Here is a 57,671-nt window from a genome sequence, read left to right on the forward strand (position 1 = left end):
ATGAGGCTTATATAGTACTATTATCATTGGTAGATCATACATCTACAAGGCTAAGGGATATAAAGAAATGCTGTTACTGTATTTCTGTAACTATAAAAAATCACGAATTTATTAATTATTCAGCCAGTAAGACTTTAAAAAATGCCACTGATTCTACAGAAGAAATATTAAAAACAGTAAAAAATATCTTTGATGTATTATGGAAAGGTGAGCCCATAAGATTACTAGGCGTTTCGTTAAATAATTTGTGCATGGATAATTTTAAACAAATATCAATTTTTGATATGGATAACGGTAATTATGAAAAGCAAAGAGATTTAGACAAAACTATGGATAGTCTAAGAGGAAGGTATGGTAAAAATATAATTATGAAATCAGTATTTCTAAAAAAAAATAACTAGCAATTTTGCTAGTTATTTTATGTAAAAACTTTAAATTTATAGTTTTTCATACACGCAAAAGTCATCTTTTAATGAAGTTATTACATATGCCTTATGATTATCTCCAGCAGTTTTTACATACTCTTCAACAATTAAACTATAATCAATTTCCTTGTTTCTGAAAAATAAACTTTTATCAGTGATTATCTTTTCATTTAATGTTTCATCAGCGCCATCGTAAATATCATTCTTATTTCTAGCGCAATAAGTTGTAAGTGTATTACCATCTGCTTCTACGGACCAATAATAAGTGTCTCTTGTGTTTAGAATAAGAACATTTGATATAATATTCTCAGGCACACCTAGTTTACGTAAGAAAGTTCTTTGTTCCATAATTTTTTTCCCCCTCGAAAATTTTATAGTATATGTTAATATATTAACAGAATATCAATAGGAAAATCAACCTCTATGAGGTTAATTTACAAAAAGTTATAAAAATAACCAAATTTGCTGCTAAGTATTGTTCTATATTATAATAAAGCAATGTAAACTAGGTAAGAAGTACTATTTTTATGGAGGCCTAAGAATCATGGACAATAGAGCGCTGATACCATTATATTTTAATGAGAATATGATAAATAATTTATATACTATTGTGATAGAGGAGTTTGCAGAAATTAAAAGTGAAAGTGTTAGAAAGATGTTGACAGTTACTACCAATACGCCCTTATACGAACTTACTTGTGGTAAAATAAGGCAAGGAGATTTAAATGTTCAAGTTCTAAATGAATTTTCATCTCAAAGAATCGAAGAAAGAGTTTCAATTGTAATAACAATACTATCCAGATTAAAAAATATACTTAATAATCAAAGTATGTTGAAGATTATAAATAATGAGAATGATGTAAAGAATATAAAAGAATTTGATTTTGTACAGTTTACTATTAAATTATATAAAAATCCAGTTATTGAATATATAGAAGATATAATTAGGATTATGGAAATGCAGTTAGCCTTTTCACCTGCAAATGGAGAGAAGGGTAATGGAAGTGAAGAAGATATAGTTAAGAGACAAGTTATGAAAATTCTTAAGGATGATATGGGAAATTGTAAAAAAGAAAAATGTATAAAATACATTAGCAGTAGTATAGGTACTAGAAATACAAAGGTTATAGTACCCTTAGAAATAAAATATATGGCGGATAATTTAGATTACATTGAAGGTGCAAGTATTACTGTGCTTGGTAAAGTGGTAAGAATTTCAAAGGAAAATGAAAATAACAGCAATAGTTTGCTTAGTGGCACATACTTCGATTATCTAAATGAGGAGTATTTTCAAGAATTTAAGAATAGATTTTTGAAAAATACAAATTTAATTAGAGATTATAAAACAAATGAAATAGAAATTAATGAACCTATCATTGAAATTATACCTATAGCAATGTATATTTAAAATTTATATAAAGGGTGATTATAATGAATAAAAATAGCACAATATCTGAAACATCTATGGTTATACCTAAGGATGTAAAAATAATTTTAGATACTTTAAAAAATAGTGGATATGAGTCCTACATAGTAGGAGGGTGTGTACGCGATTTTATAATGGGGATATCTGTGCCTAAAGACTATGATATAGCTACCAGCGCCCTGCCAGAGGAAATTATTAGACTATTCCTAAAGACTATACCTACTGGTATAAAACACGGTACAGTTACTGTTATGATCAGTGGTGAGGGGTATGAGGTTACGACATATAGAATAGATGGCGAGTATATGGATAATAGAAGACCGGAAGCTGTTACCTTTGTATCAAATTTAAAAGAGGATTTAGCTAGACGTGATTTTACTATAAATGCACTAGCTTTAAATGCGGAACATGGTGTTATAGATTATTTTGGTGGGTTAGAAGATTTAGAAGAAAAAATAATTAGAGCTGTAGGAGAACCTAATAAAAGGTTTCAAGAAGATGCACTAAGAATGCTTAGAGCAATTCGTTTTGCAGCAAGGTTAGAGTTTCACATAGAAGAAAAAACACTTGACGCTATAAAAGTAAATTGCAACCTTATATTAAATATAAGTGGTGAAAGAATTAGAGATGAACTATGTAAAATGTTAGTATCTAATAATGCTACAAAAGCTTTAAGATTACTTGAGGAAACTAAGCTATTAGGGCTTATACTACCAGAACTTCAAAAGGCTGTAGGATTTAATCAGCTAAATCCTCACCATGACAAAGATATATTTAAACATACTTTAGCAGTTGTGGAAAACTGTCCATTTGAGCTTAATTTGAGAGTGGCAGCGTTGCTACATGACATAGGTAAACCAGATTGTTTTACTATTGATGAGGGTGGTGTAGGTCATTTTTATGGTCATGATAAAAGAGGGGTTATATTGGCCCAGCAAATTTTAAAAAGATTTAAATTCGATAATGATAGTATAGATAAAATTAGCATTTTAGTAAAGGAACATATGAATGTACTTGAAAAACCAACAACTACTTCTGTAAAACGTCTTATTAATAGAGTGTCTGTGAATTTAATATTTGACCTATTTGTATTGCAAAGAGCAGATGCATTAGGCTCACGTTCTCCTGAAATTCGTTTAGAACAGATTGATATAATGGAAGAAAAAACAAGGTCTATTTTAGAATCTAAAGTTCCACTGTCTATAAGTGAACTTGCAGTAAATGGTAGTGATTTAATGGTAGAATTTTCACTTAAGAAAGGGCAAGAAATAGGAAAGATGCTTAAATTTCTTCTAGAAAAAACATTAGAAAATCCAGAATTAAATAGTAAGGAACAACTTTTAGTTATAATTCATGATGAATATATAAAAAATAAACAATTACACTAAGTTTAGTGTGATTGTTTATTTTTTAATTTACTATTTAAAAATAGTAAGAATAAATGCTTCTCCTATTTCCTCAAGTAGAGGTTCTTTACTTCCTTTATTTTTCATGGTTTTTAGAATCATAGGAATTCCTCTTCCAAGCTGGTCAATATACCTCATATTTTCCATGTATTTAACTAAAAACGGATTTCTAGCATAAGATATACCTATTTTCATTTTTTCAATAGAATTTTAAATTATTTAATATACTTTTTAATAATTCAGAAAACACTTTACGACAATATTTGTGGGTGATGTTACATTTTTATCTAAAAGGAAAAAAAATTCTGAGGTGTTATAAAAATTTAGTATAAAACCTCCACTTAGGTGCAAAATAATAAAGGACGTGAAAAGTGAAAGGAGGTATTTACATGAAAGCAATTGAAACAATTACAGTAGTAAATGAATTTGGCAAGAATGTAGTTTTAGAGTTGATTGATGCTGTTAAAGTGGATGGAAGGGAATATGTGATAGTTGGTCCCAAGGATTCTGATGAGGCATATGCGTATAAGTCAGTTGTAAAGGGCGGCGAAACAGAATACTCGTCTGTAGGAGTGGGACCAGAATTTAAAAAGGTATTAGACGAATATAACAAGCATCAAAAATAATTTGTATATTTATAAGCAATATATAGTTAGGAGGCTTTTTATATGAAGAATCGTGAACAAGCTAGTAAGGAAAATCTACGTAATTATATTAATAAGGACACAAAGACCCAAAACCCACATTCTAAAAATCAATTAATTCAAACTATTGAAGAAAGTGCATATAATGAAAGTGTTTTTGAAACTAAAAAAAGTGAGTATGGCGGAACTAAGTCAGAATAACTAATAAGAATTTAATAAAACAGCAGGTGTTTATTATCAATAATATGATAATAAACATCTGCTGTTTTTGTTATACTATAATAGTGTAAAGTTTATAAATAAGAATAACAAGTGGAAAGGAATTAATTTATGATAAAAATATTTGAAGAATTTGAGAAGCATCTAATGGAAGATGGTAAACCTTCTATATATTTTAAAGAAATAATGATAAGTCGAAGCATTATTTCTGAATATCCAGTTTCATTATTAAAAGCCTTAGTAGAAACACCTCAATCTCCAGAGCATCACCCAGAAGGCAGTGCATGGATTCATACACTGCTAGTGGTAGATAATGCAGCCAAAGTAAAAGAGCTAAGCCAAAATCCTAGAGCCTTTATGTGGGGTGCATTGCTACATGATTTAGGGAAAGCACCTACTACAAAAATTTGTAAGGGCAAAATAACTTCTTATGACCATGACAAGGTAGGTGCAGAGCTTTGTAGAGAATTTCTTCGAGTGTTTACAAAGGACCAAGAATTTATTAAGGAAGTTACAGCTTTAGTTAGGTGGCATATGCAAACATTATTTGTAATAAAAGATTTACCTTTTGGAGATGTGAGGGGCATGGCATCAGAGACAAGCATTAGTGAAATTGCATTGTTATCACAGTGCGATAGATTGGGAAGAGGTCAACTTAGTGCCAGTAAAATCAAAGAAGAGAAGGAGAACATTAAATCTTTTGTTCGAAAATGCAACGAAATTTTATTGTCTTCGAAATAGGATTACTAAATAAAAGTATTCATTATTACAAATGCACTCACGTCGCCAAGTAATTCTAAAAATTATTTTATCGATATCTACTAAAAAACGCAAACTCGCTAACGCTCAAACATGCGTTTTTCTATACGTAGCTATAGATAAAATAATTTAAGAATTACTAAGGCTTGTTCGAATGCATTTTACATAATATATACTTTCATTAATAAATCTATAATTCCAAGAGATACTAATATAGTAATAAAGCTAATAGCTCAAAAGATGGTTATAAGCGTGTATAAAAAATATTCGAATCCTGTGGTATACTGATAGAGTATTTAATATAAAATATCATGTGTAGAAAAAGAAGCCCAGGACCTTGCAGGCATGGGGGAGATTAAGATAAGTGGAGATGATTTAATTGAGATATGAAGGAACGGTATATAGACCACCTAGTGAGGCGTATAGTCTTATAGTACAAGTTACTATTGGATGTTCACATAATGGGTGTAGTTTTTGTGGGATGTACAAGGATAAAAAGTTTAGGGTACGTGATTTAAAAGAAATTATGGAAGATTTGGAAGAGGCTAAGTTAAATAGTGGGATAATTAAAAAGGTATTTTTAGCGGATGGAGATGCACTAGTGCTTGAAACTGAAAAATTGAAAGCTATACTTTTAAAAATAAAAGAATTATTTCCTCAGTGCGAGCGGGTAGGGATTTATGCTACTCCAAAGGACATTTTAAGAAAATCCTTAGATGAACTTAGGGAACTTAAAGATTGCGGTATAGGAATTGTGTATCTAGGTGTGGAATCTGGAAGTAATGATATATTAAAAAATATAAATAAGGGGGTAACTGCCCAGGAAATGATTATGGCAGGGTGCAAGATTAAGGAAAGTGGAATAAAGTTATCTACTACCCTTATTTCAGGAATTGGAGGAAACTTAAAAAGTAGAGAGCATGCAATGGAATCTGCTAGGATCATAAGTGCTATAAATCCTGATTATGTAGGGCTTTTAACACTAATGCTTGAAAGTGGAACTCCCATATATGAAGATGTGAAAAAGTGTGATTTTAATTTATTAAATCCAGAACAAGTAATGGTTGAGACAAGAGAATTTTTGAAAAATGTAGAGGTTACTAATTGTATATTTAGAAGTAATCATGCTTCAAATTATATGGCATTAGCTGGAACATTACCAGGAGATAAAAATAAGTTATTAAGGGATATTGACCGTGCCATTAAAGGTAAGTCTAGTTATAAACAAGAAGAATATAGAAGACTTTAAAACAAAAAAAAGGGCGTGTGGGTCATATGAAGGGGAAAATTCTTAGAATACTAAAAGGCAGTGGAAATGATTTTGTGTCTGGTGAAAAAATCAGTGAAGAACTAGGTGTTAGCCGTGCTGCTGTGTGGAAATACATAAATGCAATTAAAGAGGATGGCTATGAAATTGAAGCAATTTCAAGAAAGGGTTATAGAATAATTTCGTCTCCAGATATTCTTACATCGGAGGAAGTAGAGAGCCTTCTAAGAACAAAGTACATAGGTAAAAATATAATTTATTACGAGTCTGTTGGCTCAACAAATTCTAAGGCTAAAGAATTGGCAGAAGGCGGACAAGAACATGGTACAGTCATAATAAGTGAAGAGCAAACATTGGGTCGTGGACGGTTAGGAAGGAATTGGGTATCTCCTAAATATAAGGGTATATGGATGTCAATAATACTTAGGCCAGATATAATTACAAAAAACATATCTCAAATAACTTTAATTGGGGCAGCTGCTGTTCAAAAGGCTATTATGAAAATGGGAATTAAAACTGGTATTAAGTGGCCAAATGATATAGTACTTAGTAGTAAAAAAGTATGTGGTATATTAACAGAAATGAGTGGAGAAATAGATCATATTAATTATTTGGTTATGGGAATTGGTATAAATGTAAACCTTAAAGAGGAAGATATACCTGTGGATCTAAAAAATGTGGCTACTTCTCTTTTAATAGAGAGTGGTAAACGTATTGATAGGAAAATACTACTTGCAAATGTATTAAACAATTTTGAAGAGTTATATGGTGATTTTGTTCTAAGTGGAAATATCAAGGAAACTATAGAGATTTGCAGAGAAAATTCTATACTTATAGGAAGTGAAATTAAATTAATTAATAGAGGACAAGTAACAATTGCTAAAGCAATAAATATAAGTGATAGTGGAGAATTAGTTATTGAAAATAATAAGGGAAATATAGAGAATATTGTTTCAGGAGAAGTTTCTATTAGAGGAATTTATGGTTATGGTAAATAAGTAAATAAGGCATATAATTTTATATAGACATATTAGCTATATTAAAGGTATAATGTTTTTAATAAGTTTGAAAGGAGAATGATCATGGAAGAGAATAAAATTATAACAATGCTAGATGAAGATGGAGAAAAGGTTGAATTTGAATTAGTTGAAATAATTGAATTAAATGAAAATAAATATGCACTGTTAGCTCCTGTAGGAGATGAAGACGATGCATATGTCTATAAAATTGAAGAGGTAGACGGTAAAAAGGAATATATTGCAGTAGAAGATGAAGAAGAATTTGAAAAAGTATTAGAAGAATATGAATCAACTTTTGATGAATAGATAAAAACCAATAAACCGCACGGTTTGTTGGTTTTTATTATAAATATAATTACAGTGGGGAGTTGAAATTTTGAAGCTACTAAGTATTAATATGAAGGCATTTATAGAAACAATTTCATCAGTGGATGATGATTTAGGAAAAAGTTTTTTAGATACACATACTGGTGAGGCTATTTATATACCATCGGAAGTATGTTTAGCCTTAGAAAATGAAACATTAAAAGAAGATACATTTGATACTTGGTTAAAAGAATTTGTTAGTGTAGCTATACTCATTAGCGAAGATGAGGATAATAGATATATAAAAACTCCCATTATTGATGATGATTTTTATATAGGCAAAATGAAGATATACGCTAATTTAATCAGTGATCTAGATTTAAAAGTAGAAGTACAAAAAGCATTAAATAGTGGTGAACCTATAAAAAGGTTTAAGCATATTTTAATGGATAAGGAAAGTGAAATAGATAAGTGGTATAAATATGAAGATAACTGTGTATACGAATTTGTTATAGCCTGGCTAAAGTCAAATGCCATTGAGTTAAAGTATTTAAATTAAATAGAATATGATAAATTTTACGGGGGAATGTAGATGTTAGCTTATGAAGTAGCTATTAGGCTTGTGCTGGCAGTTGTAGTTGGTGGCTTAATTGGATACGAGAGAGAATCTAAAAATAGACCTGCTGGTTTTAGAACACATATACTGGTATGTTTAGGTGCAGCAATCACCTCGATGATACAATTATATTCAATTCAAGATGCTGTGAATATTATTCTGCTGCATCCAGAACTCCAAAACGCACTAAAGGCAGATATTGGGCGGCTTGGTGCGTCAGTTATAACAGGAGTAGGTTTCTTAGGAGCAGGTACTATTATGCATGAAAAGGGATCCATAAAGGGACTTACTACTGCAGCAAGTATATGGACAGTGGCATCAATTGGGCTTGCAGTGGGGCTTGGTTATTATACTTTAACTGTATTATCAACTATAAGTGTTTTTATAGTATTAGTATTTCTTAAGAATATTGAAGGTAAGATCTTTAAAAATACTAAAATTATAAAAATAGAAATTCAATATGGAAACAAGAAAAACATGGTAGAGAAATTAGAACAATACTTTGATGGTATGGGGATAAAAGTTAAAAATATAGAATTTTTAATTGACGATGAAGATGAGGATGAAAATCTACATTATAGCACAACAATGTATACAGTTTTAGCGAAAAAGCATATTAGGAGCAGTGAGGTTGTGCAAAAATTATGTATTTTAGAAGACATATACAAAGCAACTATATTGGATTAGAAATGTGAATTGTTAAAATTAAACTCAAAAAGAGCCCTAATAATTAGGGCTCTTTTTTGAGCTAATACAATCTATCTTCTAGATTTAGCAACTTCAATATTAACTTTTCTTTTATTTAATTTCTGACCTGAGCTTTTTCTTAATATAGCATCAACTAGGTTTTCAGGAACATCTAGAAAAGAGAATTTATCTAGAATATCAATACGGCCAAGTTCATTTTTATTAATATTAGCAGTTTCAGCTAGGAAAGCTATAATATCTTTAGTCATAACTTCATCCATTCTTCCTATAGAAAGGAACAGTCTAACGTTATCTGCTGTTGATACAGTATCATCTGCATAGTTATAGTTAACTTCTTTATCAAAAATAATTTTGATTAGAGAAGCAGCTACATCTTCAGCACCAAATTCGTCAGTTAGTGTTTTACCTAGAGGAACAAAGTTATCGTATAAATTTTCTGTTAATGTTAATTTTATAGATTTTAAAATTGTATCTGATTTAGCTGCAAAAATATCTGGTATACTAGGTACAGCTTTTTTAGTTATTACGCTTTTAGTGTCACGTTCAATTTGTCTTATAGCAGATGCTTCTCTTCTTGTAATAAGACTATAAGCTATTCCTTCTTTACCAGCTCTTCCTGTTCTTCCAATTCTATGTACGTAGCTTTCTGTATCTTGTGGTAAATCATAGTTTATTACATGAGTAATATCATCAACATCGATACCTCTTGCTGCTACATCTGTTGCAATTAAGAAATTTAGATTACCATCTTTGAATTTCTTGAGAGTGTTCATTCTTTGGCTTTGTTTCATATCTCCATGCATACCATCTACTGTATAACCTCTAGGTTGTAATTTTTCTACTAACTCATCTACACCTTTTTTAGTTTTACAGAATAATATGCAAGTTTTAGGAGCATCAACATCAAGTATTCTACATAATGATTCAAATTTATTTTTTGAATTTACTTCGTAATAATATTGTTTAGTTTTAGAAACAGTCATAGATTTCTTTTCAATTGCAATAATCTTTGTATCAGGTCTCATATATTTTTTCGACAATATTTTAATAGCCCTTGGCATAGTGGCTGAGAAAAGTAAAGTCTGTCTATCTTCGCTTAAGTTACTTATAATACTTTCTATATCTTCTATAAAGCCCATGTTTAACATTTCGTCTGCTTCATCTAAAACAAGAAACTTAGCATTTGCGAGTTTTAAAGTACCTTTTCTAATATGGTCGAGAAGTCTTCCAGGGGTTCCAACAACAATATCTACGCCTCTTTTTAAAGCAGATATTTGTCTGTCAATAGATTGACCGCCATATATTGGTAATATCTTAATTCTTTCATGTTTTGCAATACGTTGAAGTTCTTCAGAAACTTGAACAGCAAGTTCTCTTGTTGGAGACATTATTATTGCTTGGATTTTTCCATTGCCTTTTTCCATTCTGCTTAAAATAGGTGCACCAAAGGCTAATGTTTTACCAGTTCCTGTTTGTGCTTGCCCTATAATATCAAAACCGTCTAATACAACTGGAATAGCTTTTTCTTGTATGTCAGATGGGTGTTCAAATTTCAAATCTTGTATAGCATGTAATACAGACTCGTTTAGTCCTAGTTCTTCAAATTTCTTTTTTACAGTTTCAGTTTTAGTCATTAAAATTCCTCTTTCTTTTCATAAAGTATCAAATACATCTCATATTAATAAGTATATGCAGAATAGCGAATATTAAACTAAAAAGCAAAATTACATTGCTTTTTAATAATTATTTCAAAAAATTCCTCAAAATTGGGTTCTTCTCAATAACATAAATAAGAGGTAATCCAATTCCATAACAGCAGACTAATTGTCCCCATCCAACTTGTAATATACAAAGTAAAAGGGGAATGTCTTTAACGTATAAAAGCTTTAACAGTATGCCTATAATAATGGCATTGACTACTACAGCCGGTAATGGAGCAAGTATTCTTTTGAATTTAAGTTTGCTTTTACCAATATAGTAGGTTGAGATTGCAGCTATAAACGTTGCAAGGGAACCGAAAATCATATCCATAATACCTACTGGACTCATGACATTAGAAACTATACAACCTATTACTAGTCCTGGGATTGAAAAGGATGCAAAGTAAGGTAAGATAGTAAGTCCTTCAGCAATACGATATTGAATAACTCCAAAGCTGAAAAACGATAAGCTTAGAGTTAAAGCCGCATAAATAGCAGCTACCATTCCTGCAAAAACAATTTTTCTTGTTTTTACAGACGTAGTTCCTTCATTTAATTTAATATTCATTTTTGTGCCTCCGTAGTTTTGTTTTCAGACAGGATGGTTACGAACTGTCTATGAGTATTCGACCGAACCTTAATTCTACTATATTTTTTAGTATTAGTCAAATATATTTATATTATTACATTGTCAATTAAATTGTGTTTTAATTTCCTGAAAAATGAGAGGTATACTATAATGTAATTAAACTTATTTTACATTATATAGGTGCTTGTACAAGAGAAGTTATACAAGAGGAATATATATTTACTTTTATTGAATGAAATAGTACAAATAATAAAGATGATATTCAACAATAAAGTAGTCTAAAAAAGTAAAAAGTGTGATATAGTTAATTTGTGTATATTTTTTATTTTTTGATGTTATAATCATTTAGAAAAGTTATAACAACATAGTTTTAGGTTAAAGGAGAATATGATGATTAAAGAGTGTTTTAATACTAGACAAACGGAATTAAGTAATGGAATTAAACTTATTACCATTAAAAAGGATAGTCAAATTTCAGCAGTACATGCTGGAGTTAATATAGGGTCTCTTTCTGAAGAAAAAAAAGAAAAGGGAATAGCCCACTTTATTGAGCATATGCTTTTTAAAGGCACTAACAGTAGGACAAATGAAAAGCTAAACAGCGATCTAGAAAATTTAGGCGGAGAATATAACGCATATACTGATTTTAACTGTACAGTATATAGTGCTACAATTTTAAGCGAAGAATTAGAAAATGCAATAATGCTTTTGGGAGACATGATTTTAAACTCAACCTTTCCAGATGTTGAAATTGAAAAGGAAAGGGGCGTTATATTAGCTGAGATTAGAACAAGTAAAGATGACATTGAAGATTTGAGTTTTAAAAAGGTTAATGAGATTGCATTTAAATATAGTCCACTTAGGGAAGATACTATTGGTAATGAAAGTATCATAAAAAAAATTACAAAGGAGCAACTTGTACGGTTTTATAATAAATACTATTTACCTAATAATTCTTTTATATCTATTGTATCTCCATTTGAACATGATGACATAATTAAGATGGTGAAGGAGTATTTTGGTAGTTGGGCTTTTAAAGAATTTGAAAAGAAAAAAATAATGTACGAACATCATCAATTTATAAAAAAGATTTCATATAAAAAAGAAATAGAGCAAAGCACCATACTTTACTTGTATACTTTTAATGGATTATCTAATGATGAAGAATTAGCTCTCAGAATACTAAACCATAAATTTGGCGAGAGTTCTAATTCTGTATTATTTAGAGAACTTCGGGAAGAACGGGGATTGTCCTATGATGTTTACACTAATTTAGATACTTCAAATAATGTTAAATCATTATATATATATACAGCGGTGTCTGAAGAAAACGTAGATGAAGCAATTCGTGTAATCGACAATGCTATAGAAAATATTGGAAGTGAAAAAATAATTTTCGATGAAAATACAATATCGCTTATGAAAAAGATATTAAAAACAGCCATAGCATCAACTTTAGAGGATTCTACGGATCTTGGTAATTATGTAATTCATCAAGCTATGGACAATGAAGACATATATCAGTTTGTTTTGGATATGAAAAATATGGATAATATTAAAAGTGAAGATTTATATAATATTTCAAGAAAAGTATTACAAAAGCCAACAATCCACGTATTCTTACCAGAAAAGAGAGGTTAGTATTGAGTAATATTATAACAAAAATAGAAATGCAAAAAAAGAATAAAGATAGAGTTAATATTTACATGGATGATGAATTTGCCTTTGCTTGTGATGCAGGCCTTGTATATATTCATAATATTACAAAAGGCAAAACAATTGACAAAGAAAATCTAGAACACATAGTTAAAGAAGATAATTATATAAAGGCTAAAAACTCTGCACTTCATTTTTTAGAAAGTAGCTTTAAGTCAGCTAAACAAGTAATTGATAAATTAACATTAAAAGATTTTGATGCTGTGACCATAGATAGAGTATTGGTCTTTTTAAAGGAGTATGACTTTATAGATGATAAGAGGTTCGTAGAACTTTTTATAAAAGAAAAAGTCAGGTCCAGTGGCAAAAATAAAATTAAATTCACACTAATTAAAAAAGGTCTACCACAAGAGTTAATTGAGGAAGGGCTTAATACAATAACTAGTGAGCAGCAACGTGCAGTAGCACTTAGATTAGGCGAAAAAAAAATTGCAGTATTATTTAAGAGTGAAAAGGATATAAGAAAGCTTTATAAAAAAACTGCAGACTATTTAGTTCGAAATGGATTTGATTTTGAAATAATAAATGATGTTTTAAATAGCGTCATTAAAAATTACAATAGCGAGGAGCCGTGTGGTAAGGTGACCTCAGAGGATACTTATGAAGAAAAATACTACAAATTACATGAATTAGCTAGCAAAAGATATAGCATACTAATTAAGTCAGATTCGCCAAAAATAAAGATATATAAAAAGCTGGGAGATTATCTTTTAAGAAGAGGGTATAAGTGGGATGAAATTAAAAATGTACTAAGAGATTTAATTGTTGATGATTACGAATAGTATTGTAGTAAGTACGTTGAATTTTAATGTTTTAATAATGAAAGCAGGTGATAGAGTTGTTTAAAGAGCCTCTAACTTTAGTTTTATTATTAGTGTTTATGTACCCGATAATTCAGGGGTTTATATTTAAATTTTCATCTCAAGATTTAAAAGGATCAATTCAGGGGATTATTGGTAGTGTTTCTTTTTTAACTTCATTATTTTTAGGTATTTACTTTACCAAAAAAGTTTTTATTCATCATAATGAAGGCATGTACCAAAAAATATATGAATCTATACCAATTCAAGTTGTAGAGTTTATAAATAGTAAACCATTAGTAATCTATGTATTATTTATGCCAATAGTAGTTTCAGTAATTTATAGCATAATAAGTTATGTAGTTAATTTCATTAGTAGAATTACTTTTTATCCACTGTTTGATACTATCGAGAATAAGATGAGAACAAAAAGTGTTTTTTTTAAGAGATTTATGGGTTCAATATTTCAAGTGCCTAGGGCATTAACCTATGTAATTGTCATTACTTTTATATTGAATTTTTTATCCCTTCTTAACATAACTGATACATATAATGAGTATCTAGAAGAATCGCAATTATATAATTATATATCCAAACAAGTAGTTATTCCGCTTACTAATTCGAAAATTGCTAAAAGACTTCCCAATATTGTTAATGATTCCTTTAAGATTGTAGTAAAAGAAGCTACTGAATCAGATAACAAATTGCAGAACAACACGCAGGATAGTTTGCCTAACAATTCAAAAGTAATAACTTATTACAATGGAGTTACACTAGAGCAAGGTATTAAATCTAATGAAGAAATTGATAAGTTTGCAATGAACCTTGTATCTGATGAAAAGCTCACAATAAAAAAAGCAAAGCTTATATATAAATGGGTGGGTAGTGAAATAGTTTATGATGATGAAAAAGCAACTAGAGTATTAAATAATGATTTAAAAGTTGAATCGGGGGCTATTCCAACTTTTAACTCAAGAAATGGAATATGTTTTGATTATGCTTGCCTTTTTGCAGCCATGAGTAAAGCTAATAATATAAAGGTAAGAATTATAACTGGTCAAGGATTCAATGGAAGTAATTGGGTTAGTCATGCTTGGAATCAAGTGTACATTGAGGATGAAAATAGATGGATCGATGTTGATCCTACATTTTTAATTGGTGGGGACTATTTTGATAATGAAAGGTTTGATATTGATCATAAAGAGGAAAGTATAGCTGGAGAATGGTAGAAATAAAATATAAAATAGCCCCCTAATTTATTAGGGGGCTATTCTATAGCTTTTTAATAATAAATTAATTGCCTTTTCGCAATCTTCATCATCATTATTTAGTGACCAAGCAGTATTAAAGTAATATAATGCTTTTGGCTTGTTAAGGCACATAGCATAGCAATAAGCTAAGTTGAAAAAATATTTGCTTTCCTTACGTAAAGATATAGCCGCGTGGAATATTGGAATTGCTTTTTCGTATTCTTTTAGGTGAATAAAACATACCGCTGTATTATAAAGTGCACCAGCCTCATTATCTTTCATTTCAGCAGCTTTTTTATATAGAGTTATTGCTTTGTTGTAATCCTTAGTATTGTATATGTCGTTAGCCTTTTGAAAATAATCCATTGATATCCTCCTCGTATAGTCTCTAATAGTTATAAATGCATTTAAATAAATATATTGCTATTTTGTAATTATTATTCCATTTAAATACTGCCCAAGGGATTTAATAATATTCACTTATAACAAAATATTATTTATTTTTGTTTACAACTTTTCTCTCTATAAACGCAACCACCTCATACATGAGGTAAGCTAAGATAGAAAGTATTACTATACTCATCATTACCATATCTAGCTGAGAAATTTGACCGCCAAAGATTATAAGGAATCCCAAACCATTTTTAGCCACTAAGAATTCACCCATTATTACACCAACCCATGACAGTCCAACATTAATTTTAAGTGCTGAAATGAGGGTTGGGATAGAAGCAGGAATAATTAAATTAATTAATATTTGGAGTTTAGAAGCTCCAAAGGTTTTTAAAAGCTTGATTTTATCTTGATCCACTTCTTTAAAACCATTTAGTATGCTTATTATAGTTACAACAATTGATATTAAAAGAGCAATTACTATTATTGCTTTTATTCCGTTGCCTACCCAAAATATAATAATAGGCGCAAGGGCTACCTTAGGTAGTGCATTTAATACTATAAGGTATGGATCCATTACTTTTGAAACAAAATCAGACCACCATAATAATATTGCAATTATGGCGCCTAATATTGTTCCTAGCAAAAATCCTATTATAGTTTCAAAACAGGTTATGGAAATAGCAGTTAGGAGTGTACCTTCAGCATATATTTGCATAAATGATTTATACATTTTTGAAGGAGTGCTTGTAAGGAAAGTATCAATTAAGTTAAGCCTTCCAGCTATTTCCCAGGAACTGAAAAATATAATTAATATAAGGATTCTTGTAAAAACAATATAATATTTTTTCTTTTTTAAATTTTTAATATAATTTTTGTGCTCATCACTTTGTATCAGCATTAACATTCAACTCCTTCCAAATTTCATTGAAATAAACTCCGAAATTTGGAGCTTCTCTGCGTTTTAAAGGATAAGAAAAATTTTCTCCGAATTCAAGAGGAATATTCTTAATAATTATTGCTGGGCGATTTGAAAGAACAATAATTTCATCTGACATAGAGATGGCCTCTGATATATCATGAGTTACCATTATAGTAGTTTTTTTTTCTTTTTTTATGATTGCGTATACTTCATCACTAATATTTAATCTGGTTTGATAGTCTAAGGCTGAAAAAGGTTCATCTAAAAGTAATATTTCAGGTCTAAGTGCTAGGGTTCTAATTAGAGCAACCCTTTGACGCATGCCTCCGGATAATTCCATAGGATGATGATTTCGAAATTCCCAGAGATTATAGTTTATTAGAAGGGATTTTACTATATCCTTATTGTCATCTGTAATACGATGGTTAATTTTAAGGCCTAAGAGCACATTGTCCCATACAGTTAACCAGTCGAATAGTTGATCTTTTTGAAACATATACCCAATCTTTGAATTTGATCTATCATCAAGGTGATTAATTATTACTTCGCCAAACGATGGAGTAATTAAGCCTGCTATTATATTTAATAGCGTAGATTTTCCACAGCCAGAAGGACCTACAATGCTTAAAAAATGTCCTTCTTGTACACTAAAAGAAATATTATTTAAAGCAGGGGTTTCTGCAGTTAAAGAATGGTAATTCATAGATATATTATTAATTTCTACTTTAATCACTTTATCATCTCCCTTCAACGTATAGTTTAGTATATGAGTTTTAATAATGTATTGTTAACCACATTTAATTTGATTTCTAATAGTAAAGGTTTCAAAATCAAATAAAACAATTATTAATTTTTTGTGAATGAGGTTGATATTTATAGAAAATATGAATAATATGTAATTAATAGAAATTATATATAGGAAGGTGAAAGTAGATAAAATAAATTGTATTTTTGAAGAATAAAGATATAGATATAGGAATAGTGCTTTATTTATTGCAATATGATATAATTTCAAATATTATGAAGATTGAATTTTAGCAAATAAGCATATATAATTAAAAATCAGGGTTATAAAATATAAAAAAATATTGACTTGCGGGGGAAAAAAAGATAATTATGAAAAAAATAATACATGTTGGATTAGATGTAGGATCAACTACTGTTAAAATAGTACTTATTAATGAGCAAGAAAAAATAATATATAGCAAGTATCAGAGGCATTTTTCTGATATAAAAAGTACAATAGCCGACCTTTTAAATGAGGCTTATAGAAATTTTATGGAATGTGATATTACTATTATGGTAACTGGGTCTGGTGGACTAGCTCTATCTAAATGGCTGTGCATTCCATTTATGCAGGAAGTGGTAGCCAGCACATATGCTATAGAAAATATTATTCCAAGAACTAATGTAGCTATAGAGCTTGGTGGGGAAGATGCAAAAATCATATACTTTGATGGAGGTATTGATCAAAGAATGAATGGAACTTGCGCTGGTGGAACTGGTGCATTTATTGATCAGATGGCGTCCCTTCTTCAAACGGATGCAACAGGGCTCAATGAACTAGCGAAGGCCTATAAAACTATATATCCTATTGCTGCTAGATGTGGAGTTTTCGCAAAAACTGATATTCAACCCTTGCTAAATGAAGGTGCGGCAAGAGAAGATATTGCTGTATCAATCTTTCAGGCAGTAGTTAATCAAACTATTAGTGGACTTGCTTGTGGTAGACCTATTAGAGGAAATGTTGCATTTTTAGGTGGACCATTATATTTCTTGTCCGAGCTTAGACAGAGGTTTATTGAAACTTTAAAGTTAACAGCGGAGCAAATTATTTTTCCGAATGATTCTCAGCTATTTGTTGCACTAGGGGCTGCTATGGCATCAAAGGATGAGGCCACGATTTCTTTTGAATATTTAAATGCACAACTTCCAAAATTAAAAGAGGCTACTAGTCATGAAATTCAAAGACTTAGACCGCTATTTTTGGATCAAGAGGAGCTAGATGTTTTTAATGAAAGACAAAGCCAATATAAGGTTGCAAGAAGAGAATTATCTAGTTATAGTGGGAATTGTTTTTTAGGGATAGATGCTGGTTCTACAACTACTAAAGTCACTCTTATAGATGATGAAGGTGCACTTTTATATTCTTACTATGGAGGAAATGAGGGTAATCCACTAGAGCAAGTTAGAAAAATATTAAAAGAGTTATATACTATTTTACCTAAGGATGCAATTATCTTGAATTCAGCAGTAACGGGTTATGGTGAAGGTTTAATAATGGCGGCTTTAAAAGTAGACATTGGAGAAATTGAAACTATAGCTCATTACAAGGCAGCCGAATTCTTTTTACCGGGAGTAGATTTTATATTAGATATTGGTGGACAAGATATGAAATGTTTAAAAATAAAAAATGGTGTTATTGATAGTATAATGCTAAATGAAGCTTGTTCATCTGGTTGTGGGTCTTTTATAGAAACATTTGCTCATTCTTTAAATATGGAAATAGAAGATTTTGCAGCAGTAGCATTACATGCTAAAAGCCCAGTGGACTTAGGTTCAAGATGTACTGTGTTTATGAATTCAAGAGTTAAGCAGGCTCAAAAGGAAGGTGCATCTGTAGGGGATATATCAGCAGGACTTTCTTATTCAGTCATAAAAAATGCACTGCTTAAGGTTATTAAGATAAGAGATCCAAAGGATATGGGTAAAAAGCTGATTGTTCAAGGAGGAACCTTTTATAATAGTGCAGTACTTAGGGCTTTTGAAATTATTTCAGAGAGAGAAGCAGTTAGACCAGACATTGCAGGTTTAATGGGTGCTTTTGGGGCTGCGCTTATTGCAAGAGAAAGAACTGAAAAAGGTAAAAACACTACATTATTATCAGTAGACGAATTGGATAAATTTACTGTAGAAACTACAATGGGTAGATGTAAGCAATGTGCAAATCAATGTCTTCTTACAATTAATAAATTTGACAAGAAAAGGGTATTTATATCTGGTAATCGCTGTGAAAAAGCACTGGGTAAGAGTACTAAAAAAGATGAAATACCTAATGTTTATGACTATAAATATAAAAGGATATTCGATTATATTCCACTAAAAAAGGAACAAGCTTATAGAGGGGTAATAGGTATTCCTAGAGTGCTTAACCTATATGAAAATTATCCATTTTGGTTTACCTTCTTTACTAATTTAGGATTTAGGGTGGAGTTATCAGAGAGATCTTCTAAAGTGGTATATGAAATGGGAATAGAGACTATACCATCAGAATCGGCTTGTTACCCTGCTAAAATAGTACATGGACATATAATGAGTCTTATAAATAGGGGAATAGAAACTATATTCTATCCTTGCATTCCCTATGAGAAAAAAGAGCAACCGGGAGCTGATGATCATTATAATTGTCCTATTGTAACTTCATATCCTGAGGTAATAAAAAATAATATGGATATTTTGAAGGAACGAAATATTAAATTTCTTTGTCCTTTTATATCTTTAGACAATAGTAAAGAATTAGTTAATAGATTAACTGATGAGTTAGCATGCTTTGCTATCCATAAAAGTGAGATTGCTAAAGCTGCTAAAAAGGCATGGATTGAAACTGAAAAGGTAAAATTGGACATTCAAAGTAAGGGCGAAGAAGTTGTTGAATATATTAGGCGAACTGGGAAAAGGGGTATAGTTTTAGCTGGTAGGCCATATCATATAGACCCGGAAATTAATCATGGAATTCCTAGCGTACTGACAGACTTTGATATGCCTGTACTTACTGAGGATTCTGTAGCTCATTTAGGTAAAGTTTTAAGACCTTTAAGAACAGTAGATCAGTGGGTATATCATTCAAGGTTATATGCAGCAGCTAGTTTTGTAGCAAGTGAACCCAATATTGAGCTTGTTCAACTTAATTCATTTGGGTGTGGGCTTGATGCAGTTACTACGGATCAAGTTCAGGAGATTTTAGCGAATAATGGAAAGATATTTACAACTTTAAAAATTGATGAAGGGAATAATCTGGGGGCAGCAAGAATTAGAATTAGATCCTTAAAGGCAGCTCTTAATGAAAGAGACATAAATGGAATTCTTCCTATAAAAACTGGGGAGGTTTACAATAGAATTATTTTCACTAAGGAAATGAGAAAAAAACACACGATTCTATCTCCCCAAATGTCTCCAATACACTTTCAATTTGTACAAGAAGCCTTTAATTCATCAGGTTACAATTTAGAAATATTACCTTCGGTAGATATAAAAGCTGTAGAGGAAGGCTTGAAATATGTAAATAATGATGCTTGTTATCCTACAATAATTGTAGTAGGACAAATAATTGAAGCCTTAAAATCAGGAAAATATGATATAGAAAATACCTCAGTTATAATTTCTCAGACTGGTGGGGGCTGTAGAGCAACAAACTATATTGGATTTCTTAGGAAGGCACTTAAGGAAGCAGGGTTCCCAAAAGTTCCAGTTGTATCACTAAATGCATCTGGTCTTGAGTCAAATCCAGGTTTTAAATTTTCTTACTCATTGGTTAAAAAATCAATAATGGCTTTAGTATATGGGGATTTGCTTATGCGGGTTTTGTACAAAGTTAGACCTTATGAGAGGGTACTGGGTTCAGCAAATATACTATATGAAAAATGGGTAAAAACATGTAAAGCATCTGTAGTAAATGGCAGTAGTAGGGAGTATAAAAAGAATGTTTCTGCTATAGTAGCACAGTTTGATAATTTAGAACTTAAAAATATTTTAAAGCCTCAGGTAGGTTTAGTGGGGGAAATTTTAGTTAAGTTCCATCCTACAGCTAATAATAACATTATAGATGTTATTGAAAATGAAGGTGGAGAGGCGGTTATGCCAGACTTTATTGACTTTTTCTTATACTGCGCCTATGATGCTAATTTTAAATATAAATATTTGGGCAAGAGCAAAAAAGATAAAATACTAAATAATTTGGCTATTGGATATATAGAAAGTTTTAGAAAACACATGAAATCAGTTTTAGATAAAAGCACAAGATTTCATGCTCCCAAAACTATACATGAATTAGCTGATGGGGCTTCGCCTATTTTATCACTAGGTAATCAAACAGGTGAGGGGTGGTTCTTGACTGCTGAAATGGTTGAGCTTATTGAAAGTGGAACGAAAAATATAATATGTATGCAGCCTTTTGCTTGTCTTCCTAATCATGTTACAGGAAAAGGAATGATTAAAGAGTTAAAGAGAAGGTATCCGGGCGCTAATATTACGGCTATAGATTATGACCCAGGTGCTAGTGAAGTAAATCAAATTAATAGGATAAAACTAATGATGTCTGTTGCATTCAAAAACCTTGAGAGTAATGTAGAAATTGAACATGCTCATGGCGAGGTAGCTAGTGACAAAAAGGTGGACTAAGAAAAGTATGAAGTCTCACCTTCGTGGCTTGCAATGCGAACTCAAAACGTGAAATTCCATTAAGGAATTCTAAAGTTTTATCGTTTCGCATTGCAAGTCACTTCGGTGAGATTTCATACTTGTTAGTTCTGAGCAGTATTATGAAGACTTCTTAGGAAGGCATAATAAATTATGCTTCCTCGGGTGATTAAGTAAAGTTTTCATTACTGGGGAGATGTATGTGAATATATATAAGTAACTATAATTTATGAAGGTTCGGCATTTAGAGCCTGTTAACGAATTATCGACTATCGGAACACCCCTAAATGATGAACCTTCATTTTATAGACTTTATTTTAGATCTTTTACTACTTTTTCTGCAAAGCTATTGTTGACAATTTTATCAAATGCTGGCCTTTGAGGAATTAAATCTGCTTTGTAGGATTGGATAATATCCATAAGTCTTGTTAAGTCATCAGATTTTAATATTGGATCTGGTGAAAAAGCATCTATATTCCTGTAGTTTTTAATAGAGTCAACAAGTATTGCCTCATCTGCACCGGGGAAGTAGGACTTAATTGAACTGACTACTTCTGCATCAGAGTGACTATTTACCCATTTTTGACCTTTATAAATTGCTCTAGTAAATTTTTCAATCATTTCTGGGTTCTTTTCTATATAAGATTGTGTAGCATAAAAACAGGTATAAGGCATGGTTCCAGCAGAAGCTCCTATGGAGGCTACAATATGTCCAGAATTATCTTTTTTGAGTAAGCTAGCAGTTGGTTCGAAAAGAGATACGTAATCACCTGTGCCACCCTTAAAAGCACCAGCAGTAGCTGTGAAAGCTAAGTTGGTAATAAGTTCAATATCGCTAGTAGGGTCAATGCCATGATTCCTTAAAACATACTCTAAAGCCATTTCAGGTACGCCACCAGGTCTTCCGCCTATTATAGTTTTACCCTTTAAGGATTCCCAGTTGAAATTTGCTTCAGCATTTCTAGCTACAAGGAAAGCACCATCTTTTTGTGTTAATTGTCCGAAAATAACGGGATAATCAGCGCGGTTTTGATTGTAGATGTAAATAACCTGTTCTGGTCCACTGAAACCTATATCTACAGCATTACTTAAAACTTGTTGCATGGTTTTGTCTGCTCCTTGACCAGTTGAAAGGTCAATTTCAATGCCTTCTTCTTTAAAGAAACCTTCGGAAATGGACGCATACATAGGAGCATAGAAAATAGAACGAACTACTTCATTTAATTTTACTTTTACTAAATCTTCATTATTATTTTTCTTACATCCAGAAAGTAAAGCGATTATTAAGGCAAGTGAGAGAAGTAGGGAAAGGATTGAGAGTTTTTTTATCTTCATAGATACCTCCATATTATAAATTTGTTACTAGTTTATAATATGAAAAATTATGTAGATGTGACTTTTTAAATAAAAAATTAAATACATTGACATATAAATACTAAGGTGTATAATATAATATAAATGAAAAAATTATAAAAATTTTAAAAGCTTAGATGAAGAGGAGTAAAGGAAAACTAATATTAAGAGAGGAAGATCCATAGGCTGTAAGATCTTCTATATGAAAAACCTTGAAGGTAGCTTCGGAGCTTCTTTGTTGAATTTGTAAGATTATGAGTAGTAGACAAAGACGGTTATCTTAATCGTTAAATTGTAAAGAGTCTGTAGATTTGCAGGAAAAAAGGTGGTACCGCGAGTTCTTCGTCCTTTAATAGACGAAGGCTCTTTTTGTTTTTTGAAAATTAGAAAATTAGAGATATTAAAAATAAGGAGGAATTAATTATGGAAGAAAATAATAATATTGCTAAGAATTATGACCCAAAAGATTTTGAAGAAAGACTTTACGCTTGGTGGGAAGAGAGTGGGTACTTTACACCTGAGGTAGATAAAAATAAAAAACCCTTTACTATTATGATGCCACCACCAAATATTACAGGAAAGTTACATTTAGGGCATGCTCTTGATAATACCCTCCAAGATATTTTAATAAGAACTAAAAGAATGCAAGGATATAGCACTTTGTGGCTTCCAGGACAAGACCATGCTAGTATTGCAACAGAAGTAAAGGTTGAAAATGAACTTTTAAAACAGGGTCTAAAGAAAAAAGAAATGGGAAGGGAAGCATTCCTTGAAAAAGTTTGGGAATGGACTGATGAATATAGAGAGAAAATAAGAGGTCAATTAAAGAAGATGGGTTGTTCTGCCGACTTTACAAGGGAAAGCTTTACTATGGATGAGAATTTAAATCACGCAGTAAGAGAAGTTTTTGTTAAATTATATAAAGAGGGACTTATTTATCAGGGGAATAGGATAACAAACTGGTGCCCTAAATGTATGACAGCAATTTCTGATGCAGAAATAGTATTTGAAGAACAGAAAGGTTATTTTTGGCATATAAAATATCCAATAGCAGGTAGTGATGAATTTTTAGAAATAGCTACCACAAGGCCGGAAACTATGCTTGGAGACACAGCAGTTGCTGTAAACCCTAAAGATCCTCGTTATGCACATTTAGTAGGTAAGAAAATAATTCTTCCTATAGTAAATAGAGAAATACCAATAGTTGCGGATGATTATGTTGATTTAGAGTTTGGTACAGGTGCAGTTAAAATCACTCCAGCACATGATCCTAATGACTTCCAAATCGGAAAGAGACATAATCTACCTGAAATAGTGGTTTTGAATGAAAATGCAACGATATGTGAAGGTTATGGGAAGTATTCAGGTCTTGACAGATATGAGGCAAGAGTGGTTATTGTAGAAGATTTAGATAAGCAAGGGCTACTGGTTAAAATAAAAGACCACGCTCATAATGTAGGCACCCACGATAGATGTTCTACCACTGTAGAGCCACTGTTATCGAAACAATGGTATGTTAAGATGGAATCACTTGCAAAGCCAGCTATAGATGCTGTACGGGAAAAGAAAACCAAATTTGTTCCAGAGAGATTTGAAAAAACCTATTTCAATTGGATGGAAAATATTCAAGATTGGTGTATATCAAGACAATTGTGGTGGGGACATAGAATTCCAGTATGGTATTGCAAAGATTGTGGGGAAATAATTGTTGCTTCAACTGAGCCAACAAACTGTACTAAATGTAATAGTAAAAATTTGGAGCAAGATAAAGATGTTCTTGATACTTGGTTTAGCTCAGCATTATGGCCTTTCTCAACACTTGGTTGGCCTAGTGATACAGAGGACTTAAAATATTTTTATCCAACAAGTGTGCTTATAACAGGATACGATATTATATTCTTTTGGGTTGCAAGGATGATTTTTTCAGGGCTTTATAATTTAAAAGAAGTACCTTTTGAAACGGTATTAATGCATGGAATGGTTAGAGATGATCAGGGAAGAAAAATGTCTAAGTCTCTTGGGAATGGTACAGACCCACTTGAAGTAATAGAAAAATACGGTGCAGATGCACTAAGATTCTCACTTGCTACAGGAAATGCACCAGGCAGTGACATGAGATTCTTTGAGTCAAGAGTTGAGGCAGCAAGGAATTTTGCAAATAAAATTTGGAATGCATCTAGATTTGTTATGATGAATGTAAATGATGAGTTAATGAACAAGTACAAAGATAATAAAAACTACAGTGTAGCGGACAAGTGGATATTGTCAAGGATGAACACTGTAGCATACGAAGTTACAGAAAACATCGAAAAGTTTGAAATAGGAATAGCTCTTCAAAAGACTCATGATTTTATGTGGACAGAATTCTGTGATTGGTATATTGAGCTTGTTAAGCCAGTACTATATGCGGAAGATGGGGAGTCGAAGGGTATAGTATTAAATGTATTAAACACTGTACTCAAAACTGGACTTAAACTTCTTCATCCTGTTATGCCATTTATAACAGAGGAAATTTATACTCATTTAGACAATGAATATGAATCTATAACTATTGCTAAATGGCCAGAGTATGAAGAAGTTCTTAAAGATGAAAAAGCTGAAGAGTGTATGAACTATATTATAGAAGCTATAAAGGATGTAAGAAATGCTAGAGCAGATATGGATGTACCACCTTCAAGAAAAGCAAAAACATTTATCTATGCAACAGAAAAAAAAGAAGCCTTTGAACAAGGAATGGTATATTTTCAAAAACTAGCATCAGCAAGTGAGGTAGTATTTTTAAATTCCAAAGATGAAGTACCAGAAAATGTAGTTACAGTAGTAACTAAAGGCGCAGAGGTTTATATGCCACTACTTGAACTTGTAGACTTAGAAAAAGAATTAGAAAGATTAAATAAAGAAAAAGAAAAATTAGCAAAAGAAATTGAAAGAGTAGAGAAGAAACTTGATAATAAAAGATTTACAGATAAAGCTCCAGTAGAAGTAGTTGAGGAAGAAAGAGCTAAAGGCGTTAAATATCAAGAAATGTACAATTCAGTAATTCAAAGTATAGAAAATCTAAAATAAGCTTTAATTTGAAGTTCTCCTATGTTTTAATGAAACATAGGAGAACTTTAAAAAAAGTGTAGCACTGCAAACGATGAATTAACCGTTCTTAACCTATTTTGAAAGGAAAGATAAATATGAATTATACTGAGTCTATGGAATACATAAAAAACACAGCTAAATTTGGCAGCAAACTTGGTCTTGAAAGAACAGAAAAAATATTAGAGCTTTTAGGAAATCCACATAAAAAAATAAAGTGTGTACATATTGCAGGAACTAATGGAAAAGGGTCAACAACTGCTATGGTAGCTAACATTTTAGTGGAAGCTGGATATAATATAGGTACATATACCTCTCCGTTTATTGAAGAATTTGAAGAACGGATTCAAATAAATAATAAAAATATATCTAAAGATGATTTAAGTCATATTGTAACAGAGGTTTCTAGTGCAGTAGAAAAGGTAGTGGAACTAGGGTATAGTAATCCAACAGAGTTTGAAATTATAACCTGTGCAGGTTTTTTATACTTTTTTCAGAAGAAAATAGATTTTGCAATTGTTGAAGTAGGGCTTGGAGGAAGACTTGACTCAACAAATGTAATTATACCTGTTTTAAGTGTTATTACTTCCATTAGTTTAGACCATACTCAAATACTCGGAGATACCTTGGATAAAATCGCTTATGAAAAAGCAGGAATAATTAAGGAAGGAATTCCTGTAATTATGTTTCCTCAGGAAAAACAAAGTGAAGAAGTAATCGAAAGAATATGTACTTTAAAAAAATGTAAATTAATAAAAGTACCAAGAAATTCAGCTGTATATTTAGGTAAAGAGAATTTAAAACAAATTGCAATCACACAGGTAGAAGGAACGATATATACCGATAACAAAGCGATAACACAAAAAATAGAAATTAAAACTACAAAAAATAATGATTATATTATTGATTTGTCACTCCTTGGAAAGCATCAAGTACTAAACTGCTGCGTGGCAGTACATGTTATAGAGGAACTTATTTTGCAAGGGGTTACAGTAAATAAAGAGAATATATTAACAGGTCTAAAAACAGTTAAATGGCCAGTAAGGCTTGAGGTAATGCATCAAAAACCATTAGTTGTTATAGATGGAGCACATAATATAGATGGTATAAAAAACCTTACCGAAAGTATTGACATGTATTTTGACTACAATAAGATAATATTAATTTTAGGAATTCTTGCGGATAAACAAGTTGAAGAGATGATAAAAACTATAGTACCAAAGGTAAGTAGAGTTATTGCAGTTACACCCCATAGCATACGGGCAGAGCTTTCAGAAGAACTAAAAGTTCAAGTGGAAAAGTATACCACTAACTGTGAGTCCATTGAAAATTATGAGAAGGCTTATGAAAAAGCTCTCAGCTATTGTCAGGAAGAGGATTTAGTACTAGTAGCAGGTTCGTTATATATGGCGGGAGATATGAGAAGGATTATACGAAATAAACATAACTATTAATAGTTTTTTAAAAAAAGCAAAAGACACATATTATAATTTAATATGTGTCTTTTTTTTTAGCATTTATAATTAAATTTTAATAAAAGATTGTTAGCATATTATTACTATTTTCATATTATGGATGTGAGGGGGTGATGAATTTGAGAAAGCTATATGTATGTAATACTTCGTCAGATTGCATATCAAAAGTTAATTTGGATTTGTTTATAGAAGAAGAAAAAATATATCTAGGTAAAGATAGTCTCAAAAGAATTGGTCCTCATGGTATATATATTCATGAAAATAAAATTATAACAGCTAACAGCTATGATAATAGTATTTCTATGGTCAACATTAATAGTTATGAAACTGAAAGTTATTTTATAGGAATGCACTGTAATGATTTATCAGTGTATGATAATAAAGTTTATGTTCTTTGTGGAGATTCTGATGACATAATAGTATTTGATTTAGCAAAAAATCACATTGTAGAAGCAATACCTTGTGGGAATTTACCACATAGTATATATATTTGTAAAAAGAAAAATATTATTATAGTAGCAAATATGAATAGCGATAGCATTACAATAATTGATTGTGCACAAAATGGAAATATTAAAAGCATTAGGGTGGGAGCTTATCCTACTAAAGCAGTAATTACCGCGGATGGAAATTATATTTTAGTTTGTGAGAGCAACATAGGTATGGATAGCAAGGGAAGTATAAGTATTATTTCATTAAAGAACTTTAATGTATTATATAAAATACCCGTTGGTAATTCACCTGTAGACATGTATTTTAATGAAAGATTTTGCTATGTATCAAATTTTGGAGATGGTACCGTGAGTATAGTAGATATAAATAATTATAAAGAGATAGAAAAAATAGAAGTTGGAGGCATGCCTAGAGGAATACACGAAGATGAAAAATATTTGTATGTAGGTGATAATTATAATAACTTACTTATTCGGATTGATAAAATAACTGAAAATAAAAAAGCCATTACTATTGGCGGAGAACCTACAGGAATGGCACTTCTATAGAAGATTAAGCTTCTATAGAAGATTAGTCATCAATAAGAAGGTTTATTATCTTAGTATAAAGCTCTGATGGATTGTCTTTCCACTTAGCACACAGAGCTCGTGCACGCTTGTTAGAAGCAACACTAAGTTTAATGTCTATAAGTGTAAAAGTATCTTCTGATGCAGTTAGATTAACTAAATAATTATTGCTGTTTTCTATTGTATAATCAGCGCTAACTCTTAGCTCTTTTTTGATATTGTCAAGATGAGCTTTCAAGTAGTCATCAATAAGTTGTATCTTATTTTCAGAAATTCTGTCTTTAAATAAGGATAGAACATTATTTCCCTTTGGGGTAATGACTAATCTATGTTTGCCTTGCTTTTCATTATGCAAAAGCAAGTTAGATGCTATGAGTTCAGTTATATATTGTTGTAATGTAAAATAATTTATAAAATTATTTTCTAGGATGATTTGCGTTATTTGAATATTAGAAATAGGGAGCTTTATTTTGTAAAATATATAAAGTAAAAGAAGCTTATTTTCAGCGAGTTCTAAAGCATCTTCAAACATATCTCTTCCTCCTTGTAGTCTACATGCGAACAAAACAATTATGACTATCTATAAAATTAACTATATATATTATAACATAAAAAACACTAATACTTATTGGTGTTTTTTATTTTTAATAATTATATAAATAGAATTATACATATATAATAATTTTTAGAATATAAATTTAAGTATAAATATACAGGGGATGTAAGGAGGAAGTGGCAGAGGATGAATTATATAAAGAAAGTGTTAGTAGTATTTTGTTTGCTTTTTATTGGCATTTTAGGGGCTTTAGGTGTTTATAACACAAAAATCAGTGGTATTTTTTTTGGTGAACAACGCAGATTACCAATTTACAACGTAGATACTAAAGAGAAAAAGATTGCAATATCATTTGATGTAAGTTGGGGGGAGGATAAAACAGGTGATATACTAAAAATATTAGACAAGTACAATGCTAAAGCAACATTTTTTATAGTGGGCGCGTGGATAGATCAGTATCCGGATAAGTTAAAGATCATGTATGAAAGTGGGCATGAAATAGGAAATCATTCTAATAAGCATCCTATGATGACTACAATATCTAAAGAGAAAATGATTAATGAAATAGCCATAACGGATGCTAAAATAATGTCTATAACAGGGCAAGGAACCACGGTTTTTAGATGCCCATCTGGCGAGTATAACAATTTAGTAGTTGAAACCGTAGAATCTACAAATCATAAGTGCATTCAATGGGATGTTGATAGTATTGATTGGAAAGAACAAGGGGCAGAAATTGAGTATAATAGAATAGTAAAGAAAACTAAGCCAGGATCCATACTTTTATTTCATAATAATGCAAAATATACACCAGAAAATTTGCCTAAAATTTTAGATTATTTAAAAGCTGAGGGTTATGAATTTGTTAAAATATCAGACCTTATATATAAAAGTAATTATTATATAAATGGCTCAGGAAAACAAATACAAAAATAAATATTAAATGTATTGGTAATTATTATGTATTTGTATTATAATGTAAATACCAATAAGTGATAATTTTGGCAAAATACATACTAACAAAATTATCTCAGTATTAGGTATATTACATTATAAAACTGAATACTTATATTCTAAGGAAAGCTTATTAAAAAAAACTAAGGGAAAGAGGGGTTATGAATGGATAATATTATGTTAAATAACAAGATTTATTTAGAAGGAAAGATTGTATCTGAGTTAAAATTTAGTCATGAAATGTATGGGGAAGGATTTTATGTATTTGATTTTGAGGTTTGGAGATTAAGTGAAACAACGGATATTTTAACTATAACAATCTCAGAAAGATTAATTGCAGGTATTGATATCAAAATAGGAAATGAATTTATAGTGGAAGGCCAGCTTAGATCCTATAATAAATTTGTTGATGGATCTAATAGATTGATTTTAACGGTATTTGCTAGAGATATAAAAATTTGTGAAGAACGCAGTAAAAATCCAAATCAAATATTTTTAGATGGATTTATTTGTAAAAGCCCAATATATAGGACGACTCCTTTTGGAAGAGAGATTGCGGATATGTTACTAGCAGTTAACAGATTGTATAATAAATCTGATTATATACCTACAATTGCTTGGGGGAGAAATTCTAGATTTTGCAAAAGTCTTGAAGTAGGGGATAATATAAGAATCTGGGGGAGACTTCAAAGTAGAGAATACCAAAAGAAATTATCAGAGGATGAAGTTATAAAAAAAGTGGCATATGAAGTATCTATATCCAAAATGGAAAAAGTCAATAAAGATGGTGAAAATATAGAAGAATCAGATATGAATGATGAGGAGCATAATTTTGATGCTCTAGACGTTATATAGTATTATTTTCATTTCATACAGTCCCATTGGATTCATTTAATATGTTAAAGAAGCAAGTAATACGTAAAATGCATATGAACAAGCTTTAGTAATTCAAATTGATTTTAATGAAGAATGCGTTAAGAAAAGTACATGTTTGAGCACACAACAATTGAGAATTGTTGTGCCCCCATGAGGAATACTAAGGGGTAGCGAGTTTGTACTTTTTAGCATTTTTCATTAAAATCGGTTTAGAATTACTTAGCACAGTGAATTGCATTTGTAGTAATACTTGCCCTTTTTTAACCTCTTAAATCGTCAAGCAGTTTAGTTTTTTCTTTAGTACCATTATCAACATTTTTTATTATTTTTGCTGGAGTTCCAGCAACTACAACATTTTCAGGAACGTCATTTACAACTACGGATCCTGCTGCAACTACAGAGTTGTTTCCAATTTTCACACCTTCGAGTATTACAGCATTTGCACCAATTAGTACATTGTCTCCGATTTCACAAGGGTTTTTGTTAGGTGGTTCTAGAACTCCAGCAACTACGGCACCTGCACCTAAATGGACCCGTCTGCCAAGTTTTCCTCTTGCACCTACAACAGCATTCATATCAATCATAGTTTCATCGCCAATTTCAGCGCCTATGTTAATTACAGCACCCATCATTATAACGGCATTTTTACCTATGGTAACCTTATCTCTTATAATCGCACCTGGTTCAATTCTTGCATCAATGTTTTTCATGTCAATTAGTGGAATGGCAGAGTTTCGTCTGTCTTGTTCAAGTTTAAATTTTTTAATTTTGTCTTTATACTTTATTAAAAAATCTGATACCTCTGTACTTTCTCCAAAAAGTATATAGAAACTTCCACTTCCAAAATTCTCTATATTTCCAAATTGGCATTGTGATAAATCTCCATCGATATATATCTTAAGTGGAGTAGCTTTTTTAGCTTCTTTTATATACCTTGCAATTTCATATGGATCTGTTAAATCATAATTCATAATTTTTCTCCTCTCGTACTCTAAGTATTAAGTCAAATTGTTGTTTTTATACATTTACATAAAACAAATTTATCTATAAAGCATATAGCAAAACCAACATTTTTTAAACATAAATATTATTTTTCTTTACAAAAGCTTGAAAATTACTGATTTTTATCTGTTTTTATAGTAAAATGTTAATAATTTAAAAGCTTAAGTAAAGGATGGTAATTATGAATAATATATTTTCGAATAATGTGTGTAATGTGGAAGTTTCAGGAATTAGAAAATTTTTCAATAAAGTTACAATGGTTCCAGGAGCAATTTCACTGACTCTTGGTCAACCTGATTTTCCTGTGCCAAAAAATATTAAAAAGGCTATGATCTCAGCTATTAATGAAAATAAAACGGAGTACACTTCAAATGCGGGTATTTATGAATTGAGAAATGAGATTTCTAAGTTCTTATGTGGCACTGGTATTGATTACTCAGCTGATGAGATAGTTGTTACTGTTGGTGGAAGTGAGGCACTACTAAGTGCATTTGCAGCCTTTTTAAACTTTGGAGATAAAGTTCTGGTGCCGTCGCCAGCTTATCCAGCTTACGAGAGTTGTGTGAAGCTTTTCGGAGCAGATGTAGTTAATTATAACCTTAATAGCGATTTTACTATTAATTTTGATGAATTAAATAAAATTATTAATGAAGAAAATCCTAAACTTTTAGTGGTGTCATATCCTTCTAATCCTACCGGTGCTGCATTATCCTGCAAAGGGCGAGATAAACTTTTTCAAATTTTAAAAGAAAAAAATATTTATATAATAAGCGATGAGATATATAGTTCCTTGTGTTATGAAAAATACTATTCTTTAGCTCAAATTAATGAACTTCGAGATAGAGTGATTTTGGTAGGAGGATTTTCTAAAATATTTTCCATGACGGGTCTTAGGATAGGATATGTTTGTGCTAGTACATATATTATGGATAATATAATCAAAGTGCATCAGTATAATGTTTCTTGTGCACCTTCAATATCTCAATGGGGTGCATATGAGGGGCTAATCTCATGTATGAACGATGTAAATAATATGAAAGTTGAATTTGAAAAGCGGAGTGAATATGTTTATAAAAGATTGAATGAAATGGGTTTGGATGTAACAAGGCCTAGGGGTGCCTTTTATATATTTCCTTCTATAGTGAAATATTCTATGAAAAGTGAAGAGTTTTGCGATAGACTATTAAATGAAGGTAAGGTTGCTGTGGTGCCTGGGTCAGCTTTTGGACTCGGAGGAGAGGGCTTTATTAGAATTTCATATTCTTACAGTTTAGAAATGTTAAAGGAAGGTTTAGATAGAATGGAAAAATGGCTTAAAACTTTAGAATAAAAAAATCAACCTTCAAAGTACTTTGTACTCTAGAGGTTGATTTTCTTTAAAAAGGTTACATATTAACTACATCATCCATACTGTATAAGCCACTCTGTTTTTTGTATATATATTCACAGGCTTTAAGTGCACCTACTGCAAAAACTTCTCTTGATATTGCAGTATGCACAATTTCAATACATTCTCCTTTGCCGGCAAATATGATTTCGTGATCGCCAATAATATTTCCACCTCTTATAGCATGAATTCCTATTTCCTTATGATCTCTCTTGCCTATGCCATCGCGTCCTTTGACGAAGACAGTTTCATCTTTAATAGAATTTTTAATTGTATTTGCAAGAAGTAGAGCGGTTCCACTAGGTGAATCTACCTTTTGATTGTGATGTTTTTCAATTATCTCAATGTCAAAATCCTTATAAAGCGTATTACTAATCGTTTTGAGTATATTGTTAACGATATTTATACCTATAGACATATTTGCAGAGTGAAAAACTGCAACTTCACTACTAAGAGAATTAATTTTGGATAAATCTTCTTCTGTATAACCAGTAGTGCAGAAAACGATAGGAATATTCTTTTCTTTAGAATATTTACATAGTGAATCTAAAGCCTCTGGTCTTGAAAAATCTAAAATAACATCTACATCATTATTACAATCATTTATATTGTTATAGCATGGATAGTTTAAATTTGATGAATTTTTATCAACACCAGCAATAACTGAAATAGTTGAGGAAGAAGAAGCTAGTTCAGAAATAATTTTACCCATTTTGCCGTTGCACCCATTTAGAAGCATTTTAATCATTTGATGTCCTCCTTTAAAGGAATATTATAAGCTGTTAATTCTTTTTTTAGAATCTGTAAATTTGTTTCTTCCATTTCGCATAATGGTAGCCTTAAAGGACCTACTTCCATACCCATAAGATTCATAGCTGTTTTTACTGGTATAGGATTAGTTTCTATGAACAATGAATTATTAAGAGCTAGAGACTTAAGCTGAATTTTTAGCGCCTCTTCATGATTACCCTGGAAATATAATTCACACATGTTATGAATGTCCGTTGGAATTATATTTGCAGTAACAGATATAACTCCCATAGCTCCCAAGGAAAGAATAGGTATAACTTGGTCATCATTACCAGAATAGATATCTAAGTTGTCACCACACAATGCCTTGATTTGTACTATTTGACTTATATTACCGCTTGCTTCTTTAATTGCTACAATATTTTGAATTGCGCACAATTTTAGAAGTGTGGATGGATTAATATTAAGACCTGTTCTTGAAGGAACATTATATATTATTATTGGTGAAGATACATTACTAGCAATTGCAGTAAAATGTTGAACTAAGCCTTTCTGAGTAGTTTTATTGTAGTAAGGTGTAATTACAAGAAGTCCATCCACACCTATTTTTTCTGCCCATTTACTCATATTTATTGTGGCGGCAGTATCGTTACTTCCAGTGCCGGCAATTACTGGAATTCTTTTATTAACCACATCAACTACAAATTTTATAGTTTCTTTTTTTTCTTGATCCGACATAGTAGAAGCTTCTCCCGTAGTGCCACATACTATAATAGCATCTGTCTTGGAATTAATGTGCCATTCTATTAATTCTTCCAGTTTTTCAAAATTTACTCCCCTCTCATTAAATGGAGTGACTATTGCAACACCAGAACCTTTGAAAATATGCATAATATTACCTCCAGGTAGTTATATAGAATGAATAACAGGTATTAATAGTTATTCTCTATAAACTATTTTTTATATTATTACTATATATTTATTAATTGATATTAGGATTAGTGAAACATTTTTTTATGTTAATGAATAATACATTAAAAGAATACTCATATTATCACGACACCACTAAATGTTTTTCTTTATTATATTATATAGCCCTTAAGTGAAAATTTATATACTTTTAAAAAAATAATCCGATTCATAAAAATAAAATTTTGCAAGGTAATATTCAAAATATTATTGAATATGAATTAATAAGATGATTAATTCTTAGTTGATACTATATTTTAAAGACTACCACTATTGTAGCATTATATGAAATTTATGCTGATATACCTTGATACGAATGATAAAACCTATTTATATTGTATCATCTATATAAAATTTTTTTCAAAAAAATAATTATACTGGAAGTTTGTAAGTGACTGAATTAGTGATTGAAAATCATGCTATAATTATGTAAAGTGATTGAATTCATTGACAACTAAAAATATTTATGATAATATAAAAAAAAATAAGATTAATAATTTGTACAATTGCAAGCATAAGCAATGCATGATTCAGACAGATGATAATTAATACATACGATCCATAAGCTTTTTCTATTATCAGAATAAATTTACAGGAGATAAATAAAAATTTATTTTCTTGTGATTTAGATATATCAAGGAAACAATTGGTTATATTGACTAAACAGAGGGGGATTATGTAAAATGAAAAAGAAAAAATTATTGGCGTCTTTGGTAGTAGCTATGCTTGTATCCACGACTGTACTTGCTGGATGCAACAAAAAAACAGATGAGGTAAAGAAAGAAGACAACGTACCACAGGTTTTAAATTATTATTCTTCAGATGAACCTGAAACTTTGGATCCACAACAGATGACGGGACAAATCGACTTCCAAATTGCAAATATGTATATGGAAAGTTTAGTTCGTTTTGGTAAAGAAGAAGGTAAATATGAACCTGGAGTTGCATCAACATGGACTTTAGATGAAGCAACTAATACTTATACTTTTGAACTTAACAAAAATGCAAAATGGCTTGACGGAACACAGGTTACAGCTAAGGATTTCTTCTTTGGATGGAAGCTTGCACTTGATGGAAACAGTCAATATGGATTTTTGCTGACTGATTACATTGAAGGAGCAGCAGACTATGCAAGTTTTACTGCTGAATCTTACTATGCTGAAAAAGATTCAAAATTTAAAGCTTTAGTTGAAGAACGCGATGCTGAGAAAGATAAAGATAAGAAAGCAGCGTTGAGTTCTACGGTTGGTGATGCATTTAAAAAAATGCCAGCAGATATGATGACAGCATATGATACAAAGAAAGCAGATTTATGGTCAAAGGTTGGAATTGCTGAGAAAGATGGAAGTATTGAGATTAAACTTTCAAAAGTAACACCATATTTTGTAGGATTAACTGCTAATTTTGTTTTTGCACCTGTAAATCAAGCTTTTTATGAAGCTCATAAAAGTGACTACGCTCTTGAAACTACAGGATTAAACAGTAATGGAGCATGGAAAATTACAGAATGGAAGCATAAAGACAGCTTTATATTAGAAAAAAATCCTAATTATTGGAATAAGGATAATGTAAAAATTGATACAATCAAACTTAAAGTTGTTAATGATGTTGCTACAAGAACAAATCTTTTAAAGACAGGAGCTTTAGACGGTTCCGCAATTCAAGCTAATGACTTGAAGGATTTTCAAGATAAAGCAGTGCTTGATCAAAATAAACTACAAGATTTAATTGATAAGCCTGATTATAGTGTATTTTATCTTGAGTTTAACTTATTTAACAATGCAGTAACAGAAAATGTTAATGTAAGAAAAGCTATATCTTTAGCACAAGATCGTAAGGGTTTAGTAGAAAGTATCACAATAGGAGATGGTGCAGCATTTTCATTAATTCCAAATTTCTTCCCTGGTCTTGAAAAGTCCTTCCGTGAGGAAAATACCAAAGCTTTAATTGAAGATCATCAAGTAGATAAGGCTAAAGAAGCTTTAGCACTAGGACTTAAAGAATTAAAACTTGAAAAATTACCAATACAAGATGTTTTAATAGATCAGTCAGATATCTCTAAAAAACAAGGTGAAAAATTACAATCAGATTTAAAAGCTATTGGAATCGATGTTAAACTTGTACCAGTTGCTTGGGGTGACAAATTATCTAGACTTAAAACTGGAGACTTTGGTATTTGCTCTAGTGGTTGGGGACCTGATTATATGGATCCAATGACATACTTAGATCTATTTGAATCCACTAATGGAAATAATCATGGTAAGTATAATAGTCCAGCATATGATAAATTAATTCAAGATGCTAAGAATGAAGCAGATCCAAAAATTAGAATGGGTTACTTATATGATGCTGAAAAAATGTTAATGGATGAAATGGTTATTGTACCAAAATATTTCAGAATAGCTCATTATACTTTTAAAAATTACTTAACTGACGTTGTTACTAGAGGCGCAGGTCCAAGTGTAGATTTCTATTGGGCTAATGTAGATATGGCAGCAAAAAACGCAAAATAACTTAAGTAATATTATCAATTAAAAATAAGGGAGTGGGTATATGTGTTTAACGTATACCCTTCCTTATGTAAATAGGCAATTGAAGAAATTTGTATTTTTCTACATAAAGGAGGTAAAAGGATGGTTAGATTTATTATTAAAAGAATATTTTTTGCAATTATAACAATGTTTTGCATAGCAACTATAACTTTTGCGCTAATGAAAGCGTTGCCAGGAGATCCTTTTCATAATCCAAAGATGAAGCCGGAATTAAGACAAGCTTTATTACAAAAATACGGATTAGATTTGCCTGTTTCTCAGCAATATGTTAAATATATGAATAACTTAGTTCATGGAGATCTTGGACTATCTTATAAATATCTTAATCGTCCAGTAGTTCAAGTAATAAAAAATAGTTTTCCAAAGTCGCTTGCTTTGGGTTGGAGGGCTATGTTGTACTCGTCATTTTTCGGACTGCTTTTAGGGGTTATTGCAGCTCTCAAACATCAGAAAGCGGCGGATTATATTGTAATCTTTATAGCAATTGTAGGGGTATCTGTTCCAAGCATTGTTATGGGTCCACTGCTTGCTTACTATTTTGGCGTGGTTTTAGGTTGGCTTCCGGTTACCGTAACTAGTAGTCCACTTTCAATGATATTGCCATCATTTGCTTTGGGACTTGGTACTTTAGCTTTTGTAGCTAGATTAATGCGTTCAACTACTCTTGAAGTACTTGGTCAAGATTATATACAGACTGCAAAATCCAAAGGTCTCACAACTACTAAAATTATATGGGGTCACGTAATTCGAAATGCTATTATGCCTGTTATTTCGATACTTGGACCATTGTTTGCAGCTATCATAACTGGATCTATTGTTATTGAAAAGGTTTTTGCTGTTGCAGGACTTGGCGAATATTTTGTATCTACTATTGTAGATCAGGATTACTCTATGACCATGGGCATAACAATGTTCTATGCCTTACTAATAATATTTTCCCTTCTTATGGTTGATATATTATATGGATTAATAGATCCAAGACTTAGAGTATCGAAAAAAGGGGGCGAATAGTTAAATGGACAAAATGGAAAAGGAGCAATTCGAACTTGTTGGTAAAAACCTCGAAGCTGCGCAGAGCATAAAACGCCCTAGTATGTCTTATTTACAAGATTCATATAGAAGATTAAAAAAGAGTAAACCATCTATAATATCCTTTTGGGTTTTAGTTTTATTAATTGTTTTGGCATTGGTTGGTCCAATAATTTCAAAACAACTATATGGACATAATTATAGAAGGCAAGTATTAAGTTTAAAAGATCAAACCTTTATCCTTTCAAATCAGAGAAGTTTAAAATTATCTTCCAATTCTGTATTTGAGTATAACAGGTATAGACCTAACCTTAGAAAGACTAAATTGAAATTTACTAGTGCTAAACTTAAAGAAGAAGGTGGAAAGTTAGGTTTTATTGTTGGGGATGAATCTGAATCATCTTACCAAGGAGACAAAAAAGAGTTTAAGTTAGAGATAACAACAACAAAAGAAGATGATTGGGATTCAATTGTAGATAAATTGAATATTGAAGGTGAAAAATTATTAAAAGAAGACCCTGATTTTAGAGGGGTAACTTTCAAAAAAAGTTTCAGTAGTTTAGTTATAGAAACAAGTGGTGATAAGAAATTCAACAGCAAATATTGGCTTGGAACTGATGACCTTGGCCGTGATTTATGGACTAGGTTATGGGAAGGCACAAGGGTTTCTTTCCTTATTGCAGTAACATCAGTGCTGTTTACAGGGTTATTTGGAGTTGTATATGGAGGGATATCTGGGTATATTGGTGGAATGTCTGATAACATAATGATGAGAATTCTTGAAATTCTTATGGTTATCCCGTCTTTGCTATATATAATGTTATTATCCATTATAATGACGCCAGGTATTGTTACCATTACTATTGTGCTTGCATGTACAGGTTGGATGTCAACCGCAGTTTTGGTTCGTGGAGAAGTTTTAAGATTAAAACACAGTGAATATGTCCTTGCATCACAAACATTAGGTGCAAATGCAAGGAGAGTTATTTTTAAGCATTTGATACCAAATTGTATGGGACCAATAATAGTTAATATGACTATGATGATTCCAAGAATGATTTTTGCAGAAGCATTTTTAAGTTTCATCGGGCTGGGTGTACCAGCACCATATGCATCACTCGGAGTTCTAGTTAATGATGGAGCAAAGATTTTTTATCAATACCCACATTTACTTATAATACCAGCAGCTGTACTTTGTTTAATTATGCTTGCATTTAATATACTTGGTGATGGTCTAAGGGATTCACTTGATCCTAAATTAAGGAAATAGGAGGTTACACACATGAAAAAGAAAATATTAGAAGTTGAAAATTTGCAAGTTTCTTTTGATACTTATGCAGGTGAGGTTCAAGCAGTTCGTGGCGTTTCCTTTGACTTATTTGAAGGAGAGACTTTAGCTATTGTTGGAGAATCTGGTTGTGGAAAATCTGTAACTGCAAAATCTATAATGAGGCTAAACCCAGAACCACCTGCACGTTTTAAAAACGGTAAGATTATTTTTAATGGTGAAGATATAGTTACTAAGTCCGATAAGGAAATGAGGAAGATTAGAGGTAAAGAGATAGGTATGATATTTCAGGACCCAATGACTTCTCTTAATCCTACTATGACCATCGGAAAGCAAATATTAGAAGGACTTAAGAGTCATAAAAGCGATATTACCAAAGCCGAAGCGGATAAAAAGGTCATTGATATGTTAAAACTTGTTCAAATACCAAATGCAGAACGACGAGTAAACGAATACCCACATCAATTTTCTGGTGGAATGCGTCAGCGTGCTATGATTGCAATAGCACTCGTATGTAATCCTAAGCTTCTTATCGCTGATGAACCTACAACTGCTTTGGATGTTACAATTCAAGCTCAAATACTTGAGCTTATGAAGGATTTACAAAAAACTATAAATACTTCTATTATAATGATTACTCACGATTTGGGAGTTGTTGCTAATATTTCAAAAAGAGTAGTAGTTATGTATGGAGGGAAAATCGTAGAATATGCAGATACTGAAGAATTATATTATAACCCAAAACATCCATATACTTGGGGACTTTTAAGTTCAGTACCAAGAGTAGATGTTGTTAAGGCTGGTAATAAATTATCTTCAATAGAAGGTACACCCCCAGATTTATTTGCGCCTCCAATTGGATGCCCATTTGCAGATAGATGTGAATTTTCAATGAAAATTTGTAGAGAAAAAATGCCTCCTAGTTTTATTATTAGCGAGGGGCATGGGTCTGCTTGTTGGTTAAGTCATCCTGATGCACCTAAGGTAGAAGCTCCTATTATTTTTAAAGGACCAATAGAATCTATTGAAAAAAGAGGTGACAATTAAAATGGCTGAACTGGATAAAAAAGAAATACTTCTTAGTGTAAGAAACTTAAAAAAATACTTTTATGTTGGGAAAAATCAATATTTAAAAGCTGTTGATGATATAAGCTTTGATATTTATAAGGGTGAAACACTAGGTCTTGTAGGAGAATCAGGTTGTGGAAAATCAACATGTGGACGTACTATTTTAAGAATTTATGAGGCTACAGGAGGTACTGTGGAGTTTGAAGGCAAATCTGTGCATAAGCTAAAGGGGAAAGATTTAAAACAATATAATAGACGTGCACAAATGATTTTTCAAGATCCCTATGCTTCTTTAAATCCTAGAATGCTTGTATCTGATATTGTTGCAGAAGGTATTGACATTCATAAGCTTAGTTACGGAAAAGAAAGAAAGCAAAGAATTGATGAATTATTAAGTTTGGTTGGACTTAATAAGGAACATGCAAATAGATTTCCTCATGAATTTAGTGGTGGACAGAGGCAGAGAATAGGAATAGCTCGTGCCCTTGCAGTAGATCCTGATTTTATAGTATGTGATGAACCTATATCAGCTTTAGATGTTTCTGTTCAAGCTCAAGTAGTTAATTTACTTCAAGAGCTACAAGAAAAATATGGGTTAACATTTTTGTTTATTGCTCATGACCTTTCAATGGTTAGATATATTTCAGATAGAGTATGCGTAATGTATCTTGGAGCACTTGCAGAAGTTGCTAAAAGTAATGAGTTATATGAAAAACCATTCCATCCTTATACTCAGGCACTGTTATCATCTATTCCAAGGCCAGATCCAGTGCTTGAAAAGACTAGACAAAGGATAATGCTTGAAGGTGATGTTCCTAGTCCTATAAACCCTCCTAATGGATGTAAATTTGTTGATAGATGTAATAAGGCTATGGATATGTGTAGAGAGGTTAAGCCTGAGATGATAGAGATAGAACCAGAACATTTTGTTGCGTGTCATTTATATGATAATAAGTTAAACTTAAAAAAATAACTTTTACTATTCTAAAATGTTAAACAGCAGCAATGAATTCATTAGTGGGGTAATAAATATTACCCCACTATATTTTTTTTGTAAGAAAAGTATTGTATACTTTTCTTTTTTTATTATGAATAAAATAACTCCTAATTGTAAAAAATATTAGATAATATTAAAACTTTAAAATAATATATATTACAATTTGGAGGGATATCATGGGTAAAACACCTTTAAAAAAAATTATAAAAGCTAAATTAAAAACAAATAAACAGCTAACTAAAAATGAGACTATGCGTGAAACCTTAAAATATGAAATAGCCGAAGAATTAGGATTAACAGATAAAATAGAGGCTTATGGTTGGAGTGGACTGACAGCAGAGGAAACTGGTAGAGTTGGGGGGTTAATGACAAAAAGAAAGAAAATAATAAATCTTCCTAAAAACGAAGACTTTTAAAATAGTTTTTGTGGAATATTTCACAAAAGATTTATATAAAATAATTTGGACAATAGCTTATGTATAGGTTAAAATATTATATACCATTATAGTTCTAAAAGGTTCTCCTTTTAGTTCTAAAAGGAGAACCTTTTAGTTTTAGAAAGGAAATGTCTAAAAAAGGAGAAATGTTTGTATGGATTGTTATAGAGAGTTCGCTCATATATATGATAAATTAATTAATTCTGATATTGATTATAAATCATGGGCTTTAAATATAATGAGTATTTGCAGTGAACATAATATCGAATATGATAGTTATTTAGATTTAGCCTGTGGTACAGGAAATCTTACTGTAGAAATTGCAAGTGAATTTAAGAATATATGGGCAGTGGATTTATCTTCTGATATGTTAAGTGAAGCAGAGCAAAAAATGAGAGAGATAGGTATAAAAGCAAAATTTATATGCCAAGATATTTGTCTTCTTAATTTGAATAATACATTTAATCTCATAACTTGTTGTTTGGATTCTAGTAACTATATATTAGAAGAAGAAAATTTTAAAAAATATTTATTAGGTGTTTATGATTTATTAAAAGATGATGGCTTATTTATTTTTGACATAAATTCTTATTATAAACTTACAAGCGTGCTTGGTAATAATACTTATAATTATGATTCAGACGATGTAGTGTACATGTGGGAAAATTATTTAGAAAATGACATAGTAGATATGAATTTGATATTTTTTGTAAAAGAGGGACAAGTATATAGACGATTTGATGAGCATCATGCAGAAAGAGCTTATAGTGAAGAATATATAGAAAATGTTTTAAAGGAAATAGGATTTAAAGTGCTAAAAAAACTAGATAACTATGAAGAGAAGGTAGTGGAAAGGGATACAGAGCGAATATGTTATGTGCTAAAGAAGCTAAAAAATAAAAATGATTAATAGGGGGCATATATATGGATAAATTAGTGAGAGCTACAGCTAAGGAAGGTCAAGTTAGGATAATTGCAGCCATAACTACGGATTTAGTAAATGAGGGAGTTACAATGCAAAAGTGTGCTCCAACAGCAGCGGCTGCACTAGGAAGGATGCTTACAGCAGGTGTTCTTATGGGAACTATGTTAAAGTCCAAGAGTGATAGTTTAACGCTTCAGATTAATGGTGGAGGAGAGGCTAAAGGAGTGCTTGTAACAGCCCATGCAGATTCAACCGTAAAAGGATATATAGGAAACCCCAATATAGATTTACCTGCTAATAGTAAGGGGAAACTAGACGTAAGTGGTGCGGTAGGTGTTGACGGTTACTTAAGCGTAATAAGAGATTTAGGGCTAAAGGAACCATATGTAGGGCAAGTACCTATTAGCACAGGTGAAATTGGAGATGATTTAGCTTATTACTTCACTGTTTCAGAGCAAACCCCTTCAGCTGTGGGACTTGGAGTTTTAGTAGATACAGACATGAGCATCAAAGCTTCAGGTGGGTTTATAATTCAGATGATGCCTGGTGCTGATGAATTTTTAGCTGATATAATAACTTATAGACTTGAAGAGGTTCCTTCTATAACAGAGTTTATATCTAAAGGGATGAGTATTGAAGAGATTTTAGAATTTATTTTTGAAGATATGCAGCTTAAAATACATGAAGAAATTGTGCCTATGTATAAATGCGATTGTTGTAGAGAAAGAGTTGAAAGGGCATTAATAAGTATAGGCAAAGTGGATTTAGAAGAATTATATAATGATGGTAAAACAGAAGAAATTAAATGCCATTTTTGTAATAAGAATTATGAATTTAATCATGAAGTTATTGGGAAATTATTAAAAAGTGTAAATTAATAAATAATAGTAAAGCTTTTTCAAGGAAACTACTCAATATATGAGTATATTACCAAATTTTTAAAAACGATGTAAAGTAGAGTAAATGTTCTAATTGTGAAGCATAAGGTAAATGGCTGTGAATATCACTATTATTTGCTATTGACAACTCTAACAAAGTTTTATAATATAGTAATGTGCTCATTGGATAAAAAGTAAACATTTAAATAAAAAAACACTTAAGTAATAAAAGTGTTGACAAGTTTTATGAAATAATGTAAACTGTAAAAGTCTGATGAAGATATGTGGGAGCATAGCTCAGCTGGGAGAGCATCTGCCTTACAAGCAGAGGGTCACAGGTTCGAACCCTGTTGTTCCCACCACATATGGCCCAGTGGCTCAGTTGGTTAGAGTGCCGCCCTGTCACGGCGGAGGTCGACGGTTCGAGTCCGTTCTGGGTCGCCATTTAAAATTTATAAGGCTGGATAGCTCAGTCGGTAGAGCAGAGGACTGAAAATCCTCGTGTCCCTGGTTCGATTCCTGGTCTAGCCACCAAATGTTGCGGGGGTGGCTCAGTGGTAGAGCGTCACCTTGCCAAGGTGAACGTCGCGAGTTCGAATCTCGTCTCCCGCTCCACAATTTAAATAATGGCGCTATAGCCAAGCGGTAAGGTCAAGGTCTGCAAAACCTTTATTCCCCGGTTCAAATCCGGGTGGCGCCTCCAAAGTAAAAGAAAAGTAGCCTAACTATTGATATTTAAGTAGTTAGGCTACTTTTTTATTTTGTAATCATAAAGTTAGTTATTTCATCATATGAATTAAATAATGATTTAGTATGGAGATGATATTTATGAAAATGAAATCAATAACAATAATATTAGAAATACTTTTATTTATCAGTGGTTTGGCTGGATTTATAATGATGATAATGAAAATTGAATTACCAACAATGATGGTACCAATAATTATAATACTATTAGTTATTATTAGTATGTCTGAATTCGTGAAAACTCGAAAACTTATAAAATTAGCATACCCTTTAATCACAATCTATTCGCTCTTAGCAATGCCTATTATAGCGAATTTTATAGAGAATAAAATTCTGTCTTTTAGTTTTATTATATTAAGTTTAGTAATTATCATTATATTTATATATAGTGAATTATTAACAAGCAGTAAAGAAAAAGAATTATCACATTAAGTAAGAAAAACTCAGACTCTAAAAATACTTCCTCTATCGATTAGTTTTCCATTTCTTAAGAACACAGGTTCTACCTTGTGTTTTTTTAAAAAACTCAATACCTCTTTTCGATACAAATAGTGATCTAAGTGACCATAAAAAGCCAACACGTTAGTTTCGATAAGCCCGGTTGCACCACCTATAAAACCATAGTCAATACCTGGAAGTATAATATCGCCAGGGGGGATTAATAGTACATCTATTTTTTCGAAAGTTAATGCATTGGCAATAGAAATGTCGCTAGTTATAACTGCACGATCTGTGACTACACAAGTAGAACACTTTGTATAACCTTGATTTACATTTATTAATTTTTTATCTTTTAGAAGTGACAAAAGATTAGTATCGGTTAAATTAATTGAGTGAATAAAAAGGTTACTTATAGATAGTGAATTAAGAAGTACATCGCATGGATATTTGTTTTGAAGTGATGCATTTGTTTTATAAATATTATAATTTAATGATTCTAAGGTTTGTATAAAATTTTCATCCATATCTTTATGCACTATAATATTGTTTTTAACAATGTGAATGAGCATATCAGGGTGACCACATATGGCTTCGTATAAGAGATTGCTAGGAGGGCAAATTAGTACGTTATATCCTAGTGAAATTAAATGTAGTTTTTCTTCATTATGGATTCTGAAATCAACAATAACATTTTTCATTACCGCACTCCTTTTAAAAAAAATAATAAAACCTACTTTATACTTTATATCATGAAACTACTGCACTTTGCAATATGTCGATAATTGTTATATCTATTTTGCATATACGCAAGTATTACACACATACTATCTTATAAGAAAGGAGTGTGCTAGATGCTTTTATTAACTGTTGTATATAATAGCAGTATGGAATGCATTATGGATGAAATTAAAGACATTAAAAAGTGTTTTGAAAATAAAAAAGTAATTATAGGTATATCGGAGTGTATAGTAGAAAATACTCACTTTATAAAATTCTTTTGTAGTGATGATAACTTAAGTCGTAGTAGTATCAAAACATTTAATTTGCATGTTGCAAATATGTTATACAAAATAGTAGTAAGGGAATTTTGTAAAAGCGGATTGGGTAGTTTTTTAACTGAAACGTATTTTTTTCTGGGCCATGATGAAATAAATCAACTTGAACCTAAAATTTTGGAAGCACTTCTTAGTGAAGGGTCTATATCTGGTCCTAGTATGGTATATTATATGAATAGAAAAAATATTGTTATTGATAAAATAACTAATTGCATAGAAGAAAATAATGAGATTAATATAAGGGGATTCTTAACCTTTAGGGCAAAAGCACTAAGATTGGATTTAGAGTGTGTAGTTGATAAAGTTGTAGAAGAGTATATGATAGAAAAAGAATATGATGAGTTTATAAACCTTTTAAAATACTTTGTAGAAGTTCAAGAGAGCAAGGTAGATGAAGTTAATATTATAATTGGAAAAAATGGGGAGTATTACTTAAGAGATATAGAAGGAAATGATTTAATGGAAAATATGATTATGGAGCTACCTGGGGTTAAATTTGATTCGGAAGAAAATCAAGAAGAACTTATAATTAGCACCATAATAACCAACGCTCCTAAAAAAATAATTATACATTGTGTAGATCATTGTAAAAATAAAGAGTTAATACAAACTATAAATAAGGTTTTTGTGAACAGAGTCTATTATTGTGATAAGTGTTCTGCCTGTGAAAATATAAAAAAAGGAACGATGGGTTGGTAGTAAAATTTTTATATTTATAATAAACAAAATAGTATTGACAAGCAAACATTAAAATAGTATAATATGAATTGTTGTGAACGAAGATATAAAAAATAATTTAATATAATAAAATTCTGTATCACAAGAAGAAACAGCCGTTTCTCACCTAACAGTTATGCTAGTCAGGTTAATTAGTAATTTAAAACTGTTACTATTAGGACGGCACATGCCGTCCTTTTATTTATTTAGATAGTTATAATTTTTTTAAAAGACTTAGGAGGTGAAAACTATTAGTAAAAACAAAGATTTCATGATGAATGAAGATATAAGGGATAGAGAAATAAGAGTTATAGGAGCTGATGGATCCGCATTAGGTATATTGAATACCAAAGATGCTCTACATCTTGCTGAAGAAAAGGACCTAGACTTAGTTATGATGTCCCCTACAGCAAAACCACCAGTATGTAGAATAATGGATTATGGTAAGTTTATTTATGAACAACAGAAAAAAGAAAAAGAAGCTAAAAAGAAACAAAAGGTTGTTAATCTTAAAGAAATACGATTGAGTGCAACAATAGAAGACCATGATATCGCAATTAAGGCTAGCAATGCCAAAAAATTCTTATTGGATGAAGATAAGGTAAAAATAACAGTAAGATTTAGAGGAAGAGAAATTGAAAATTCAAAAGTAGGACATAAGATATTGAGCTCTTTTGTAGAAAAACTCGGTGATATTTATATTGTTGAGAAACCAGCCAGGCAAGAGGGAAGAAATATGATAATGATATTAGCTCCTAAAAGAGCATAACCGAAAGGAGGAATTTTATCATGCCTAAAATGAAAACACATAGAGGCGCAGCAAAAAGATTTAAGAAAACAGGAACAGGAAAGCTTAAAAGAGCGAAAGCTTTTACAAGTCATATATTAACAAAGAAAAGTCCTAAAAGAAAAAGAAATCTTAGAAAAACAACATATGTTTCAACAACTCAAATAAAAGCAATGAAGAAATTGTTACCATACTTATAATTGAATGGTGCTTAGGAGGTATTATAAATGGCAAGAATTAAGAGAGCAGTTAACTCTCGTAAAAATCATAAAAAAGTATTAAAACTTGCAAAAGGCTACTATGGTGGAAGAAGTAAGTTATTTAAAACAGCTAATGAAGCAGTAATGAGAGGACTCAGAAATGCTTATATTGGAAGAAAATTAAAGAAAAGAGATTTTAGAAAACTTTGGATAGCTAGAATCAATGCAGCTTCTAGATTAAGTGATCTTTCATATTCAAGATTTATGAATGGAATGAAACTTGCAGGCATAAATATTAACAGAAAGATGCTTTCTGAAATTGCAATAAATGATCCAAAAGCTTTTGCTGAATTAGTAGAAGTTGCAAAAAAACAATTACAAGCTTAAAAACATTTATAAATGTAGCCTTTAGGCTACATTTTTTCTTGCATTTTGACAAAAACAGGGTAAGTGATATAATATAGCAATATACCACTATTGGTAAAATTTAGAGGTGATTAATTTGGCTTCAACTATTAAAGTTCTTAAAAGGAAAAACATCTATACCCCAGTTCAGATTCTTGCAATAGGTTTTGCTGCTATAATATTTATAGGTGCAATACTTTTAAGCTTACCTATAGCATCTGTAAGCGGTGAATCTACACCACTTATAGATTGTATATTTACGTCTACGTCTTCTGTATGTGTTACGGGTCTAGTAATTGTAGATACGGGAACATACTGGTCCTATTTTGGTAAAACAGTGATAATGTCACTTATAGAAATAGGCGGGCTTGGATTTATGTCTGTTACTACACTGGTTTTTTTGGTTTTAGGAAAAAGAATAACCTTAAAGGAAAGGCTAGTAATGCAGGAAGCTATGAATTCAAATTCGTTACAAGGCATAGTAAAAATGGCTAAATACATATTGTTATTTACACTTTCTGTTGAGATAACAGGTGCAGTGCTATTCTCTACTCAATTTATTCCTGAGTTTGGTATAGCAAAAGGAATTTATTATAGTGTATTCCATGCAATCTCTGCTTTTTGTAATGCTGGGTTTGATTTGATGGGAAACTTTAATAGCCTTACTGGTTATGCTAATAATGCTGTAATCATACTTACAGTGTCAGCTTTAGTAGTGGTAGGTGGGCTAGGATTTTACGTATGGGTAGAAATCTATAACAGCACGTCAATTAAAAGGCTCTCACTTCACTCTAAAGTAGTTATTTATATGACTTTAGGGCTAATTGTTGGAGGAGCAATATTTATGTATCTTTTTGAGATGGGTAACCCATCCACTATGCAAGGGATGTCTATAAAAGGCAAATTTTTATCTTCTATTTTTGCAGCTATCACGCCAAGAACAGCTGGATTTAATTCTATATCAACGGCTGATATGACTACAGCAGGGAAATTCCTAACAATGATTTTAATGTTTATTGGTGGATCTCCAGGTTCTACGGCTGGTGGAATAAAAACTGCTACGGTGGTGGTTCTCCTTATGACAGTAGTGTCTGTGGCCCGCGGACGTGAGGATACTGAAATATTTAAAAGGCGAATAAATAAACATCTTGTATATAAAGCTTTTGCAATAGTTGCTATTTCTCTAACACTTGTTATAGTAGTTACCATGGTATTATCTATAACAGAGCAGCGAAGTGTTCCCTTTGAACATTTACTTTATGAAGCTACTTCAGCATTTGCTACGGTAGGGTTAAGCTTAGGTTTAACTACAGAGTTATCATTTGTAGGGAAGATAATAATATGCATTACCATGTATGCAGGGAGAGTAGGGCCACTTACTATAATACTTGCATTAGCTAATAGAAAATATAAATCTGGAAATATAAAATATCCTGAAGGAAAAATTCTAATTGGATAGGGGTGTAGTTAATGAGTAAAAGGCAGTTTATTGTTATTGGTCTTGGAAGATTTGGAACGTCTGTTGCGGAGACATTATATGCTTCGGGAAATGATGTATTAGCAGTTGACTTTGATGAAGAAACAGTTCAAAACATATCAGATAGCGTGACTCATGCAGTTCAAGTTGATGCAAATGATGAAAATAGTTTAAGAGCACTTGGTATTCGTAATTTTGATTGTGCGGTTATTAGTATAGGTTCGAATATTCAAGCTAGTATTTTAGCAACGCTTCTAGTTAAGGAACTGGGAGTGAAATATGTAATTACCAAGGCAACGAATGAGTTACATGCTAAGGTATTATATAAAATAGGTGCAGATAGAGTAGTTTTCCCAGAGCGAGATATGGGTGTACGAGTTGCTCATAATTTAGTGTCATCCAATATATTAGATTATATAGAATTATCTCCAGATTATAGTATAGCTGAAGTTGTTAGCCCTGAGGAATGGCATAATAAGACACTTAGAGAACTTAATATAAGAGCCAGGTATGGCATAAATGTAATGGCTATAAAAAGAAATGATGATATTGACATTTCTCCCTCAGCTGATAATATTATTGAAATAGGTGATGTTATAGTGGCAATAGGTAATATTGAAGAACTAAATAAATTAGAAAATCTAATTAAATAAGGGGTATTCAATTTGGAGTATATTGGTAGTAAGGATAATTCAACAATCAAAGAGATTAAGAGATTAAAAGAAAAAAAATATAGAAAAGATAATAATATGTTTTTAGTTGAGGGATTTAGGTTTGCGGAAGAGGCATTAGATTCCAATTTTGAAGTAGTTCAAATTTTCATAAGTGCTAGTGGTGAGTTTAAATATGAAAACTCCGCTGTGAAAAAGAAGATACAGAAAAACACTAAAGTTTTTAGCGTTAGTGATAGCTTATTTAAGTGTATTTGTGATACAGAGAATCCTCAAGGTATTATTGCTACAGTTAGAAATAAATCAGTAGAGATTAAATATGACAATGGATTTTATGTGCTGGCTGATAAAATTCAAGACCCTGGAAATATGGGGACTATAATTAGAACTGCCCACGCAGCAGGAGCACTTGGAGTTATAATTACAAAAGGGACAGTTGATATTTATAATGAAAAAACACTAAGAGCTACAATGGGATCTATTTTTAAAATGCCTGTTATTTATGATAGTGATTTATCAACAGTAAAAAAACTTAGAGATGTTGGCTTTAAATTAGTTACTAGTTCACTGGAATGCGATAAAAATTTCTACGATATAGATTTAAGTGGAAAAGTTATTATATCAGTTGGAAATGAAGGAAATGGAATAAGCCAGGAAGTATACAACTTATCTGATCTTAAAATAAAAATTCCTATGCCTGGCGGGGCAGAGTCACTAAATGCAGCTGTGGCAGCGTCAATTATGATTTATGAAGTAGTGAGACAAAAAAACAATTTTAATTTATAGTTGAAATCTTTACTGGTTACGGTTATAATATTTGATATACTTTCATAAATAATAAACTGTGATGGAGATAGTAGATATAAAAATTGGTACAGGGATAAGAAGCCTTTGACTGAGAGCTTACTTAAAAAGTTTTTATATTGAAGTTCACTCCGGAGTTCTAACAGTGAAACAAAGTAACTGTTAGCGGGTAGAATCGATAATTTTATCTAAGAGGACTGGTTTCCAGTCAATTAGGGTGGTAACGCGGATATTCCGTCCCTTTATAAGGGGTGGATTTTTTTTGTTTTATAAAAAAGTACAGAATCTAAAAATTACATAAATATGAAAGGGGCATTCATCATGCAGGAAAAATTAAAAATTATAAAAGCTGCAGCTTTAAAAGAATTAAAAGTAGCTGCTATTAAAACGGAAATAGAGAATATCAGAGTTAAGTATTTAGGTAAAAAAGGAGAATTAACACAAATATTAAGAGGAATGGGTAAGTTATCAAGTGAAGAGAGACCAATTATTGGTAAACTTGCAAACGAAGTTAGGGAGGATATAGAAACTCTTATAACTAAAGCCACAGATGATTTAAAAAATATTGAAAGAGAAACAAAGCTAAAAGACGAAGTGATAGACATATCTATGCCGGGGAAAAAACAAACTGTAGGTAAAAGACATCCATTAGAATTAACTCTCGAAAAAGTAAATGAAATATTTTTATCTATGGGATTCGTTATTGAAGAGGGGCCTGAGGTAGAAAAGGATTACTATAATTTTGAGGCTTTAAATATACCTAAGGACCATCCTGCAAGAGGAGAACAAGATACTTTTTACATAAATGATAGCGTAGTTTTAAGAACACAAACTTCACCAGTACAAATAAGAACTATGGAACTACAGAAGCCACCTATAAAAATGATTTCTCCTGGTAAGGTGTATCGTTCAGACGCACTAGATGCTACTCATTCACCAATTTTTTATCAAATTGAAGGACTTGTAGTGGATAAGGGTATTACTTTTGCTGATTTAAAGGGAACTCTAGAATTATTTACGAAAAAAATGTTTGGAGATAAAATGGAAATGAAGTTTAGACCACACCATTTCCCATTCACAGAACCATCAGCAGAAATGGATGCAACTTGCTTTGTGTGTAAAGGTGAAGGTTGCAAAGTTTGTAGTGGTAGCGGCTGGATAGAGCTTTTGGGTTGTGGAATGGTTCATCCACAGGTTCTAAGAAATTGTGGGATTGATCCAGAAGTTTATAGCGGGTTTGCATTCGGGTTTGGACTAGATAGAATTACAATGTTAAAATACGGAATAGATGACATTAGAGCACTTTATGAAAGTGATATGAGATTTTTAAAACAATTCTAAAATATTAATTGCTAGGAGGATGTTAAATGAAAGTTCCAGTTAAATGGCTTAAAGATTATGTAGATATAGATATTTCATCAAAAGAACTAGGCGACAGGCTTACAATGTCTGGTTCAAAAGTAGAAGAGGTTATTATATCAGGTGCTGAAATTCAAAATGTTGTAACAGGCAAAATAATTGAAATAGTAAAACATCCAGATGCCGACACGCTGGTTGTATGTCAAGTTGATATAGGACTAAAGCAGCCAATACAAATTGTTACAGCAGCCACTAATATGGGTGAACAAGATATTATACCTGTTGCACTTCATGGATCAAGTTTACATGGGGGATTAAAAATAAAAAAAGGCAAGCTTCGTGGTATACTATCAAACGGCATGTTCTGCTCAGAAGAAGAACTTGGAATTGCAGGGGATGAACCTGTGCATGGACTAATGATACTTCCAGAGGATACAGCTATTGGTAAAGATATAAAAGAAGTTTTGAAACTTCAAAGTGTAGTGATAGATTTTGAAATAACTTCTAATAGACCAGATTGTAATAGTATTCTCGGTATAGCAAGAGAAACTGCTGCAACTTTAGGCGTAGAATATAGAAAACCAGCGCTAGATTATAAAGCTACTTCCGATGAGAATGTGGAAGAAATATATAAGGTTCAAGTTAAAGATGAACTTTGCAGAAGATATATGTTAAAGGGAATAAGAAATGTAAAAATAGAGCCATCTCCACAATGGATGCAAGAAAGACTTATTGAGGCAGAAATTAGACCAATAAATAACATAGTTGATATTACAAACTTTGTTATGTTAGAGCTTGGTCAGCCTATGCACGCATTTGATGCTAGGCAAATTACTACTAATAATATAGTAGCTGAAAGAGCTAGCATTGGAGAAAAATTTACTACCTTAGATGAAGTAGAAAGAGAATTAGATGAAAGCATATTAACTATAAAAGATGGAGACAGAACTATAGGCATTGCAGGTATTATGGGAGGCTTAAATTCTCAAATTAAAGAAGATACTGTAGGAGTAATATTTGAAAGTGCAAACTTCGATGGAGTTAACATAAGACTAGCTTCTAAAAAATTATCATTAAGAACAGATGCATCTACAAAGTTTGAAAAAGATTTAGACCCAGAACTTGCAAAAATGGCAATAGATAGAGCCTGCAATTTAATTCAGGAATTAGGTGCTGGTGAAATAATGCAGGGGTGTATCGATGTATATCATAAAGAACTAAAGCCTCATAGTTTAGAAGTAGACTTTAAATGGATTAATAGCTTTTTAGGAACTGAAATATCTAAAAATGATATGAAGACATATCTTGATAGATTGGAATTATCTACAGAAATAATAGGCAATTATCTGATTATACAGGTACCTTCATTTAGATCTGATATAAATATAAGAGAAGATGTAGCAGAAGAAATAGCTAGAATATATGGTTATGATAATGTACCATCTACTTTTCCAAAATGTGAAACTTCTAGGAGTGGAAAAAGTGAAAAGCAAAAATTAGAAGATAAAGTAGTGCTTTCGCTAATTAGTAGTGCGCTTAATCAATCTATAAGCTATTCATTTGTAAGCCCTAAAATGTTTAATAAAATTTTAGTTCCAGAGGATAGTGAGCTTAGGAATGTAGTTACTATAAAAAATCCACTAGGAGAAGATTATAGTATAATGAGAACTACAACTATAGCATCTATGATGGAATCATTAGGTAGAAATTATTCAAGAAATAATGAAGAAGCTAGATTATTTGAAATAGGTAAGGTTTATATACCTAACGAAGACCTTAATAAGCTTCCAGAAGAAAAAAACATATTAACAATAGGAATGTATGGAAATGTTGATTATCTTGATTTAAAAGGTGTGGTTGAAAATGTAGTAGACAGTCTAAAAATAAAAAATACATCATTTAAAAGAGAATGTGAAAACCCTACTTACCATCCTGGGAAAACTTCCAACTTATATGTAAAAAGAGAACTAATAGGAGTGGTTGGAGAAATTCATCCTGTGGTATCAGAGAATTATGAAGTGGAAGAGAGATGTTATATAGCAGAATTAAACTTGGATTTATTATATAAACATGAAGACTCTAGTAATAAATATAAGTCGCTTCCGAAATTTCCAGCTGTAACAAGAGATATTGCACTTATAGTTGAAGACGAAATTCTAGTTCAAGACATTGAAGATGTAATTGTAAAACAAGGTGGGAGTATATTAGAGAGTGTTAAGTTATTTGATGTGTATAAAGGTAAACAAATAGCTGAAGGTAAGAAGAGTATAGCCTATGCTATAGTATACAGACGCGAGGATAAGACATTAACGGATGAAGAAGTAAATAAGGTTCATGAAAAAATATTAAGGACCCTTGAGCATAAATTAGGTGCTGAGCTTAGATAAAAATTATAAACATAATTCCCTTAGTGATAAGGGGATTATATTTCATTTCATAATTTGAAAATATTGGTTTTAATAAAATCTGTATTGTGGTACAATGAATGTAACTAATCTGTCTAAGAGGGTGTTTTAGATGAACATTGTAACAATAAAGATCAATGGTATTGAATACAATTTAAAAGGCAACGAAAAAGAAGAATATTTACATGTTGTAGCTAGCTATGTTGACAAGAAAATAAAGTGCATTATGGGTAACAATGAAAAGCTTAACACTTCCTCAGCAGCGATTTTAACTGCTCTAAATTTAGGTGACGAAACGTTTAAAAGTAATTCACTTTGCGACGAACTTTCAAGTAAGGTTGCAGATTTAGAAAAGCATGATGAGGAATTAATGGGGCAGTTAGAAGGTCTTAAAAAACAGTTAAACCATATGGAAGCATATAACCAGGAACTACTGGATAAATGCAAAAACATAGAAAATAGTGACTATGTAAAAACCTTAGAGCAAGAGAACGTAAAAAGTAATCAAGAGCTTACAGCTATGAGAGATTCTGCTAAAGAATATATTGGAGTAAATAAAAAAATTAAAGTAGAAAATAAGGAAATGAGATTTCAACTACAATCCTCTAAGTATAAAGTAATTGATTTGCAAAACAAACTAGTAGAGTATCAAATAAGTTTAGCTAAACAAAAGAAAATTAATAATCCGCTTTTAAATGCGTATAAAAAATAAAATCATTTTATAGTGTAATAAAAAATCTTCGCCGAAAGGCGATTTTTTTATGCGTATTAATATACACAAAGAAATAACAAAAAAAATTTAATATTTAGTGAGCTGAAAAAGTATTTTATTTAGAAAAAAATTATGTGACTTGAATTTATAAAAAATAAATAAAATTAAAAATAAAAATTATTAACTTAAAATTCACAATCTAAACAAAGATTGTGAATTTTTTTTAGCAATTTAATCCGACAAACACAGTATTTGTAATAGTTATTAGAAACACATGATAATAAATAATTGATACAACTAAAATGGTTAAGCTAACTTTATTAATATAATAAATGGGATATCTTAATATTAATACTATATTATGACTAAATATTACATAATATTAAATTTGAAGTAAAAACCAGTAAATAAAGAAAAATTTGAGGTCGAAGAAAATATATTGAAAGTATAGAATATATAAGCTATAATAATTTAAATTGATAAAGCAAAGCATTCAAATACTGGCTTTATCAAATGGCAAAAAAGAATTTATTATAAAATTAAAGGGGGAAAAAAGTTGAAAAAGAGAGTAGTTGGATTTTTAAGTTTAGCCATGTCTATGACGTTATTAATCTCAGGTTGTGGTAAAAGTGGTGTAGGGGGAACAGCTAAAGATTTAAAAGCACAAGAAGTTATTGCTGCTGTGAGTCCAGAAAAATTGCCAGCAACTGCAAAAGACAGAGAGGATACACTAATTGTCGGATTTACAGCACCAGAAGGGAAATTTAATCCTATATATGCGAGCTCAACGGATGATTCTTATGTTACTGAGATAGTTTTTGATGGATTAATGTTAAATGATGTGCAAGGAAATCCTATAGCAAATGTAGCTAAAAAATGGGATATCTCAGAGGATAATAAAACTTATACATTCTATTTAAATAAAGATGTTAAGTTTAGTAATGGAGATGAATTAACTGCTAAGGATGTAGAATTTACTTATACAGCTCTTTGTGATCCAAAGTACGATGGATCTAGAACAGATGCAGTTGATAAATTGGTTGGGTACAAGGAATACCAAAAAGGCGACGCTAAAACAGTGTCAGGCATAAAGGTTATAGATGATTATACTATTTCCTTTACACTAACAGAAGTTAAGGCACCAGCTTTAAGTTCTGATTTTGGATATGGAATTATGAGTAAAGCCTATTATGGATTTGAAAAGGGAGATATGGCTAAATTAAAAGGCTTATTTTTAAAACCAATGGGTAGTGGTGCATATTTATTTAAAGAGTATAAAGCAGGTCAAGAAGCTAGTTTTGAGAAAAATTCTAATTATTTTAAGGGCGAACCTAAAATTAACAAGGTAATATTTAAGGTTACTAATTCTGAGACTATGGTTCAATCATTATCCACTGGAGAAGTGGATATGGATAGAGTTGGAACGTCACCAGAAAATATTCAAATGCTTAAAACAGCAGGATTTATAGATATGCAGCTTTATCCACAGAATGGATATGGTTATATAGGCTTAAATCTTAAAGATGAAAAATTGAAAGACGTAAAAGTGCGTCAAGCTCTTGTTTATGGTTTAAATAGAAAAGGGTTTATAGAAGCTAGATATAAAGGCTATGCTGAAGTTTGTAATGCACCAGTATCACAAGTTTCTTGGGCATATACTGATGATATACCTAAATATGAATACAGTCCTGAAAAAGCAAATAAATTATTAG

Annotated in this window: 54 protein-coding genes, 5 tRNA genes and 3 other annotated features (2 of these 62 cut by a window edge); of the genes, 46 read left to right on the forward strand and 13 right to left on the reverse strand. The window is 31.2% G+C overall.

Annotation, left to right across the window (positions count from 1 at the left end):
- Nucleotides 1-401, forward strand: partial view of a Y-family DNA polymerase gene (locus tag ACREWB_RS07300; RefSeq protein WP_431546805.1) — the end only. It extends 808 nt beyond the left edge of the window; the window shows 401 of its 1,209 coding nt (coding positions 809-1,209); its start codon lies off the left edge, out of view; the stop codon is at nucleotides 399-401.
- A gap of 36 nt (nucleotides 402-437) precedes the next feature.
- Here the strand turns inward: ACREWB_RS07300 and ACREWB_RS07305 are convergent, their stop codons facing one another.
- Entirely contained in the window at nucleotides 438-773 is a 336-nt protein-coding gene (locus ACREWB_RS07305; protein WP_431546806.1) for a hypothetical protein, read from the reverse strand.
- A gap of 196 nt (nucleotides 774-969) precedes the next feature.
- Between ACREWB_RS07305 and ACREWB_RS07310 the strand changes: the two genes are divergently transcribed.
- The gene (locus ACREWB_RS07310) at nucleotides 970-1,833 is read left to right on the forward strand and encodes a DUF6414 family protein (protein ID WP_431546807.1); all 864 of its coding nucleotides are present in this window, start codon (nucleotides 970-972) and stop codon (nucleotides 1,831-1,833) included.
- A 20-nt stretch (nucleotides 1,834-1,853) separates the two neighbouring features.
- The gene (locus tag ACREWB_RS07315; protein ID WP_431547161.1) at nucleotides 1,854-3,239 is read left to right on the forward strand and encodes a CCA tRNA nucleotidyltransferase; all 1,386 of its coding nucleotides are present in this window, start codon (nucleotides 1,854-1,856) and stop codon (nucleotides 3,237-3,239) included.
- A gap of 30 nt (nucleotides 3,240-3,269) precedes the next feature.
- On the opposite strand, the gene ACREWB_RS07320 is transcribed toward ACREWB_RS07315, so the two are convergent.
- A complete protein-coding gene (locus tag ACREWB_RS07320; RefSeq protein WP_431546808.1) occupies nucleotides 3,270-3,452 on the reverse strand; it encodes an ATP-binding protein in 183 nt (60 codons plus the stop codon).
- A 194-nt stretch (nucleotides 3,453-3,646) separates the two neighbouring features.
- Between ACREWB_RS07320 and ACREWB_RS07325 the strand changes: the two genes are divergently transcribed.
- From ACREWB_RS07325 to ACREWB_RS07360, 8 genes are all read left to right on the forward strand, one after another.
- Complete coding sequence (locus ACREWB_RS07325) at nucleotides 3,647-3,883, forward strand: DUF1292 domain-containing protein (protein WP_431546809.1); 237 nt, start codon at nucleotides 3,647-3,649, stop codon at nucleotides 3,881-3,883.
- 42 nt (nucleotides 3,884-3,925) lie between these two features.
- Nucleotides 3,926-4,102 carry a hypothetical protein gene (locus ACREWB_RS07330; protein ID WP_431546810.1) on the forward strand — a complete coding sequence of 59 codons (177 nt, stop codon included), beginning with the start codon at nucleotides 3,926-3,928 and terminating at the stop codon, nucleotides 4,100-4,102.
- Nucleotides 4,103-4,231: 129 nt separating this feature from the next.
- Entirely contained in the window at nucleotides 4,232-4,861 is a 630-nt protein-coding gene (locus ACREWB_RS07335; protein ID WP_431546811.1) for an HD domain-containing protein, read from the forward strand.
- A 397-nt stretch (nucleotides 4,862-5,258) separates the two neighbouring features.
- Entirely contained in the window at nucleotides 5,259-6,128 is an 870-nt protein-coding gene (locus tag ACREWB_RS07340) for a radical SAM protein (protein WP_431546812.1), read from the forward strand.
- A gap of 26 nt (nucleotides 6,129-6,154) precedes the next feature.
- The gene (locus ACREWB_RS07345) at nucleotides 6,155-7,144 is read left to right on the forward strand and encodes a biotin--[acetyl-CoA-carboxylase] ligase (protein WP_431546813.1); all 990 of its coding nucleotides are present in this window, start codon (nucleotides 6,155-6,157) and stop codon (nucleotides 7,142-7,144) included.
- Between the two features lie 84 nt (nucleotides 7,145-7,228).
- The gene (locus ACREWB_RS07350; RefSeq protein ID WP_431546814.1) at nucleotides 7,229-7,471 is read left to right on the forward strand and encodes a DUF1292 domain-containing protein; all 243 of its coding nucleotides are present in this window, start codon (nucleotides 7,229-7,231) and stop codon (nucleotides 7,469-7,471) included.
- Between the two features lie 70 nt (nucleotides 7,472-7,541).
- Nucleotides 7,542-8,030 carry a UPF0158 family protein gene (locus tag ACREWB_RS07355; RefSeq protein WP_431546815.1) on the forward strand — a complete coding sequence of 163 codons (489 nt, stop codon included), beginning with the start codon at nucleotides 7,542-7,544 and terminating at the stop codon, nucleotides 8,028-8,030.
- A 33-nt stretch (nucleotides 8,031-8,063) separates the two neighbouring features.
- Nucleotides 8,064-8,774, forward strand: coding sequence for an MgtC/SapB family protein (locus ACREWB_RS07360; RefSeq protein WP_431546816.1), 711 nt, complete (start codon nucleotides 8,064-8,066; stop codon nucleotides 8,772-8,774).
- Nucleotides 8,775-8,845: 71 nt separating this feature from the next.
- Here ACREWB_RS07360 and ACREWB_RS07365 read toward each other — a convergent pair whose 3' ends face one another.
- Together ACREWB_RS07365 and ACREWB_RS07370 are read right to left on the reverse strand one after the other, a co-directional pair.
- Nucleotides 8,846-10,429 carry a DEAD/DEAH box helicase gene (locus ACREWB_RS07365; RefSeq protein WP_431546817.1) on the reverse strand — a complete coding sequence of 528 codons (1,584 nt, stop codon included), beginning with the start codon at nucleotides 10,427-10,429 and terminating at the stop codon, nucleotides 8,846-8,848.
- A 109-nt stretch (nucleotides 10,430-10,538) separates the two neighbouring features.
- Nucleotides 10,539-11,063 carry a QueT transporter family protein gene (locus tag ACREWB_RS07370; protein WP_431546818.1) on the reverse strand — a complete coding sequence of 175 codons (525 nt, stop codon included), beginning with the start codon at nucleotides 11,061-11,063 and terminating at the stop codon, nucleotides 10,539-10,541.
- A gap of 411 nt (nucleotides 11,064-11,474) precedes the next feature.
- On the opposite strand from ACREWB_RS07370, the gene ACREWB_RS07375 reads away from it, so the two are divergent.
- The 3 genes from ACREWB_RS07375 to ACREWB_RS07385 all read left to right on the forward strand — a co-directional run bounded on the left by ACREWB_RS07375 (nucleotide 11,475) and on the right by ACREWB_RS07385 (nucleotide 14,829).
- Nucleotides 11,475-12,725: a M16 family metallopeptidase gene (locus ACREWB_RS07375; RefSeq protein WP_431546819.1), complete on the forward strand. Its 1,251-nt coding sequence runs from the start codon at nucleotides 11,475-11,477 to the stop codon at nucleotides 12,723-12,725.
- A 2-nt stretch (nucleotides 12,726-12,727) separates the two neighbouring features.
- Nucleotides 12,728-13,582 carry a recombination regulator RecX gene (recX, locus tag ACREWB_RS07380; RefSeq protein WP_431546820.1) on the forward strand — a complete coding sequence of 285 codons (855 nt, stop codon included), beginning with the start codon at nucleotides 12,728-12,730 and terminating at the stop codon, nucleotides 13,580-13,582.
- A 98-nt stretch (nucleotides 13,583-13,680) separates the two neighbouring features.
- On the forward strand, nucleotides 13,681-14,829 hold the full coding sequence (locus ACREWB_RS07385; RefSeq protein WP_431546821.1) for a transglutaminase-like domain-containing protein: 1,149 nt from the start codon (nucleotides 13,681-13,683) through the stop codon (nucleotides 14,827-14,829).
- Between the two features lie 30 nt (nucleotides 14,830-14,859).
- On the opposite strand, the gene ACREWB_RS07390 is transcribed toward ACREWB_RS07385, so the two are convergent.
- The 3 genes from ACREWB_RS07390 to ACREWB_RS07400 all read right to left on the reverse strand — a co-directional run bounded on the left by ACREWB_RS07390 (nucleotide 14,860) and on the right by ACREWB_RS07400 (nucleotide 16,898).
- Nucleotides 14,860-15,216 carry a tetratricopeptide repeat protein gene (locus ACREWB_RS07390; RefSeq protein WP_431546822.1) on the reverse strand — a complete coding sequence of 119 codons (357 nt, stop codon included), beginning with the start codon at nucleotides 15,214-15,216 and terminating at the stop codon, nucleotides 14,860-14,862.
- A gap of 127 nt (nucleotides 15,217-15,343) precedes the next feature.
- Nucleotides 15,344-16,144, reverse strand: coding sequence for an ABC transporter permease (locus tag ACREWB_RS07395; RefSeq protein ID WP_431546823.1), 801 nt, complete (start codon nucleotides 16,142-16,144; stop codon nucleotides 15,344-15,346).
- A complete protein-coding gene (locus tag ACREWB_RS07400; protein ID WP_431546824.1) occupies nucleotides 16,128-16,898 on the reverse strand; it encodes an ABC transporter ATP-binding protein in 771 nt (256 codons plus the stop codon). The genes ACREWB_RS07395 and ACREWB_RS07400 overlap by 17 nt, the downstream gene beginning before the upstream one ends.
- 383 nt (nucleotides 16,899-17,281) lie before the next feature.
- Between ACREWB_RS07400 and ACREWB_RS07405 the strand changes: the two genes are divergently transcribed.
- On the forward strand, nucleotides 17,282-21,562 hold the full coding sequence (locus tag ACREWB_RS07405; protein WP_431546825.1) for an acyl-CoA dehydratase activase-related protein: 4,281 nt from the start codon (nucleotides 17,282-17,284) through the stop codon (nucleotides 21,560-21,562).
- A 330-nt stretch (nucleotides 21,563-21,892) separates the two neighbouring features.
- Here the strand turns inward: ACREWB_RS07405 and ACREWB_RS07410 are convergent, their stop codons facing one another.
- Entirely contained in the window at nucleotides 21,893-22,915 is a 1,023-nt protein-coding gene (locus ACREWB_RS07410; protein ID WP_431546826.1) for an ABC transporter substrate-binding protein, read from the reverse strand.
- A gap of 143 nt (nucleotides 22,916-23,058) precedes the next feature.
- Nucleotides 23,059-23,286 (forward strand) — a binding site (T-box leader).
- 70 nt (nucleotides 23,287-23,356) lie between these two features.
- Between ACREWB_RS07410 and ACREWB_RS07415 the strand changes: the two genes are divergently transcribed.
- The 3 genes from ACREWB_RS07415 to ACREWB_RS07425 all read left to right on the forward strand — a co-directional run bounded on the left by ACREWB_RS07415 (nucleotide 23,357) and on the right by ACREWB_RS07425 (nucleotide 28,493).
- The gene (locus ACREWB_RS07415) at nucleotides 23,357-25,999 is read left to right on the forward strand and encodes a valine--tRNA ligase (protein WP_431546827.1); all 2,643 of its coding nucleotides are present in this window, start codon (nucleotides 23,357-23,359) and stop codon (nucleotides 25,997-25,999) included.
- Between the two features lie 116 nt (nucleotides 26,000-26,115).
- Entirely contained in the window at nucleotides 26,116-27,471 is a 1,356-nt protein-coding gene (locus ACREWB_RS07420) for a bifunctional folylpolyglutamate synthase/dihydrofolate synthase (RefSeq protein ID WP_431546828.1), read from the forward strand.
- Between the two features lie 140 nt (nucleotides 27,472-27,611).
- The gene (locus ACREWB_RS07425; RefSeq protein ID WP_431546829.1) at nucleotides 27,612-28,493 is read left to right on the forward strand and encodes a YncE family protein; all 882 of its coding nucleotides are present in this window, start codon (nucleotides 27,612-27,614) and stop codon (nucleotides 28,491-28,493) included.
- A gap of 22 nt (nucleotides 28,494-28,515) precedes the next feature.
- On the opposite strand, the gene ACREWB_RS07430 is transcribed toward ACREWB_RS07425, so the two are convergent.
- Nucleotides 28,516-29,043: a DUF4364 family protein gene (locus ACREWB_RS07430; RefSeq protein ID WP_431546830.1), complete on the reverse strand. Its 528-nt coding sequence runs from the start codon at nucleotides 29,041-29,043 to the stop codon at nucleotides 28,516-28,518.
- Between the two features lie 210 nt (nucleotides 29,044-29,253).
- Between ACREWB_RS07430 and pdaB the strand changes: the two genes are divergently transcribed.
- Both pdaB and ACREWB_RS07440 read left to right on the forward strand, forming a co-directional pair.
- A complete protein-coding gene (pdaB, locus tag ACREWB_RS07435) occupies nucleotides 29,254-30,003 on the forward strand; it encodes a polysaccharide deacetylase family sporulation protein PdaB (RefSeq protein ID WP_431546831.1) in 750 nt (249 codons plus the stop codon).
- A gap of 183 nt (nucleotides 30,004-30,186) precedes the next feature.
- Nucleotides 30,187-30,876 carry a single-stranded DNA-binding protein gene (locus ACREWB_RS07440; protein ID WP_431546832.1) on the forward strand — a complete coding sequence of 230 codons (690 nt, stop codon included), beginning with the start codon at nucleotides 30,187-30,189 and terminating at the stop codon, nucleotides 30,874-30,876.
- A gap of 281 nt (nucleotides 30,877-31,157) precedes the next feature.
- Here ACREWB_RS07440 and dapD read toward each other — a convergent pair whose 3' ends face one another.
- Nucleotides 31,158-31,868: a 2,3,4,5-tetrahydropyridine-2,6-dicarboxylate N-acetyltransferase gene (gene dapD / locus ACREWB_RS07445; RefSeq protein WP_431546833.1), complete on the reverse strand. Its 711-nt coding sequence runs from the start codon at nucleotides 31,866-31,868 to the stop codon at nucleotides 31,158-31,160.
- Nucleotides 31,869-32,080: 212 nt separating this feature from the next.
- On the opposite strand from dapD, the gene ACREWB_RS07450 reads away from it, so the two are divergent.
- Nucleotides 32,081-33,229 (forward strand): pyridoxal phosphate-dependent aminotransferase, encoded by a 1,149-nt coding sequence (locus ACREWB_RS07450; RefSeq protein ID WP_431546834.1) that lies wholly within the window; start codon nucleotides 32,081-32,083, stop codon nucleotides 33,227-33,229.
- A gap of 55 nt (nucleotides 33,230-33,284) precedes the next feature.
- Here the strand turns inward: ACREWB_RS07450 and dapB are convergent, their stop codons facing one another.
- Together dapB and dapA are read right to left on the reverse strand one after the other, a co-directional pair.
- Nucleotides 33,285-34,034: a 4-hydroxy-tetrahydrodipicolinate reductase gene (dapB, locus tag ACREWB_RS07455; protein ID WP_431546835.1), complete on the reverse strand. Its 750-nt coding sequence runs from the start codon at nucleotides 34,032-34,034 to the stop codon at nucleotides 33,285-33,287.
- On the reverse strand, nucleotides 34,031-34,927 hold the full coding sequence (dapA, locus tag ACREWB_RS07460) for a 4-hydroxy-tetrahydrodipicolinate synthase (protein WP_431546836.1): 897 nt from the start codon (nucleotides 34,925-34,927) through the stop codon (nucleotides 34,031-34,033). The genes dapB and dapA overlap by 4 nt, the downstream gene beginning before the upstream one ends.
- A 761-nt stretch (nucleotides 34,928-35,688) precedes the next feature.
- On the opposite strand from dapA, the gene ACREWB_RS07465 reads away from it, so the two are divergent.
- From ACREWB_RS07465 to ACREWB_RS07530, 14 genes are all read left to right on the forward strand, one after another.
- The gene (locus tag ACREWB_RS07465; RefSeq protein WP_431546837.1) at nucleotides 35,689-37,518 is read left to right on the forward strand and encodes a peptide ABC transporter substrate-binding protein; all 1,830 of its coding nucleotides are present in this window, start codon (nucleotides 35,689-35,691) and stop codon (nucleotides 37,516-37,518) included.
- A 120-nt stretch (nucleotides 37,519-37,638) separates the two neighbouring features.
- Nucleotides 37,639-38,568: an ABC transporter permease gene (locus tag ACREWB_RS07470; RefSeq protein WP_431546838.1), complete on the forward strand. Its 930-nt coding sequence runs from the start codon at nucleotides 37,639-37,641 to the stop codon at nucleotides 38,566-38,568.
- 4 nt (nucleotides 38,569-38,572) lie between these two features.
- The gene (locus tag ACREWB_RS07475; RefSeq protein WP_431546839.1) at nucleotides 38,573-39,856 is read left to right on the forward strand and encodes an ABC transporter permease; all 1,284 of its coding nucleotides are present in this window, start codon (nucleotides 38,573-38,575) and stop codon (nucleotides 39,854-39,856) included.
- A gap of 12 nt (nucleotides 39,857-39,868) precedes the next feature.
- Nucleotides 39,869-40,921, forward strand: a complete 1,053-nt coding sequence (locus ACREWB_RS07480; protein ID WP_431546840.1) for an ABC transporter ATP-binding protein — start codon at nucleotides 39,869-39,871, stop codon at nucleotides 40,919-40,921.
- 1 nt (nucleotide 40,922) lies between these two features.
- Nucleotides 40,923-41,915 carry an ABC transporter ATP-binding protein gene (locus tag ACREWB_RS07485; protein WP_431546841.1) on the forward strand — a complete coding sequence of 331 codons (993 nt, stop codon included), beginning with the start codon at nucleotides 40,923-40,925 and terminating at the stop codon, nucleotides 41,913-41,915.
- 200 nt (nucleotides 41,916-42,115) lie between these two features.
- The gene (locus tag ACREWB_RS07490) at nucleotides 42,116-42,355 is read left to right on the forward strand and encodes an alpha/beta-type small acid-soluble spore protein (protein ID WP_431546842.1); all 240 of its coding nucleotides are present in this window, start codon (nucleotides 42,116-42,118) and stop codon (nucleotides 42,353-42,355) included.
- Nucleotides 42,356-42,530: 175 nt separating this feature from the next.
- Nucleotides 42,531-43,286 carry a class I SAM-dependent DNA methyltransferase gene (locus ACREWB_RS07495; protein ID WP_431546843.1) on the forward strand — a complete coding sequence of 252 codons (756 nt, stop codon included), beginning with the start codon at nucleotides 42,531-42,533 and terminating at the stop codon, nucleotides 43,284-43,286.
- Nucleotides 43,287-43,300: 14 nt separating this feature from the next.
- Nucleotides 43,301-44,179, forward strand: coding sequence for an Hsp33 family molecular chaperone HslO (hslO, locus tag ACREWB_RS07500; protein ID WP_431546844.1), 879 nt, complete (start codon nucleotides 43,301-43,303; stop codon nucleotides 44,177-44,179).
- Nucleotides 44,180-44,465: 286 nt separating this feature from the next.
- A tRNA-Val gene (locus ACREWB_RS07505) sits at nucleotides 44,466-44,541 on the forward strand.
- Nucleotides 44,542-44,546: 5 nt separating this feature from the next.
- Nucleotides 44,547-44,623, forward strand: a tRNA-Asp gene (locus ACREWB_RS07510).
- A gap of 14 nt (nucleotides 44,624-44,637) precedes the next feature.
- A tRNA-Phe gene (locus tag ACREWB_RS07515) sits at nucleotides 44,638-44,713 on the forward strand.
- Between the two features lie 6 nt (nucleotides 44,714-44,719).
- Nucleotides 44,720-44,794 (forward strand) — tRNA-Gly (locus tag ACREWB_RS07520).
- Nucleotides 44,795-44,807: 13 nt separating this feature from the next.
- A tRNA-Cys gene (locus ACREWB_RS07525) sits at nucleotides 44,808-44,882 on the forward strand.
- Between the two features lie 125 nt (nucleotides 44,883-45,007).
- Nucleotides 45,008-45,358: a hypothetical protein gene (locus tag ACREWB_RS07530; protein ID WP_431546845.1), complete on the forward strand. Its 351-nt coding sequence runs from the start codon at nucleotides 45,008-45,010 to the stop codon at nucleotides 45,356-45,358.
- 11 nt (nucleotides 45,359-45,369) lie between these two features.
- On the opposite strand, the gene ACREWB_RS07535 is transcribed toward ACREWB_RS07530, so the two are convergent.
- Nucleotides 45,370-46,065: a DUF6873 family GME fold protein gene (locus ACREWB_RS07535; protein WP_431546846.1), complete on the reverse strand. Its 696-nt coding sequence runs from the start codon at nucleotides 46,063-46,065 to the stop codon at nucleotides 45,370-45,372.
- A 153-nt stretch (nucleotides 46,066-46,218) separates the two neighbouring features.
- Here ACREWB_RS07535 and ytxC point away from each other — a divergent pair, with 153 nt between their 5' ends.
- The 11 genes from ytxC to ACREWB_RS07590 form a co-directional block, all read left to right on the forward strand.
- Nucleotides 46,219-47,121, forward strand: coding sequence for a putative sporulation protein YtxC (ytxC, locus tag ACREWB_RS07540; RefSeq protein ID WP_431546847.1), 903 nt, complete (start codon nucleotides 46,219-46,221; stop codon nucleotides 47,119-47,121).
- Between the two features lie 116 nt (nucleotides 47,122-47,237).
- Nucleotides 47,238-47,347, forward strand: a sequence feature (ribosomal protein L20 leader region).
- 33 nt (nucleotides 47,348-47,380) lie between these two features.
- A complete protein-coding gene (gene infC / locus ACREWB_RS07545; protein WP_431546848.1) occupies nucleotides 47,381-47,908 on the forward strand; it encodes a translation initiation factor IF-3 in 528 nt (175 codons plus the stop codon).
- A 20-nt stretch (nucleotides 47,909-47,928) separates the two neighbouring features.
- Nucleotides 47,929-48,126, forward strand: a complete 198-nt coding sequence (rpmI, locus tag ACREWB_RS07550) for a 50S ribosomal protein L35 (RefSeq protein WP_291643553.1) — start codon at nucleotides 47,929-47,931, stop codon at nucleotides 48,124-48,126.
- A gap of 27 nt (nucleotides 48,127-48,153) precedes the next feature.
- The gene (gene rplT, locus ACREWB_RS07555) at nucleotides 48,154-48,513 is read left to right on the forward strand and encodes a 50S ribosomal protein L20 (RefSeq protein WP_291643554.1); all 360 of its coding nucleotides are present in this window, start codon (nucleotides 48,154-48,156) and stop codon (nucleotides 48,511-48,513) included.
- A gap of 127 nt (nucleotides 48,514-48,640) precedes the next feature.
- Nucleotides 48,641-49,990 carry a TrkH family potassium uptake protein gene (locus ACREWB_RS07560; protein ID WP_431547162.1) on the forward strand — a complete coding sequence of 450 codons (1,350 nt, stop codon included), beginning with the start codon at nucleotides 48,641-48,643 and terminating at the stop codon, nucleotides 49,988-49,990.
- An 11-nt stretch (nucleotides 49,991-50,001) separates the two neighbouring features.
- Nucleotides 50,002-50,661 carry a potassium channel family protein gene (locus ACREWB_RS07565; RefSeq protein ID WP_431546849.1) on the forward strand — a complete coding sequence of 220 codons (660 nt, stop codon included), beginning with the start codon at nucleotides 50,002-50,004 and terminating at the stop codon, nucleotides 50,659-50,661.
- 12 nt (nucleotides 50,662-50,673) lie between these two features.
- The gene (locus ACREWB_RS07570) at nucleotides 50,674-51,465 is read left to right on the forward strand and encodes a TrmH family RNA methyltransferase (RefSeq protein ID WP_431546850.1); all 792 of its coding nucleotides are present in this window, start codon (nucleotides 50,674-50,676) and stop codon (nucleotides 51,463-51,465) included.
- Nucleotides 51,466-51,514: 49 nt separating this feature from the next.
- Nucleotides 51,515-51,728: a binding site (T-box leader), on the forward strand.
- A 76-nt stretch (nucleotides 51,729-51,804) separates the two neighbouring features.
- A complete protein-coding gene (gene pheS / locus ACREWB_RS07575; protein ID WP_431546851.1) occupies nucleotides 51,805-52,824 on the forward strand; it encodes a phenylalanine--tRNA ligase subunit alpha in 1,020 nt (339 codons plus the stop codon).
- Nucleotides 52,825-52,850: 26 nt separating this feature from the next.
- Nucleotides 52,851-55,229 (forward strand): phenylalanine--tRNA ligase subunit beta, encoded by a 2,379-nt coding sequence (pheT, locus tag ACREWB_RS07580; protein ID WP_431546852.1) that lies wholly within the window; start codon nucleotides 52,851-52,853, stop codon nucleotides 55,227-55,229.
- Between the two features lie 130 nt (nucleotides 55,230-55,359).
- A complete protein-coding gene (locus ACREWB_RS07585; RefSeq protein ID WP_431546853.1) occupies nucleotides 55,360-55,959 on the forward strand; it encodes a cell division protein ZapA in 600 nt (199 codons plus the stop codon).
- 556 nt (nucleotides 55,960-56,515) lie between these two features.
- Nucleotides 56,516-57,671, forward strand: partial view of an ABC transporter substrate-binding protein gene (locus tag ACREWB_RS07590; RefSeq protein ID WP_431546854.1) — the 5' portion only. 560 nt of this gene lie beyond the right edge of the window; 1,156 of the gene's 1,716 nt are visible here — the first part of the coding sequence; it begins with the start codon at nucleotides 56,516-56,518; its stop codon lies beyond the right edge, outside the window.

Origin of the sequence: Clostridium sp. (assembly GCF_050717635.1) — a bacterium.
Taxonomy (GTDB): Bacteria; Bacillota; Clostridia; order Clostridiales; family Clostridiaceae; genus Clostridium_AD.

Excerpts from the sequence above, each read along its gene's own strand:
- ACREWB_RS07305 (WP_431546806.1), bottom strand. The coding sequence starts at position 773 with ATGGAACAAAGAACTTTCTTACGTAAACTAGGTGTGCCTGAGAATATT.
- ACREWB_RS07310 (WP_431546807.1), top strand. The coding sequence starts at position 970 with ATGGACAATAGAGCGCTGATACCATTATATTTTAATGAGAATATGATA.
- ACREWB_RS07320 (WP_431546808.1), bottom strand. The coding sequence starts at position 3,452 with ATGAAAATAGGTATATCTTATGCTAGAAATCCGTTTTTAGTTAAATAC.
- ACREWB_RS07325 (WP_431546809.1), top strand. The coding sequence starts at position 3,647 with ATGAAAGCAATTGAAACAATTACAGTAGTAAATGAATTTGGCAAGAAT.
- ACREWB_RS07330 (WP_431546810.1), top strand. The coding sequence starts at position 3,926 with ATGAAGAATCGTGAACAAGCTAGTAAGGAAAATCTACGTAATTATATT.
- ACREWB_RS07335 (WP_431546811.1), top strand. The coding sequence starts at position 4,232 with ATGATAAAAATATTTGAAGAATTTGAGAAGCATCTAATGGAAGATGGT.
- ACREWB_RS07345 (WP_431546813.1), top strand. The coding sequence starts at position 6,155 with ATGAAGGGGAAAATTCTTAGAATACTAAAAGGCAGTGGAAATGATTTT.
- ACREWB_RS07350 (WP_431546814.1), top strand. The coding sequence starts at position 7,229 with ATGGAAGAGAATAAAATTATAACAATGCTAGATGAAGATGGAGAAAAG.
- ACREWB_RS07360 (WP_431546816.1), top strand. The coding sequence starts at position 8,064 with ATGTTAGCTTATGAAGTAGCTATTAGGCTTGTGCTGGCAGTTGTAGTT.
- ACREWB_RS07365 (WP_431546817.1), bottom strand. The coding sequence starts at position 10,429 with ATGACTAAAACTGAAACTGTAAAAAAGAAATTTGAAGAACTAGGACTA.
- ACREWB_RS07370 (WP_431546818.1), bottom strand. The coding sequence starts at position 11,063 with ATGAATATTAAATTAAATGAAGGAACTACGTCTGTAAAAACAAGAAAA.
- ACREWB_RS07375 (WP_431546819.1), top strand. The coding sequence starts at position 11,475 with ATGATTAAAGAGTGTTTTAATACTAGACAAACGGAATTAAGTAATGGA.
- ACREWB_RS07385 (WP_431546821.1), top strand. The coding sequence starts at position 13,681 with ATGTACCCGATAATTCAGGGGTTTATATTTAAATTTTCATCTCAAGAT.
- ACREWB_RS07390 (WP_431546822.1), bottom strand. The coding sequence starts at position 15,216 with ATGGATTATTTTCAAAAGGCTAACGACATATACAATACTAAGGATTAC.
- ACREWB_RS07395 (WP_431546823.1), bottom strand. The coding sequence starts at position 16,144 with ATGCTGATACAAAGTGATGAGCACAAAAATTATATTAAAAATTTAAAA.
- ACREWB_RS07405 (WP_431546825.1), top strand. The coding sequence starts at position 17,282 with ATGAAAAAAATAATACATGTTGGATTAGATGTAGGATCAACTACTGTT.
- ACREWB_RS07410 (WP_431546826.1), bottom strand. The coding sequence starts at position 22,915 with ATGAAGATAAAAAAACTCTCAATCCTTTCCCTACTTCTCTCACTTGCC.
- ACREWB_RS07415 (WP_431546827.1), top strand. The coding sequence starts at position 23,357 with ATGGAAGAAAATAATAATATTGCTAAGAATTATGACCCAAAAGATTTT.
- ACREWB_RS07420 (WP_431546828.1), top strand. The coding sequence starts at position 26,116 with ATGAATTATACTGAGTCTATGGAATACATAAAAAACACAGCTAAATTT.
- ACREWB_RS07430 (WP_431546830.1), bottom strand. The coding sequence starts at position 29,043 with ATGTTTGAAGATGCTTTAGAACTCGCTGAAAATAAGCTTCTTTTACTT.
- pdaB (WP_431546831.1), top strand. The coding sequence starts at position 29,254 with ATGAATTATATAAAGAAAGTGTTAGTAGTATTTTGTTTGCTTTTTATT.
- ACREWB_RS07440 (WP_431546832.1), top strand. The coding sequence starts at position 30,187 with ATGGATAATATTATGTTAAATAACAAGATTTATTTAGAAGGAAAGATT.
- dapD (WP_431546833.1), bottom strand. The coding sequence starts at position 31,868 with ATGAATTATGATTTAACAGATCCATATGAAATTGCAAGGTATATAAAA.
- ACREWB_RS07450 (WP_431546834.1), top strand. The coding sequence starts at position 32,081 with ATGAATAATATATTTTCGAATAATGTGTGTAATGTGGAAGTTTCAGGA.
- dapB (WP_431546835.1), bottom strand. The coding sequence starts at position 34,034 with ATGATTAAAATGCTTCTAAATGGGTGCAACGGCAAAATGGGTAAAATT.
- dapA (WP_431546836.1), bottom strand. The coding sequence starts at position 34,927 with ATGCATATTTTCAAAGGTTCTGGTGTTGCAATAGTCACTCCATTTAAT.
- ACREWB_RS07465 (WP_431546837.1), top strand. The coding sequence starts at position 35,689 with ATGAAAAAGAAAAAATTATTGGCGTCTTTGGTAGTAGCTATGCTTGTA.
- ACREWB_RS07470 (WP_431546838.1), top strand. The coding sequence starts at position 37,639 with ATGGTTAGATTTATTATTAAAAGAATATTTTTTGCAATTATAACAATG.
- ACREWB_RS07475 (WP_431546839.1), top strand. The coding sequence starts at position 38,573 with ATGGACAAAATGGAAAAGGAGCAATTCGAACTTGTTGGTAAAAACCTC.
- ACREWB_RS07480 (WP_431546840.1), top strand. The coding sequence starts at position 39,869 with ATGAAAAAGAAAATATTAGAAGTTGAAAATTTGCAAGTTTCTTTTGAT.
- ACREWB_RS07485 (WP_431546841.1), top strand. The coding sequence starts at position 40,923 with ATGGCTGAACTGGATAAAAAAGAAATACTTCTTAGTGTAAGAAACTTA.
- ACREWB_RS07490 (WP_431546842.1), top strand. The coding sequence starts at position 42,116 with ATGGGTAAAACACCTTTAAAAAAAATTATAAAAGCTAAATTAAAAACA.
- ACREWB_RS07495 (WP_431546843.1), top strand. The coding sequence starts at position 42,531 with ATGGATTGTTATAGAGAGTTCGCTCATATATATGATAAATTAATTAAT.
- hslO (WP_431546844.1), top strand. The coding sequence starts at position 43,301 with ATGGATAAATTAGTGAGAGCTACAGCTAAGGAAGGTCAAGTTAGGATA.
- ACREWB_RS07530 (WP_431546845.1), top strand. The coding sequence starts at position 45,008 with ATGAAAATGAAATCAATAACAATAATATTAGAAATACTTTTATTTATC.
- ACREWB_RS07535 (WP_431546846.1), bottom strand. The coding sequence starts at position 46,065 with ATGAAAAATGTTATTGTTGATTTCAGAATCCATAATGAAGAAAAACTA.
- ytxC (WP_431546847.1), top strand. The coding sequence starts at position 46,219 with ATGCTTTTATTAACTGTTGTATATAATAGCAGTATGGAATGCATTATG.
- rpmI (WP_291643553.1), top strand. The coding sequence starts at position 47,929 with ATGCCTAAAATGAAAACACATAGAGGCGCAGCAAAAAGATTTAAGAAA.
- rplT (WP_291643554.1), top strand. The coding sequence starts at position 48,154 with ATGGCAAGAATTAAGAGAGCAGTTAACTCTCGTAAAAATCATAAAAAA.
- ACREWB_RS07565 (WP_431546849.1), top strand. The coding sequence starts at position 50,002 with ATGAGTAAAAGGCAGTTTATTGTTATTGGTCTTGGAAGATTTGGAACG.
- pheS (WP_431546851.1), top strand. The coding sequence starts at position 51,805 with ATGCAGGAAAAATTAAAAATTATAAAAGCTGCAGCTTTAAAAGAATTA.
- pheT (WP_431546852.1), top strand. The coding sequence starts at position 52,851 with ATGAAAGTTCCAGTTAAATGGCTTAAAGATTATGTAGATATAGATATT.
- ACREWB_RS07585 (WP_431546853.1), top strand. The coding sequence starts at position 55,360 with ATGAACATTGTAACAATAAAGATCAATGGTATTGAATACAATTTAAAA.